51 protein-coding genes and 1 pseudogene (1 of these 52 only partly in view) are annotated in these 56,577 nt (G+C 71.5%); 24 read left to right on the top strand and 28 right to left on the bottom strand.

Going from position 1 to position 56,577, the window contains the following annotated elements; translation table 11 throughout:
* On the top strand, positions 1–729 hold the 3' portion of the coding sequence (locus tag ACFYP0_RS03475) for a LysR family transcriptional regulator (RefSeq protein ID WP_355497891.1). The gene continues 177 nt to the left of window position 1, outside the view; 729 of the gene's 906 nt are visible here — the last part of the coding sequence; the start codon falls outside the window, past its left edge; it ends in the stop codon at positions 727–729.
* A gap of 16 nt (positions 730–745) precedes the next feature.
* Here the strand turns inward: ACFYP0_RS03475 and ACFYP0_RS03470 are convergent, their stop codons facing one another.
* Together ACFYP0_RS03470 and ACFYP0_RS03465 are read right to left on the bottom strand one after the other, a co-directional pair.
* Entirely contained in the window at positions 746–1,663 is a 918-nt protein-coding gene (locus ACFYP0_RS03470) for an RNA polymerase sigma-70 factor (RefSeq protein ID WP_356978490.1), read from the bottom strand.
* On the bottom strand, positions 1,660–2,862 hold the full coding sequence (locus ACFYP0_RS03465; RefSeq protein WP_356978488.1) for an NAD(P)/FAD-dependent oxidoreductase: 1,203 nt from the start codon (positions 2,860–2,862) through the stop codon (positions 1,660–1,662). The genes ACFYP0_RS03470 and ACFYP0_RS03465 overlap by 4 nt, the downstream gene beginning before the upstream one ends.
* 125 nt (positions 2,863–2,987) lie before the next feature.
* Between ACFYP0_RS03465 and ACFYP0_RS03460 the strand changes: the two genes are divergently transcribed.
* On the top strand, positions 2,988–4,268 hold the full coding sequence (locus tag ACFYP0_RS03460; protein ID WP_356978486.1) for an MFS transporter: 1,281 nt from the start codon (positions 2,988–2,990) through the stop codon (positions 4,266–4,268).
* 47 nt (positions 4,269–4,315) lie between these two features.
* Here the strand turns inward: ACFYP0_RS03460 and ACFYP0_RS03455 are convergent, their stop codons facing one another.
* Positions 4,316–4,801, bottom strand: a complete 486-nt coding sequence (locus ACFYP0_RS03455) for a GNAT family N-acetyltransferase (RefSeq protein WP_356978484.1) — start codon at positions 4,799–4,801, stop codon at positions 4,316–4,318.
* 134 nt (positions 4,802–4,935) lie between these two features.
* Here ACFYP0_RS03455 and ACFYP0_RS03450 point away from each other — a divergent pair, with 134 nt between their 5' ends.
* A complete protein-coding gene (locus tag ACFYP0_RS03450) occupies positions 4,936–5,598 on the top strand; it encodes a fasciclin domain-containing protein (protein WP_124856009.1) in 663 nt (220 codons plus the stop codon).
* Positions 5,599–5,650: 52 nt separating this feature from the next.
* Here ACFYP0_RS03450 and ACFYP0_RS03445 read toward each other — a convergent pair whose 3' ends face one another.
* A complete protein-coding gene (locus tag ACFYP0_RS03445) occupies positions 5,651–6,670 on the bottom strand; it encodes a phosphotransferase family protein (RefSeq protein WP_356978482.1) in 1,020 nt (339 codons plus the stop codon).
* The gene (locus ACFYP0_RS03440) at positions 6,667–7,740 is read right to left on the bottom strand and encodes a LacI family DNA-binding transcriptional regulator (protein WP_356978480.1); all 1,074 of its coding nucleotides are present in this window, start codon (positions 7,738–7,740) and stop codon (positions 6,667–6,669) included. The genes ACFYP0_RS03445 and ACFYP0_RS03440 overlap by 4 nt, the downstream gene beginning before the upstream one ends.
* Before the next feature lie 93 nt (positions 7,741–7,833).
* Between ACFYP0_RS03440 and ACFYP0_RS03435 the strand changes: the two genes are divergently transcribed.
* The 9 genes from ACFYP0_RS03435 (at position 7,834) to ACFYP0_RS03395 (ending at position 16,192) form a co-directional block, all read left to right on the top strand.
* Positions 7,834–8,178 carry a cupin domain-containing protein gene (locus tag ACFYP0_RS03435; protein WP_124856015.1) on the top strand — a complete coding sequence of 115 codons (345 nt, stop codon included), beginning with the start codon at positions 7,834–7,836 and terminating at the stop codon, positions 8,176–8,178.
* Positions 8,171–8,887 carry a cupin domain-containing protein gene (locus ACFYP0_RS03430; RefSeq protein WP_356978477.1) on the top strand — a complete coding sequence of 239 codons (717 nt, stop codon included), beginning with the start codon at positions 8,171–8,173 and terminating at the stop codon, positions 8,885–8,887. The genes ACFYP0_RS03435 and ACFYP0_RS03430 overlap by 8 nt, the downstream gene beginning before the upstream one ends.
* A 164-nt stretch (positions 8,888–9,051) precedes the next feature.
* Positions 9,052–10,023, top strand: coding sequence for an ABC transporter permease (locus ACFYP0_RS03425; RefSeq protein ID WP_356978475.1), 972 nt, complete (start codon positions 9,052–9,054; stop codon positions 10,021–10,023).
* Positions 10,024–10,046: 23 nt separating this feature from the next.
* Entirely contained in the window at positions 10,047–11,051 is a 1,005-nt protein-coding gene (locus ACFYP0_RS03420; protein WP_356978473.1) for an ABC transporter substrate-binding protein, read from the top strand.
* A gap of 43 nt (positions 11,052–11,094) precedes the next feature.
* Positions 11,095–11,850 carry an ABC transporter ATP-binding protein gene (locus tag ACFYP0_RS03415; protein ID WP_386994842.1) on the top strand — a complete coding sequence of 252 codons (756 nt, stop codon included), beginning with the start codon at positions 11,095–11,097 and terminating at the stop codon, positions 11,848–11,850.
* 38 nt (positions 11,851–11,888) lie between these two features.
* Entirely contained in the window at positions 11,889–13,040 is a 1,152-nt protein-coding gene (locus tag ACFYP0_RS03410) for a Gfo/Idh/MocA family protein (protein WP_356978469.1), read from the top strand.
* Complete coding sequence (locus ACFYP0_RS03405) at positions 13,037–14,188, top strand: dihydrodipicolinate synthase family protein (protein ID WP_356978467.1); 1,152 nt, start codon at positions 13,037–13,039, stop codon at positions 14,186–14,188. The genes ACFYP0_RS03410 and ACFYP0_RS03405 overlap by 4 nt, the downstream gene beginning before the upstream one ends.
* The gene (locus ACFYP0_RS03400; RefSeq protein ID WP_356978465.1) at positions 14,185–15,018 is read left to right on the top strand and encodes a sugar phosphate isomerase/epimerase family protein; all 834 of its coding nucleotides are present in this window, start codon (positions 14,185–14,187) and stop codon (positions 15,016–15,018) included. Before ACFYP0_RS03405 ends, ACFYP0_RS03400 begins: the two co-directional genes overlap by 4 nt.
* Positions 15,011–16,192 carry a hypothetical protein gene (locus tag ACFYP0_RS03395; protein ID WP_356978463.1) on the top strand — a complete coding sequence of 394 codons (1,182 nt, stop codon included), beginning with the start codon at positions 15,011–15,013 and terminating at the stop codon, positions 16,190–16,192. The genes ACFYP0_RS03400 and ACFYP0_RS03395 overlap by 8 nt, the downstream gene beginning before the upstream one ends.
* On the opposite strand, the gene ACFYP0_RS03390 is transcribed toward ACFYP0_RS03395, so the two are convergent.
* On the bottom strand, positions 16,189–16,431 hold the full coding sequence (locus ACFYP0_RS03390; RefSeq protein ID WP_356978461.1) for a hypothetical protein: 243 nt from the start codon (positions 16,429–16,431) through the stop codon (positions 16,189–16,191). The genes ACFYP0_RS03395 and ACFYP0_RS03390 overlap by 4 nt on opposite strands.
* Before the next feature lie 394 nt (positions 16,432–16,825).
* On the opposite strand from ACFYP0_RS03390, the gene ACFYP0_RS03385 reads away from it, so the two are divergent.
* Positions 16,826–19,897 (top strand): S8 family serine peptidase, encoded by a 3,072-nt coding sequence (locus tag ACFYP0_RS03385; protein ID WP_355497930.1) that lies wholly within the window; start codon positions 16,826–16,828, stop codon positions 19,895–19,897.
* A gap of 433 nt (positions 19,898–20,330) precedes the next feature.
* Here ACFYP0_RS03385 and ACFYP0_RS03380 read toward each other — a convergent pair whose 3' ends face one another.
* Entirely contained in the window at positions 20,331–20,975 is a 645-nt protein-coding gene (locus tag ACFYP0_RS03380) for an alpha/beta fold hydrolase (protein WP_355497933.1), read from the bottom strand.
* A gap of 189 nt (positions 20,976–21,164) precedes the next feature.
* Here ACFYP0_RS03380 and ACFYP0_RS03375 point away from each other — a divergent pair, with 189 nt between their 5' ends.
* The gene (locus tag ACFYP0_RS03375) at positions 21,165–21,620 is read left to right on the top strand and encodes a nuclear transport factor 2 family protein (RefSeq protein ID WP_355497936.1); all 456 of its coding nucleotides are present in this window, start codon (positions 21,165–21,167) and stop codon (positions 21,618–21,620) included.
* Between the two features lie 240 nt (positions 21,621–21,860).
* Here ACFYP0_RS03375 and ACFYP0_RS03370 read toward each other — a convergent pair whose 3' ends face one another.
* The 3 genes from ACFYP0_RS03370 to ACFYP0_RS03360 all read right to left on the bottom strand — a co-directional run bounded on the left by ACFYP0_RS03370 (position 21,861) and on the right by ACFYP0_RS03360 (position 27,292).
* Entirely contained in the window at positions 21,861–25,325 is a 3,465-nt protein-coding gene (locus tag ACFYP0_RS03370; RefSeq protein ID WP_355497939.1) for a ThuA domain-containing protein, read from the bottom strand.
* A gap of 264 nt (positions 25,326–25,589) precedes the next feature.
* Positions 25,590–26,126: a hypothetical protein gene (locus ACFYP0_RS03365; protein WP_355497942.1), complete on the bottom strand. Its 537-nt coding sequence runs from the start codon at positions 26,124–26,126 to the stop codon at positions 25,590–25,592.
* A 38-nt stretch (positions 26,127–26,164) separates the two neighbouring features.
* The gene (locus ACFYP0_RS03360) at positions 26,165–27,292 is read right to left on the bottom strand and encodes an FAD-dependent oxidoreductase (RefSeq protein WP_355497945.1); all 1,128 of its coding nucleotides are present in this window, start codon (positions 27,290–27,292) and stop codon (positions 26,165–26,167) included.
* A gap of 22 nt (positions 27,293–27,314) precedes the next feature.
* Between ACFYP0_RS03360 and ACFYP0_RS03355 the strand changes: the two genes are divergently transcribed.
* Together ACFYP0_RS03355 and ACFYP0_RS03350 are read left to right on the top strand one after the other, a co-directional pair.
* Positions 27,315–28,040, top strand: a complete 726-nt coding sequence (locus ACFYP0_RS03355) for a TetR/AcrR family transcriptional regulator (RefSeq protein WP_355497948.1) — start codon at positions 27,315–27,317, stop codon at positions 28,038–28,040.
* A 26-nt stretch (positions 28,041–28,066) separates the two neighbouring features.
* Positions 28,067–28,885 (top strand): hypothetical protein, encoded by an 819-nt coding sequence (locus tag ACFYP0_RS03350; protein WP_355497951.1) that lies wholly within the window; start codon positions 28,067–28,069, stop codon positions 28,883–28,885.
* A 64-nt stretch (positions 28,886–28,949) separates the two neighbouring features.
* Here the strand turns inward: ACFYP0_RS03350 and ACFYP0_RS03345 are convergent, their stop codons facing one another.
* Positions 28,950–30,503 carry an NAD(P)/FAD-dependent oxidoreductase gene (locus ACFYP0_RS03345; RefSeq protein ID WP_355497954.1) on the bottom strand — a complete coding sequence of 518 codons (1,554 nt, stop codon included), beginning with the start codon at positions 30,501–30,503 and terminating at the stop codon, positions 28,950–28,952.
* A 169-nt stretch (positions 30,504–30,672) separates the two neighbouring features.
* Between ACFYP0_RS03345 and ACFYP0_RS03340 the strand changes: the two genes are divergently transcribed.
* The 4 genes and pseudogenes from ACFYP0_RS03340 to ACFYP0_RS03325 all read left to right on the top strand — a co-directional run bounded on the left by ACFYP0_RS03340 (position 30,673) and on the right by ACFYP0_RS03325 (position 33,498).
* The gene (locus ACFYP0_RS03340; protein ID WP_355497957.1) at positions 30,673–31,899 is read left to right on the top strand and encodes a hypothetical protein; all 1,227 of its coding nucleotides are present in this window, start codon (positions 30,673–30,675) and stop codon (positions 31,897–31,899) included.
* Between the two features lie 34 nt (positions 31,900–31,933).
* Positions 31,934–32,374: a hypothetical protein gene (locus ACFYP0_RS03335; RefSeq protein ID WP_356978456.1), complete on the top strand. Its 441-nt coding sequence runs from the start codon at positions 31,934–31,936 to the stop codon at positions 32,372–32,374.
* Positions 32,375–32,482: 108 nt separating this feature from the next.
* Positions 32,483–33,042, top strand: a pseudogene (locus ACFYP0_RS03330) (GNAT family N-acetyltransferase).
* A 42-nt stretch (positions 33,043–33,084) separates the two neighbouring features.
* Positions 33,085–33,498 carry a type II toxin-antitoxin system Phd/YefM family antitoxin gene (locus ACFYP0_RS03325; RefSeq protein ID WP_356978454.1) on the top strand — a complete coding sequence of 138 codons (414 nt, stop codon included), beginning with the start codon at positions 33,085–33,087 and terminating at the stop codon, positions 33,496–33,498.
* Positions 33,499–33,775: 277 nt separating this feature from the next.
* Here the strand turns inward: ACFYP0_RS03325 and ACFYP0_RS03320 are convergent, their stop codons facing one another.
* The 6 genes from ACFYP0_RS03320 to ACFYP0_RS03295 form a co-directional block, all read right to left on the bottom strand.
* Positions 33,776–34,843, bottom strand: a complete 1,068-nt coding sequence (locus ACFYP0_RS03320) for an ABC transporter ATP-binding protein (RefSeq protein WP_356978452.1) — start codon at positions 34,841–34,843, stop codon at positions 33,776–33,778.
* On the bottom strand, positions 34,840–35,676 hold the full coding sequence (modB, locus tag ACFYP0_RS03315; RefSeq protein WP_356978450.1) for a molybdate ABC transporter permease subunit: 837 nt from the start codon (positions 35,674–35,676) through the stop codon (positions 34,840–34,842). Before modB ends, ACFYP0_RS03320 begins: the two co-directional genes overlap by 4 nt.
* Positions 35,673–36,464, bottom strand: coding sequence for a molybdate ABC transporter substrate-binding protein (modA, locus tag ACFYP0_RS03310; protein WP_356978578.1), 792 nt, complete (start codon positions 36,462–36,464; stop codon positions 35,673–35,675). Before modA ends, modB begins: the two co-directional genes overlap by 4 nt.
* 164 nt (positions 36,465–36,628) lie before the next feature.
* Positions 36,629–37,048, bottom strand: a complete 420-nt coding sequence (locus tag ACFYP0_RS03305) for a TOBE domain-containing protein (RefSeq protein ID WP_386994179.1) — start codon at positions 37,046–37,048, stop codon at positions 36,629–36,631.
* A gap of 517 nt (positions 37,049–37,565) precedes the next feature.
* Positions 37,566–38,057 (bottom strand): SsrA-binding protein SmpB, encoded by a 492-nt coding sequence (gene smpB, locus ACFYP0_RS03300; protein ID WP_124856073.1) that lies wholly within the window; start codon positions 38,055–38,057, stop codon positions 37,566–37,568.
* A gap of 43 nt (positions 38,058–38,100) precedes the next feature.
* Positions 38,101–40,338, bottom strand: coding sequence for a hypothetical protein (locus ACFYP0_RS03295; protein ID WP_356978446.1), 2,238 nt, complete (start codon positions 40,336–40,338; stop codon positions 38,101–38,103).
* Between the two features lie 151 nt (positions 40,339–40,489).
* Between ACFYP0_RS03295 and ACFYP0_RS03290 the strand changes: the two genes are divergently transcribed.
* Both ACFYP0_RS03290 and ACFYP0_RS03285 read left to right on the top strand, forming a co-directional pair.
* Positions 40,490–42,148 (top strand): FAD-dependent oxidoreductase, encoded by a 1,659-nt coding sequence (locus ACFYP0_RS03290; protein WP_091398639.1) that lies wholly within the window; start codon positions 40,490–40,492, stop codon positions 42,146–42,148.
* A 42-nt stretch (positions 42,149–42,190) separates the two neighbouring features.
* The gene (locus tag ACFYP0_RS03285) at positions 42,191–43,648 is read left to right on the top strand and encodes an ATP-binding protein (protein ID WP_356978444.1); all 1,458 of its coding nucleotides are present in this window, start codon (positions 42,191–42,193) and stop codon (positions 43,646–43,648) included.
* Positions 43,649–43,845: 197 nt separating this feature from the next.
* On the opposite strand, the gene ACFYP0_RS03280 is transcribed toward ACFYP0_RS03285, so the two are convergent.
* From ACFYP0_RS03280 to ACFYP0_RS03255, 6 genes are read right to left on the bottom strand one after another with little or no spacing between them, the layout of a single operon-like run.
* On the bottom strand, positions 43,846–44,361 hold the full coding sequence (locus tag ACFYP0_RS03280) for an NUDIX domain-containing protein (RefSeq protein WP_355497975.1): 516 nt from the start codon (positions 44,359–44,361) through the stop codon (positions 43,846–43,848).
* Positions 44,362–44,420: 59 nt separating this feature from the next.
* On the bottom strand, positions 44,421–45,062 hold the full coding sequence (locus ACFYP0_RS03275; protein ID WP_355497978.1) for an SRPBCC family protein: 642 nt from the start codon (positions 45,060–45,062) through the stop codon (positions 44,421–44,423).
* Positions 45,062–45,427, bottom strand: coding sequence for an ArsR/SmtB family transcription factor (locus ACFYP0_RS03270; RefSeq protein WP_355497981.1), 366 nt, complete (start codon positions 45,425–45,427; stop codon positions 45,062–45,064). The genes ACFYP0_RS03275 and ACFYP0_RS03270 overlap by 1 nt, the downstream gene beginning before the upstream one ends.
* A gap of 28 nt (positions 45,428–45,455) precedes the next feature.
* The gene (locus ACFYP0_RS03265) at positions 45,456–47,552 is read right to left on the bottom strand and encodes a xanthine dehydrogenase family protein molybdopterin-binding subunit (RefSeq protein WP_355497984.1); all 2,097 of its coding nucleotides are present in this window, start codon (positions 47,550–47,552) and stop codon (positions 45,456–45,458) included.
* Positions 47,549–48,532, bottom strand: coding sequence for an FAD binding domain-containing protein (locus tag ACFYP0_RS03260; RefSeq protein WP_355497987.1), 984 nt, complete (start codon positions 48,530–48,532; stop codon positions 47,549–47,551). Before ACFYP0_RS03260 ends, ACFYP0_RS03265 begins: the two co-directional genes overlap by 4 nt.
* Positions 48,529–49,026, bottom strand: a complete 498-nt coding sequence (locus ACFYP0_RS03255) for a 2Fe-2S iron-sulfur cluster-binding protein (RefSeq protein ID WP_355498050.1) — start codon at positions 49,024–49,026, stop codon at positions 48,529–48,531. Before ACFYP0_RS03255 ends, ACFYP0_RS03260 begins: the two co-directional genes overlap by 4 nt.
* A 126-nt stretch (positions 49,027–49,152) precedes the next feature.
* Here ACFYP0_RS03255 and ACFYP0_RS03250 point away from each other — a divergent pair, with 126 nt between their 5' ends.
* A complete protein-coding gene (locus ACFYP0_RS03250) occupies positions 49,153–49,761 on the top strand; it encodes a nucleotidyltransferase family protein (RefSeq protein ID WP_355497990.1) in 609 nt (202 codons plus the stop codon).
* Here the strand turns inward: ACFYP0_RS03250 and ACFYP0_RS03245 are convergent.
* From ACFYP0_RS03245 to ACFYP0_RS03225, 5 genes are all read right to left on the bottom strand, one after another.
* Positions 49,721–50,389, bottom strand: coding sequence for a TMEM175 family protein (locus tag ACFYP0_RS03245; protein ID WP_355497993.1), 669 nt, complete (start codon positions 50,387–50,389; stop codon positions 49,721–49,723). The genes ACFYP0_RS03250 and ACFYP0_RS03245 overlap by 41 nt on opposite strands.
* Before the next feature lie 109 nt (positions 50,390–50,498).
* On the bottom strand, positions 50,499–51,875 hold the full coding sequence (locus ACFYP0_RS03240) for a GH1 family beta-glucosidase (protein ID WP_355497996.1): 1,377 nt from the start codon (positions 51,873–51,875) through the stop codon (positions 50,499–50,501).
* 29 nt (positions 51,876–51,904) lie between these two features.
* Positions 51,905–52,744 (bottom strand): carbohydrate ABC transporter permease, encoded by an 840-nt coding sequence (locus ACFYP0_RS03235; protein WP_091398610.1) that lies wholly within the window; start codon positions 52,742–52,744, stop codon positions 51,905–51,907.
* Entirely contained in the window at positions 52,737–53,726 is a 990-nt protein-coding gene (locus ACFYP0_RS03230) for a carbohydrate ABC transporter permease (protein ID WP_355497999.1), read from the bottom strand. Before ACFYP0_RS03230 ends, ACFYP0_RS03235 begins: the two co-directional genes overlap by 8 nt.
* A 70-nt stretch (positions 53,727–53,796) precedes the next feature.
* Positions 53,797–55,095: an ABC transporter substrate-binding protein gene (locus tag ACFYP0_RS03225; RefSeq protein WP_112590117.1), complete on the bottom strand. Its 1,299-nt coding sequence runs from the start codon at positions 55,093–55,095 to the stop codon at positions 53,797–53,799.
* Positions 55,096–55,331: 236 nt separating this feature from the next.
* Here ACFYP0_RS03225 and ACFYP0_RS03220 point away from each other — a divergent pair, with 236 nt between their 5' ends.
* Positions 55,332–56,531, top strand: a complete 1,200-nt coding sequence (locus tag ACFYP0_RS03220; RefSeq protein WP_355498002.1) for an ROK family transcriptional regulator — start codon at positions 55,332–55,334, stop codon at positions 56,529–56,531.
* The last annotated feature ends 46 nt before the right edge of the window (positions 56,532–56,577 follow it).

Here is a 56,577-nt window from a genome sequence, read left to right as displayed (position 1 = left end):
CTCACCGACATCGGCGCCCTGTTCGTGCCCGAGGCGCGCGCCGTCACCGACCGCGCCGAGCAGGCCGTCGCCGTCGTGGAACGGGCCCGGCGGGGTGAGGTCGGCACCCTCCGGCTCGCCTTCCTGACCACCGTCGCCAACCACCTGCTGCCCCCGGTGGTCCGGGCAGTCCGCCACCACCTCCCCGACCTGCACGTGGCCACCGAGTCCACCAGCATCGCGACCCTGGTGCAGGGCGTCCTCGACGGGCGGTTCGACGCCGCCTTCACCCGGACCCCGCTCGTTCCCGGCCTGGAGTCCAGGAGACTGACGACCGAACCGGTCTGCGCGGTGCTGCCCGAGGGCCACCCGCTCGCCGGGCGCGACGAGTTGACCCTCGCCGACCTGGCGAACGAACCGTGGGTCATGACCCCGCGCAGCTCCTGGGAACCCTGGCACCGCGCCTACGAGGAGCAGTTCCGGGAAGCGGGCTTCGTACCGACCGTCGTTCAGGAGGAGGCCGGCGTGCAGAGCCTCCTCGGCCTGGTCGCCGCCGGTCTCGGCGTCACCCGGCTCGCCTGCTCGGCGGCGAGTCTTCGCCGCACCGGCGTGGTGTTCGTTCCGCTGTCCGGCGCCTACGCGTACACCGAGATGGTGTGGTTGGCGGGCAACACCGCGCCCGCGCTGCACCGCTTCCTGGACGTGGTCACGGAACTCGCGGCGACCACCGACCTCACCAGCACCGGCTGACGGTGAGCCGGCCGGCTCACCGCGGCGCGAGGTGGTGGGTGGTGCCGTCGGCGACGGCGCGAAGCTTGTCGGGGTTGGCGACGTTGTGGATGGCGGTGATGCGACCGCCGGCGTCGATGTCGAGGGAGACGGTGGCGACCACCCGACCCCCACCGCTGAACACCAGACCCGGCCCCCCGTTGATCTCGACCAGGGCGGCACGCATGTCGTGCGGCGCGACGCCCTGGTAGGTGACCGTGCCGATGGCCGCGAACCACGCGGCGACCGTTGCCGCACCCCTGATGGGTCGCAGGGCCTGGCGGACCTTGCCGCCACCGTCGGTCCACAACGTGACGTCCGGGGACAGCAGCTCCAGCAGGGTGTTGATGTCGCCACCGGTCGAGGCGGCGAGAAATCGCTCGGTGACCCCACGCTGCTGCGACCGGTCCGCCGTGAAACGTTGCCGCTGGCCTCGCACGTGCTCGCGAGCCCGGTGGGCGGTCTGGCGGACCGCCGCCTCGGAGCGCTCCACCGCCGCCGCGATCTCCGCGTGGCTGAAGTCGAAGACCTCCCGCAGGACGAACACGGCACGTTCGAGCGGGCTGAGCGTCTCCAGTACCACCAGCATCGCCATCGACACCGACTCCGCCTCGGTGACGGCGTCGGCGGCGTCCCCATCGGTCAGGACGGGTTCGGGCAACCACGGCCCCGGATAGGTCTCACGGTGGTGCCGGGCCGAGCGCAGGCGCTGCAACGCGACGTTCGACACGATGCGGGCAAGGTACGCCCTGGGGTCGGCGACCTGGGAGCGGTCTGCCGAGGACCAGCTGATCCAGGCGTCCTGCACCGCGTCCTCGGCATCGGCCGCGCTGCCGAGGATCCGGTAGGCCACCGAGAACAGCAGGTTGCGATGACTGTGGAACACCTGCTCGTCGGCGTCCGGCGGGTGCGTCACCGCGCGTCCCGCAGGCGAGTGAAGCGGCCGCCGCGCGGCCAGAACGCTCCCGAGGAGGGCAACCGCGACATGCGACGGTAGGTCGGCCAGGGCGAAGCGCTCACGGTCTCCTTGTACCAGACCGCCATCCGCCCGGTCAGACATCCGCGGCGAGGGCTCTCGTCGGGGCGGGTGAACTGCACGACCGCGTCGTTACGGCCCAGGCTCACCGGCGTGTGGTAGTAACCGAACCGGAACGGCCTGGGTTGCCTGCCCCGCAGCGCGCGGGCGATCGACACCGCCGCGTGTACACCGGTCGGCATCCCGCTCTGGCAGGTGCCGTGCAGCACGCCGTAACCCTGCCGGATCGCTGCCGCATCGCCGATCGCGTACACGTCGGGGTGCGACACCGACCGCAACGCGGAGTCGGTGACGACGCGACCGCGTTCGTCGACGGTCAACCCGGCGGCGGCGGCCAGCGGCGCCACCCGGGTACCACCCGTCCAGAGGATGACGTCGGCCGCCACGGTTTCCGCACCGGCCCGTTCGACCCCGTCGGGCCGGACCCTGGTGACCGCCGCTCCGGTGATCACCTGGACGCCGAGGCGGGTCAGCGCGCCCCGCAGGTACGCCCGGGCCTTCGGGTTCATGCTCGCTCCCGGGTCCTGCTGGCCCACCAGCGTGACACCGATCTGCGGGTGCCGTTCCGCGATCTCCGCGGCCGCCTCGACCCCGGTCAACCCGCTGCCGACCACGACGACCGTGCCGGCACCGAGCCGTGCCAGCCGGTCCGCCAGCGTGGTCGCGCCGCTCGGACCGTCCAGGGCGTACGCGTGCTCCTCGACGCCCGGGACCGCCGCCGTGTCCGTCACGCTGCCCAACGCGTAGACCAGGGTGTCGTAGCGCAGCACCCGACTGTCGTCGACACGGACGGTCTTCGCGTGGGCGTCCACCGCCGTCACCCAGCCGCGCACGAACTGCGCACCGGTTCCCGCCAGCAGCTCAGGGATGTCCAGCTCGGCGAGCCGCTGACCGGTCGCCGTCATGTGCAGCCGGAGACGCTCGGTGAACCGCTCCTGCGCGTTGACCACCGTCACCTGCACGTCGGCCCGCCTGGTCCGGGCCGCCAGTTGGGTCGCCGCGGCCATGCCCGCGTAGCCCGCGCCGAGGATCAGTACGCGGTGTGTGCCCGCCGGGACCTGTCGATGCGCTGTGCTCATTGTTCCGCCTCTCTGATCGGACTGACGACCACGAGATGCGTGGCGCTCGTCGGTTCGTGACATGGCAGCGATGTGACGCCCGCCACGGCCGGCGCAGGAGGGGCGCGTTCACTACCCTTGGCGCGATGAGCCGATCCGTCGCCGCTGGTCGGGCTCCGCTCTGGCGGGACCGGACCTTCGGCACGTACTGGGTCGCCCAGTCGCTCTCGGCGGCCGGCGACTCGTTCGCCTACCTGGCGGTGCCGCTGCTGGTGCTCCAGGCGACCGGGTCGGTGGCGCAGATGGGCCTGCTCACCGCCGTCGCGGGCGCGGCGTCGGTCGTTGCCGGGATCTTCGGTGGGGTGCTGGTCGACCGGTACGACCGGCGCACCCTGATGATCGTGGCGGACCTGACCCGGCTGGTGCTCTACGCCCTGGTGCCACTGGCGTGGCTCGCGGGCCCGCAGGTCTGGCTGCTCTTCGTCGTGCTGCCCATCTGCGAGGCGGCCGGCATGCTGTTCCAGGTCGCCGCGGTGACCGCGGTCCGCAACCTCGTCGACTCCGACCGGATCACCGAGGCCAACGGGCGGTTGCAGGCGACGTACGCGTCGGCGGCCGTCCTCGGGCCGCTGCTCGCCGGTGTGGTGGCGGCCCGCTTCGGCCCGGCCACCGCCATCGCCGTCAACGCGGCGAGCTTCGCGCTCTCGGCGGCCGGCCTGTGGCTGATCCGACTGCGCCCCGTCCAGGTGGACGAGGGGGTGGCCCGGCAACGCCCGCTGGCTGAGTTCCTGGCCGGGGCGCGGTTCCTGTGGCGACAGCCCGTCCTACGCGCGCTGACCGTCCTGTTGTCGGTCTTCATCTTCCTCACCTACGGCTTCGTCGACGTGCTGATCTATCACGTCACGCACGACCTCGGCGGCTCGGAGGGCACCGTCGGCACGGTGCTCGGCCTGGCGGCGCTGGGCACGGTCGCCGGCGCGCTGCTGGTGGCGCCGCTGCGCCGCCGCCGCGGCTTCGGCGCCACCTGGATCGGCGCGCACGCGATCTGCGGTTTCGCCGTGGCGGGGGTCGGCCTCGCCACCACCGTGCCCGCGGTCACCACGCTGACCGCGGTGTACCTGTGCTGTCTCAGCGTCGGCGGGATCTGTTCGATGTCCCTGCGGCAGGAGATCACCCCCGATCACCTGCTGGGCCGGGTCACGTCGGCGTTCTGGAGCACGCACTACGCCCTCGGTCCGGCCGGCGCTGTCGTGCTGACCTGGGCCGCCGGCCGCTACGGTGCGCCGGCGGTCACACTCACGGCCGGCGCGGGGTGCCTGCTGGTCGCGGTCGGCGCCCTCTTCACCCCGATCCGCCGTGCCGGCGCGGAGCCGGCCGCCGGCCAGCCCAAACTGCGCCCGGCCCCGGCCGGCGGCACCGTTGGTTGAGACGCCGACCACCACTGTGGCCTCCTGAGCGAGCCGAGCGGGGGCGGTCAGAACTCCTGATACATCACGTGCAGGCCGACCCGGCCGAGGGCGGGGTGACGAAACGCGCCCGGCACGGTCCCGACCACCTCGAAGCCCTCCCGCCGATACAGCCGCACCGCCGAACTGTTGCTCTCCGCCACGGCGTTGAACTGCATGCCGGCGTACCCCTGCCGGCGGGCCCAGGTGAGGGCGTCGCGGCACAGCGCGGTGCCCACGCCCCGGCCCCGCGTGTCGGCGGCGACCATGAAGCTCGCGGTGGACACGTGCGCGCCCGGCCCGGGCCGGTTGGTGCCCATCTTCGCGGTGCCCAGTACCCGTTCGCCGTCGACCGCCACGACGGTCCGCGCCGGCGCCGCCTCGACCCACATGCCGTACGACTGCTCGGCGGTCATCGTCGGGTCGTAGGGGAACGTTTCCTGGGCCCGGATCACCTCCTCGATGATCGGCCACACCTGAGACCAGTCCCGGTCGACGAACTCCCGAATCAGCACCGGGGGAGGTTAGGCCCTGGCCGGAGCCCCGGACAATCCGTTTATCCGCAGGTGCATCCACGCGGCCTACCCGGTGCGAAGCATGGGTCGTGACGAGACGTCACGGATCCGTCGCTTCGACGAAAGGCCCGCTGATGAAGATCGCACGACTTGCCGCCAGGATGGCGGTGGGCGCCATGGCCACCGCGCTGGCCACCACGGCCATCGCTGTGCCGGCCGCTCAGGCGACCGGCAAGGCCAAGCCGCTCGGCACGAACTCACTCGCCGCGGTGCTCACGAAGGACACCAGCGGTTTCGACCGCAACTCGCGGGACTTCGACGTGCTGACGGCGGCTGTGCTGGCCGTGCTGGAGGCCAAGCCGAACTCTCCGGTCAAGGTGCTCACCGACGGCACCGTGGCGCTGACCGCGTTCATCCCCACCGACGCCGCCTTCCAGCAGTTGGTCCGCGAGATCACGCAGGCCCGGAAGCTGCCGAGTGAGAGTGCCGCTTTCACCGCCGTAGCCGGGCTGGGCATCGACACCGTCGAGTCGGTGCTGCTCTACCACGTGGTCCCGGGGGCAACCATCGACCGCAAGACGGCGGTCCGGGCCGACGGCACGGACCTGACCACCGCGCTCGGCTCGACCGTCGAGGTCGACGTGCGCACCTACCTGTACTTCTTCCGGCAGGTGCGACTGGTCGACGCCGACACCGACGACCGTGACGCGCGGGTCGTCTCCTACGACGTCAACAAGGGCAACCGGCAGATCGCGCACGCCGTGGACCGGGTGCTGCGCCCGATCGACCTGCCCTGACCGAGGGCGGGTGGCGTCCGACCACGCGTCGGACGCCACCCGCGCCGGGCGGTCAGCCCGAGGCGAGCGCGACCAGTTCCTCGTCGAGCAGGGCTGTCAGCCCGGCCTGCCGTCCGGGATGGCTGTGCGCGGTCATCCCACGGCTGGGCATCTCCACAATCATCAGCAGGTACAGGTGCAACCGGTAGAGACCGAGCCGGCGGTGTGCCGATGCGTCCAGCACCAGCGGTTCGGCTGCGCCGGCCTGGTAGCCGCGCAGCAGAGGGTGCTCCGGCTCGTCCTCGACGCGCCGGAAGAGCAGCGGCGAGACCAGGTCCAGCAGTGGGTCGCCGTAGAGGAACCGCTCGCCGTCCACCAGGCCGCGCAGCCGCAACCGGCCGTCCCCGTCGGGCGCCACCAGCACGTTGCCGTCCCAGCAGTCGAAGTGCAGCAGCGCGGGCCGGCGCACCTCGTCGAGCACGTCGCCGTGCCGCCCCACCAGCGCGTGCAGCTGCTCCGGGGTCACCGGCAGTGGGACGTCCCAGTCGACCGCGTCGGCCAGGAGCGCGTCGAGCATCGCCGTGAACGCCGCCCGCCAGGTCGGCCCGCCGGCCCGGTCGTCGTCGTACCCGAACCGCTCACCGGTCACCCGGTGCAACGCGGCGAGAGCCATCCCGAGGTCGTAGCGCGCCGGGCCGTCGTCGACCACGACACCGGCCTCGGCCAGGTCGGCCAGCGACCGGCCGGGCAGCAGCGCGGTGACCAACCACTCGCCGTACGCCGGGTCGGCACCGCGCCAGAGCACCGGCGGGACGGGCACCTGCGGCGCCCGCTGCGCGACGAGCCGAAAGTACCGCTCCTCGGCAGCGCAGAGCCCGCGCTCGTAGCGCAGCAGCGGCGTTCCGGCCGGCGGAGCCAACTTCAGCACCACCCGACGGTCGTCGTCGAGCAGCGCCCACCAGACCGTCGCGTAGCCGCCGCCGGCCAGCGGACCGGCGTCCTTGACCCGGGTGTGTGGCCCGAACGACGCACCGACCAGGTACGCCACATCGGCGCGCGTGAGGGGCCGCTGAGTCGGGCTGGCACCGGTCATGACGTGCTGTCACCTCGTCGTGCGCGTGGCGCGGAACCTGCCGTGGCGCGGGTGGACAGTGGGACGGGACCGGCGGTGTCGCGGCGGACCAGCTCGGCGGGGAGCACCTCGACCCGAGGCGTCGGGGCCCCGACGCCGAGCACCAGGGACATCGCCCGCACACCCATGTCGACCAGGGGCAGCCGCACGGTGGTCAGCGCCGGGGTCACGTCCCGGGCGATCGGCATGTCGTCGAAACCCAGCACCGAGATCTGCTGCGGCACGGCCAACCCACGCGCGCGCAGGGTGGCGAGCGCGCCGATGGCCATCGAGTCGTTGAGCGCCACGATCGCGGTCATCTCCGGGTCGGCGTCGAGCAGTCGGGCGGTGGCCTCGGCGCCACCGTCGCGGTCGAACTCCGCGTACCGGATGCGCCGTTCGGGCAGCTCGCGGCCCTGCTCGGTGAGGGCCTGCCGGAGCCCGGCGAGCCGGTCGGTGGTGGTGGTCAGGATGCGCGGGCCGGCGACCACGCCGATCGCGCGGTGCCCCAGACCGCACAGCTCCCGGCCGGCGAGGTAGCCGCCGGTCCGGTTGTCGGGCATCACCGCGTCGCCGGAGTGCTCGTGCCGGCCGATCACCGCCACCCGCCCGCCGGTGGCCTCGTACGCGGCGAGCTTCTCGTTGAGTTGCCGGGTGAACGCCTCGTCGTGGTAGCCCGAGCCGGCCAGGATCAGCGCCGCCACCTGGTGGCCGCGCAGCAGCTCCACGTACTCCAACTCGCGGTCCGGGTCGCGGTAGCTGTTGCAGATCATCAGCAGCCGGCCCTGGTCGGTGGCGACCCGTTGCAGCCCCCGGGTGATCTCGGCGAAGTACGGGTCGGAGACGTCGTGCACGATCACGCCGACCGCGCTGCGGTGCGAGCGGGCCAGCAGTTGGGCGTGCGCGTTCGGCACGTACTGCAACTCGGCGACGGCGGCGAGCACCCGTTCGCGCAGCTCGTCGGTGACCGGCTTGCTGCTGCCGTTGATGACGCGGGAGGCGGTGGCGGGCGAGACGCCCGCTCGACGGGCCACATCGGACAGGGTCGCCATGGCCCGCCCCCTCGATCTGTTGACGGTGTTTCGTCGTGCCGGCTAGCGTCACCGTACCGCAGAGAAAGCCCTTTCCCGCAGGGAGGTCCGGCCATGTCCGATCGCTTCGCGGTACTTCAACTCGACGACCTGCCCGCCCGGCGCTGCTCGTGTGGGACCACCCGCCGGGGTTTCATCGCCGAGAGCGAGGGCCAGGCCAGCGTGCATCTGCTCCAGGTGCAGGACGCGGTGACCCACCACCACCGGATCGCCACCGAGTACTACGTCGTGCTCGCCGGTGAGGGCGAGATCGAGTTGGACGGCGTCCGTCACCCGGCCCGGCCGATGTCCGCGTTCCTGATCAAGCCGGGCTGCCGGCACCGGGCGATCGGCGATCTCACCGTGCTGCTGGTGTCCCTGCCGGCGGCGGACGACGCCGACGAGTACTTCGATGCGTGATCGGCCGGCACCGCTGCCCGGTGGGGTCGGGGTGTCCCGGCTGCGTGTCTACGACACAGTGGCCCCGGACGGCCTGGTCGGCGGCACTCCGCACGTGCACCTGTGCTGCACCGAGGGGTACGTGGTGACCGGCGGCGAGGGCGCGGTGCAGACCCTGACCACGGCCGGCTACCGGGAGACGCCGCTGCGGTCGGGGGTGGTGGTCTGGTTCGAGCCGGGCACCGTGCACCGCCTGGTCAACACCGGCGGGCTGAGCATCGTGGTGCTGATGCAGAACAGCGGCCTGCCCGAGGCCGGCGACGCGGTGCTGACCTTTCCACCAGAGGTGCTGGCCGACCCGGCCGCGTACGCCGCGGCGGCGGCGTTGCCCGACGGGGGAGCGCCGGGCGCGGACGTGCGCGCCGCGTACCGCCGTCGGGATCTGGCGGTGACCGGCTTCCAGGCGCTGCGGTCCGGCGGTCCGGCGGCGCTGGCCGCGTTCCACGCCGCCGCGATCGCCCTGCGCCAGCCGTTGCTGACGCGGTGGCGGCAGCGGTGGGAGGCCGGCGCGGGCCGCGCCGCCGCCGACACCGCCGCGCAGCTCGACGCCCTGGAGCGGGGGAATCCCGCCCATCTGGGCGACGCCGGTGTGTACGCGGTGAACGAGCCGGTCGAGCGGGGCCGGTTGGGCATGTGCGGCCTCCTCGACACCTATCCGGCGACCGGCTGACCGTCCCTTCGAGACAGTTGGCGGGCTGCCAGGCATCGGCGGAAACAGATCGAGGAAAGGCCTTGCCCGGGGTGAGGGTGCCGCCTACGCTCCAGGAAAGCGTTTGCCTGATCCGCCGAAGGCCCGGTCCATGGGTGCCGTGCCGGGCCCCGAGGAGGTTCCGCGTGACCGAGAACTCTTTGGACACGGCGGGCCGGCAGGCCGCCGCCGACCAGGCCAGTGGTGCGCGAGCAGCCGCTGCCGGGCCCGGCAGCGTTGGTGCGGGGGAGGGCCTCGACGGTGCGGCCTCGTCCACGGTGGCGAAACCGCCACCCGGCGGCGGCCGTCCACCACGTCCCACGCTCGGTCGCCGGGCGGTGACCTTCGCCGACTCGCTCTGGCGCCCGGCGTTGGTGCTCGCGGTCTTCGTCGCCGCCTGGTGGTTCGTAGCGGCCCGCGAGTACGTCCCGAACTACCTGGTGCCCACCCCCGGCCAGGTGTGGGAGACGATGACCACCCAGTGGTCGGAGCTGGCCCGGCACACCCTGGTCACCCTCTACGAGACGGTGCTCGGCTTCGTGCTGGCCGCCGCGTTGGGTCTGGTCACCGCGGTCGCCATCGCCTACTCCCGCACCCTGGACAAGGCGCTCTACCCGATCGTCCTGTTCGCACAGGTCATTCCGAAGATCGCCATCGCTCCGTTGCTGGTGGTCTGGTTCGGCCTCGGCCTCACCCCGAAGATCATCCTGGCGGTGCTCATCGCGTTCTTCCCGGTGGTCATCTCCGGGGTGGCAGGGCTGCGCTCCACCGACCCGGAGTTGCTCGACCTCGCCGCCACGATGGGCGCCGGGCCGTGGCGCACCTTCCGCAAGATCCGCTTCCCGAACGCGTTGCCGCACCTGATGGCCGGCCTGAAGGTGGCCGTCACCCTCGCTGTGGTCGGTGCCGTGGTCGGTGAGTTCGTCGGCGCCAGCGAAGGGCTCGGCTATGTCCTGTTGCTGGCCAACGGCAACCTCGACGCCCCACTGCTGTTCGCCGACCTGATCCTGATGTCGGCCATCGGCATCGTCCTGTTCGTCCTGGTCGAGATCGCCGAGGCACTGCTCATTCCGTGGCACGCCAGCCGTCGGGCCGGCGTGTCCCTCACCACCTCCTGACCGACCCCATCACGGAGGCACCGATGAAACGCACCGCCACCACCATCCTGGCCACCGCCGCCCTGCTCCTCGCCGCCACCGGCTGCGGTGGGGACGATCCCGCCGGCAAGACCGGCGCGGACGGCAAGAAGCAGGTCACCCTCACCCTCAACTGGGTGCCCTACGGCGAGCACGCGCCCTTCTACTACGGCCTGCAGAAGGGTTACTACTCCGCCGAGGGCATCGACCTGAAGATCCTGCCCGGCAACGGCTCGGGCAACACCGTCAAGCAGGTCGCCCAGAAGCAGACCGACTTCGGGTGGGCGGACAGCCCGGTGCTGCTGAAGTCGGTGGCCAGCGGCATGCCGGTGCGCAGCCTCGGCGCGTACCTGGAGAAGGGGCCCTCCTCGGTGGAGTTCTTCACCGAGGAGAACATCAAGACACCGGCCGACCTCAAGGGCAAGACCGTCGGCGGGACCCCCGGCGACGCCCTCTACGCCACCTTCCCGGCCTGGCTTGAGAAGAACGGCCTCAAGAAGGACGACGTCAAGGTGGTCAACGTCGACGCCGCCGGCAAGATCGCCGCCCTGGCCGAGGGCAAGGTCGACGCCATCATGGGCTTCTTCCACGACCAGGCGCCCACCATCGAGAGCAAGACCGGCAAGAAGGTCGACGTGCTGCTCTTCGCCGACTTCGGGATGAACCTGCTCGGCACCGGCCTGATCGCCAACACCCAGACCCTGCAGAAGGACCCGGAGTTGGTCCGCAAGTTCGTCCGGGCCACCCAGAAGTCCTGGGCCGACGCCGCCCGGGACCCGGCCGGCGCGGTGAGCGCGATGACGGCCCTGGCCGAGAACGAGCCGGCGCCCGAGGTGCTCACCAAGCAGCTCACGCTCAACATGCCGCTGATCGGCGCGGACGGCCCGCCCGGGGTGAACACCGAGGCCCAGTGGACCGAGACCATCGACCTGATGTCCCGCTACGCCGAGCTGAAGGACCCGGGAGCGCCCAGCGCGTACTGGGACTCCTCGTACGCGGCGCAGGGGTGACCCGGTGACCGCCGCGCCGGCAGCCACCGGCACCGCCATCGGGATGTCCGGGCTGACCGTCCGGTTCACCACCCGACGGTCGCAGACCACCGCGTTGGACGACGTGTCGCTGGACATCGAGCCGGGCGAGTTCGTCACGATCGTCGGCCCGTCCGGCTGCGGCAAGTCCACCCTCCTGAAGATCGTCGCGGGGTTGGTCAAGCCGACCAGCGGTGACGTGTCGCTGTTGCAGCGCCCGGTGCGCGGCCCGCAGAAGGAAATCGGCTTCGTCTTCCAGAAGGCCGCGTTGCTGGAGTGGCGCGGTGCCCGAGCCAACATCCTGCTCCAGGCCGAGATGCGCGGCATGGACCGGGCGCAGGCGGCCCGCCGCGCCGACGAGCTGATCGAGATGACCGGCCTGACCGGCTTCGAGAAGGCGTTGCCACACGAGCTGTCCGGCGGCATGCAGCAACGGGTGGCGCTCTGCCGCGCGCTGCTGCACTCCCCGCCGGTGCTGCTGATGGACGAACCATTCGGCGCCCTGGATGCGCTGACCCGGGAGCAGATGAACGCCGAACTGCACCGGATCTGGCTGGAGACCGGGACCACTGTGGTGCTGGTCACCCACTCCATCGCCGAGGCGGTCTTCCTCGGCACCCGGGTCGTGGTGATGAGTCCCCGGCCCGGCCGGATCATCCGCACCTTCACGGTCGAGCTGCCGGCGCACCGCGACTACGCGCAGGTGATGTCGGATCCCCGCTTCGACCGGCTCGCCACCGACCTGCGTGGGTTGCTCGGCAGCGCGGCCGCCAACCACTGAGCGCAGATCGGCACGACCAGCACGACGGAAGGAACACCATGACCCGCAGGTCGATCGGCATCATCGTCAACGGCGTGACCGGACGGATGGGCTACCGGCAGCACCTCGTCCGGTCGCTGCTGGCCATCCGCGAATCCGGTGGTGTGGCGTTGGCCGACGGCACCACCATCTGGCCGGAACCGGTCCTGGTCGGGCGCAACGAGACGAAGCTCCGGGAGCTCGCCGAGCGGCACGGGCTGACCGACTGGACCACCGACCTGACCTCGGCGCTGGCCCGCGACGACGTCGAGATCTACTTCGACGCGCAGGTCACCCAGCAACGGGAGAAGGCGATCCGGCAGGCCATCGAGGCCGGCAAGCACATCTACACGGAGAAGCCGCTGGCCGAGGACACCGCGGCGGCCCTCGATCTGGCCCGGGCGGCGGACGCGGCCGGCGTCCGCACCGGTGTCGTGCAGGACAAGCTCTTCCTGCCCGGTCTGCGCAAACTCAAGCGCCTCATCGACGGCGGCTTCTTCGGCCGGATCCTCTCGGTGCGCGGCGAGTTCGGGTACTGGGTCTTCGAGGGCGACTGGCAGCCCGCTCAGCGGCCGTCGTGGAACTACCGGAGCGAGGACGGCGGCGGCATCGTGGTCGACATGTTCCCGCACTGGCACTACGTCCTGGAGGAGCTGTTCGGCCGGGTCACCGCCGTCTCCTGTGTGACCGCCACCCACGTGCCCGAACGGGTCGACGAGGCCGGTCACCCGTATGCCGCCACCGCCGACGACGCCGCGTACGCCACCTTCGAACTCGACGGCGGGGTGATTGCGCAGATCAACTCCTCCTGGGCCGTGCGGGTGTACCGCGACGAGTTGGTGGAGTTCCAGGTCGACGGCACGGAGGGCAGCGCAATCGCCGGCCTGCGCAACTGCCGGGTGCAGCACCGGGCGGTCACCCCGAAGCCGGTCTGGAACCCGGACCTGCCGGCCACCGAGGACTTCCGCGCCCAGTGGGCCGAGGTGCCCGACAACGAGGAGTTCGACAACGGCTTCAAGGTGCAGTGGGAGGCGTACCTGCGGCACGTGGTGGCCGGCGAGCCGTTCCGGTGGAACTTCCTGGCCGGCGCGCGCGGCGTGCAGCTCGCCGAGCTGGGCCTGCGCTCGGCCCGCGAGGGCGGTCGCATCGAGGTGCCGGAGCTGCACTCATGAGCGCCGAGGTGGTGCTGCCCGGCGGACGGCGACACCGACTCGCCGGGGGTGGCGGCTTCGCCCGCCCGGCCGCGCCGGCGACCAGTCGGATCGCGTACGCCGCCGCTCACGTGGTCGCCGACCCGGGCGCGGAGAACGTGCCGGGTGCCCCGGCTGCGGTGGACTGGGACACCACCCTCGCCTTTCGGCGGCACCTCTGGTCATACGGGCTGGGGGTCGCCGAGGCGATGGACACCGCCCAGAGGGGGATGGGGCTGGACTATCCGGCCACCCGTGAGCTGATCCGGCGCAGCGCCGCCGAGGCCCGCGCGGTCGACGGGCGGATCGTCGCCGGGGTCGGCACCGACCAGCTGCCGGTCGGCCCGGCCACCCTGGCGGCGGTCACCGCCGCGTACGCCGAGCAGCTCGACGACGTCCGCGCCGCCGGCGCTCGGCCGGCGCTGATGTGCAGCCGGCACCTGGCCGCCGCGGCCCGTGGCCCGGAGGACTACCTGCGGGTGTACGACGAGCTGCTGAGCGCCGCCGACGAACCGGTGGTGCTGCACTGGTTGGGTCCGATGTTCGACCCGGCGTTGACCGGCTACTGGGGTGCGGCCGACCTGGACCTGGCCGCCGACACGGTGATCGAGCTGATCAAGGCGCACCAGTCCAGCGTGGACGGCATCAAGGTGTCGCTGTTGGACGCCGACCGCGAGGTCGCGTTGCGCCGCCGCCTGCCGGCCGGGGTACGCCTCTACACCGGTGACGACTTCCACTACCCGGAGCTGATCCGCGGTGACGAGGTGGGTCACTCCGACGCGCTGCTCGGGGTGTTCGCGGCCATCGCGCCGGCCGCCGCTGCCGCGCTGGCGGCCCTGGACCGGGGGGACCTGACGGCGTACGACGAGATCTTCGGGCCCACCGTGCCGCTGGCCCGGCACCTGTTCGCGGTGCCGACCTGGCACTACAAGACGGGGATCGTGTTCCTGGCCTGGTTGGCCGGGCACCAGGACCATTTCACGATGGTCGGTGGCGCGCAGTCCGGTCGGTCCCCGGTGCACCTGGCCACGCTGCTCACCCTGGCCGACGCGGCCGGGCTGCTGCCCGACGCCGACCTGGCCGCCGCCCGCGCCCGAGCGCTGTTCACCGTCGCGGGGGTGGAGCAGTGAGCGTCGAACCCACGGGCGGCAGCGCCGATGAGCTGCGTCGCTTCTCGTTCAACCAGGCGACCGCCCAGCGCTGGCCGCTGCCCGAGGTGGTGGCCGGGTGCGTGGCGGCCGGTGTACCGGGCATCGGCCTGTGGCGTGAGCCGGTGGCCGAGTACGGGTTGGCCCGCTCGGCGAAACTGGTCCGCGACGCCGGCCTCGCCGTCACGTCGCTGTGCCGGGGCGGGTTCTTCTCCGCCGACGACTGGCGCGCGGAGAACCTGCGGGCCATCGAGGAGGCCGCTGCCCTCGGAGCCCCGGAGTTGGTGCTGGTCTCCGGTGGGCTGCCGGCCGGCAGCCGGGACGTCGACGGCGCACGACGTCGGGTCGCCGACGCGATCGGCGAGTTGGCCCCGCACGCCGAGGCCGCCGGCGTACGGCTGGCCATCGAGCCGCTGCACCCGATGTTCGCCGCCGACCGGTGCGTGATCGCCACCCTCGGCCAGGCGCTGGACGTCGCCGAGCGGTTCGACCCGGCGGTGGTCGGCGTGGTCGTGGACGCGTACCACGTCTGGTGGGACGACACGGTGTACGCGCAGATCGCGCGGGCCGCCGCTCGGATCGCCGCGTTCCAGGTCTGCGACTGGGTGACCCCGCTGCCGGAAGGGGTGCTGCTCGGCCGGGCGCTGCCCGGCGACGGCTGCATCGAGCTGCGTCGGCTGCGCGAGGCGGTGGATGCGGCCGGCTACGTCGGCCCGATCGAGGTGGAGGTCTTCTCCGCCGAGGTGTGGGCGCGTCCGGGCGCGGAGGTGCTCGACGCGGCGATCGCCGGCTACCTGCGCCACGTTGCCTGACGTCCCCGAACGGCGGTGGCCGGCGGCGATCGGTGCCTGGCTGGGCATCGGCACCGCACCCGCCACGCTGGTGCTCGGTGCGGCGATGGCCGCCCGACACGGCGGCGCGGTGCCGGTGGCCGGGCTGCTGGTCGGCGGGGTGCTGATGGCGGCCCTGCTCTGGGGGCAGGGTCGGATCGGACTGCGCCGGCCGCTCGGCGACGGCGGGACGTTGACCGCGGTGCTGCCCGCGTACCTGGGGGACACCTCGCGGCTGCTGCTGGCGGCGGTGCTGGCCGTGTCGATGGTCGGTTGGAACGGGTTCAACGTCGGGCTCGGCGGGGCCTCGCTGGCCGCGCTGACCCACCTGCCGGGCTGGGCCGGGCCGGTGCTGCTGGAGATGGCGGTCCTCGCCGTCTCCTGGGCGCCGGCCCGGCTCGGCAACCGGGTCGCGGTGGTCACCACGCTCAGCGCGGTGGTGCTGGTCGGCTGGTGCCTGACGGTGCTTCCACCACCCGGTGCGCCGGTCCGCCTCGCCGGCGGCGGGCTCGCCGACGCCGCCGCGCTGATCGGGTACGCGGCCGTGTTCGCGCTGCGCGCACCAGACTTCAGCGTGGGTCTCTCCCGAAGGCGGGACCTGGCCTGGTGCGTGGGGCTGCTGATCGGGCCGGCGCTGCTCGGGGTGCTCGCCGGGGCCGGCCTGTGGCTGCGGACCGGCTCGGCCGACGTGGTCGCGCTGCTCGCCGCCGGCTCGGGGCTGGCCGCGTACGCGAATCTGTTCGTCGCGGTGGCGGTCTTCGCGGCGGCGCTGACCACCACGTACTCCGGTTCCCTGGCGTTGCGTGGTCTGGCTCCCCGCCTGCCGGCGCGGGCGGCGATGCTGCTCGTCGCGGTGCTCGGCGGGATGCTGGCGGTGGCGCGGTTCGACCGGCTGGTGCTGCCCTGGCTGACCCTGCTGGCCGCCGCGTTGCCGGTGCCGGTGGTGCCGATGGCCGTGGAGGCCGCGGCCCGTCGGAGCGGTCGTGCCCCGCGTACCGTGCCCGCCTGGTGCTGGGTGCCGCCGGCGCTGCTCGCGGTGGCCTGCACGCTCGCCGGCGTGGGTGTCGCCCCGCTGCTCGGGCTGGCCCTGGCCGCGGCGTGCACAGTGCTCTGGCGCCGCCGAGGGGGCGCGGACCACTCGGTTGGCGACGCCTAGCGGGTGGCGTGCGGGCCGTGGTCGCTGACCTGGGCATCGAACCAGTGGTGCAGCGCGTCGCGGAGCCCCGCGTCGTCCGTGGCGTAGGTGGCGCGTGCGCCGTCGGGAATGGCTTCGTACGTGATGGTGATCCGCCCGCCGTGTGCCCGAAGCGTTGCCAGGCCGGGCATCTCGGTGCCGTGGATGCGGGCCGGGTCGCTGAAGTCACCGCGCCGGAACCGCTCGACCTCGGCGCTCACATGCTGTTGGACAAGGGTGATCTGGGTGCTGTCCCGGGGTCGTCGGCGACCACGGTCTGCACGCCGCCGGTGTCGGTCCTGGTGAAGCGGTGTCTGGTGCGCTCCAGGTCGAAGGGCATGCGGCGACGGCGGCGCCGACGGCCAGTGGCAGGCCGTCGCCCGTGCGTCGCGCCGCTGCTCGGGCTGGCCCTGGCCGGGGTGTACGCCCTGCTCCGGCATCGTCTTGAGAAAGTGATCTAGGCGCGACCGGCAGAACGTGATCTTATACGCACCGGCGATCCGTAACACCGTGCAAACCATCGATTAACCATCGGCGGCTTAGGTGGGGGAGCGCTCCCATGGGCGGGTCGCGATCGATGAGAAGCTCCACAAGGGAGCAACCGAAAGGAGCCTCGTGGCTACAGGCACGAGCGGAAACAGACTGCGAAGACTGGCGATACCTACGCTGGTCGTCGCCCTGATCACCGGTACCACCGGTGTAGCGGGAACGGCGTCGGCGGCACCCGCTGGGTCGTCGGGTAACGGCAGTGGCACCGGCTACTTCACCGCCGGGTCCGACCGGAAGGTCACCCTGACCGACGGGGCCGACCGCCGACCCGGTGGCAACCGTGCGGCCACGCCGAAGGCAGCCGTCGACAAGACCGGCTCCGGCATGTACGTCGTCGAGTTGGCCGAGGACCCGTTGACCACGTACACCGGTGGGGTGTCCGGTCTGGCGCGGACCCGCCCGGCAGCGGGTAACCGGTTGGACGTGACGTCGACGCCGTCGCAGGCGTACCGCCGGCACCTCGACACGCAGCGGGGCGCCGTCGCCGCCGCGGCCGGGGTCACCGTCAACGCCGTCTACACCGCCGCCTTCAACGGGTTCTCGGCGAAGCTGACCACCCAGCAGGTGAGCACGTTGCGGGCGGACAAGCGGGTCCGCGCCGTTACCGCCTCGCAGGCCCTCGGCACCCCCTCTGCGCCGCCCACCGCGAGCACGGCGACCGCCGACAACCCGACGCCCGCCACCCCCGGTGGCGCGGACCAGTCGGCGCCGACGGACCGTTCCGGCCGGCCGGCCAAGCCCGGCCCCGGCACCGGCGCGGGCATGGTGATCGGCGTCCTGGACACCGGCATCTGGCCGGAGAGCGCGTCGTTCGACAAGAAGATGCCCGCTCCCGCGAACTGGCACGGCACCTGCCAGACCGGTGTGGCCTTCGTGGCCGCGCACTGCAACGGCAAGATCGTCGGTGCCCGGTACTTCGCCGACTCGTGGCTCGCCGGCGGTGGCTCGGTGCCCGAGGGCGAGTTCCTGTCCCCCCGCGACGCGTCCGGGCACGGCACCCACACCGCCTCCACGGCGGCCGGCCTGCCCATCGCGAACGTCACCATCGACGGTCGCCGCTACGGTCCCGTCTCCGGGGTGGCGCCGGATGCCCAGATCGCCGTCTACAAGGTGCTCTGGGGTGGCATGGGCTACGACGCCGACATCATCGCCGGAATCGACGCGGCCGTTGCCGACGGTGTGCAGGTGCTGAACTTTTCGATCGGTTCCGACCTCGGCGACTGGGAGGCCAACACCCCCATCGGCGTGGCGTTCCTCAACGCCTCGCTGGCCGGGGTCTTCGTGGCGGCATCGGCCGGCAACACGGGCATCGTGAGTGGAGCCATCAGCAACGCGGCGCCCTGGGTGACCACGGTCGGCGCGGCGGTGACCAAGCTCGACGAGGCCACCGCCAAGCTGGGCGACGGCACGAAGCTGGTCGGCGGCTCGCTGGACGCCCTGCCCGGCGGTGGCGCACGGCCGCTGGTCTTCGGTGACCAGGCCGGCTCGCCGGATCTGGGCGCGGTCTACTGCGAGCCCGGCAGCCTGGACCCCGCCAAGATCAAGGGCAAGGTGGTTGCCTGCGCGCTGTCCGACATGTTCGGCTCCGCCGCCGAGATCAAGGCCAAGGGCGGTGCGGCGATGGTGGTGTTCGACCCGGTCGGCAACTACCGGATCAACTCCATCTTCAACTTCCCCGTGGTCTATCTGCCGACCGAGAAGCAGGCCGGCACGCTGTTCAACTACCTGATGCGCCACCCCACCGACGCGACCGTGTCGTTGCGCACCGGCGGTGACGGCTCCAGCGTCCCGGGCATACCGAGTGTCGCGGACTTCTCCTCCACCGGCCCGGACAAGGTGACCCTCGGCGTCTTCAAGCCGGACCTGGTCGCGCCCGGATCGAACATCATCGCCGCGGTCTCACCAGCGGGCAACTTCGGTCGACAGTACGACGCGTACTCCGGCACCTCGATGGCCTCGCCGTACGTGGCCGGGGCGGCGGCGATCCTGCGCGCCACGCACCCGGACTGGTCACCCGGCGCGGTCGCCTCCGCGCTGCGCACCACCGCCACCGACACCGTCGGCACCAGCAGCCCCTTGGAGCAGGGCAGTGGCTTCATCAACCTGCCCCGGGCCACCGACCCGGGACTGGTCATCGAGCCCACGGCGGCAGAGCTGATCGAGTTCAGCGAGACGGCCGAACCCGACGGCAAGGCACTCAACCTGCCGGCCATCTCGTTGCGCGAGTACGACGGGACCCGCCCGGTGACCCTCACCCGCACCCTGACCAACGTGGGTAAGGCGCGGGAGACCTACCGTTCGTCGGTGTCCGGTCTGCCCGGCATGAAGGTCACCGTCTCGCCGGCATCGGTGACCCTGGCACCCGGCAAGTCCGCGACGGTCACCATCACGCTGCGTCGAGGCAGCGCGCCCTGGGACCGGTACGTGACCGGGTCGATCACCTGGCAGGGTAAGGCCCACAGCGCCCGGATCCCGGTCGCCGCCCGTCCGTGGGGCATCGCGGCCCGGCCGTACGCGGACGACGGCGAGGAGTTCGCCCGGATGGCCAACGGTGCCTTCGGCATGGTCCAGCCCGGCTTCACCGGCCCACTCGTCGGTCGCAGCACCGGTTACACCCCGATGCGGCGCACGTCCTACTCGATGCCGGCCGGCGTCTACGGGGGCGTGTTCGACCCGAGCGCCACCGGAGTGAAGAAGGTCGACTTCACCGTGCCGGCGAACACCGCCGGCATTGTCGTCGAGGCCAACACCGCCGATCCGAACACGAACCTCGATCTCTACCTGTACAAGGGCGACACCCTCGTCTACAGCAGTGACAGGTTCTGGACCAGCGCCGAGCAGGCGTACAAGTTCCTGCCCGAGCCGGGGCGCTACACCGCGTACGTGTTCGCGCAGTACCCCGGTGGTCCGGTCGTCGACTTCGACCTCAGTCACGCCATCATCGGCCGAAACGCCAAGTATTCCGGTGCCACCCTCACGCTGCCCTCCACCTCGGAGCGCGGTCAGGGCTTCAACTTCACACTGAAGCCGAACAAGCCGCTGGCCGAGGGTGACTTCTGGGCGTACACCGAGTACAGCACCAACGGCACGGTGGTCCCCGGCAACCTCGTCTACACCCAGCAGAGTTCCTGGCAGTAGCCGTTCAACCGAGCGTGGGGCGGTGCCGACGTGCACCGCCCCACCGTCGCTTCCAAAACCGCCGGACCGGTGCTCGGCGCCGTCTCAGACGGTGACTCGCAGATGATGAACCCCAGGTCCAGAAACCGACGCCGCAACCGAGATCTTGGACAGTTTCCGTTACGCGAGAACGAAAACTGTCCAAGATCTACGTTGCTGGCTCCCGATCAGCGTCACCGGCACGGCCGGGGGCGTCTCACGCGCCGACGTCCCGGCTCACACAGCCCGTCGAGCCGATCGTCAGGGGAGCAACGCACAATTCACCTGTGATGAATCGTCTGAGCCTGCGCATCGTGGTCCCCGGCCCGGCGGAGGAGGCAAGTATCTGCGGCGGCGGATGACCAGCCTGCCCAGGCGCCCAAAGGGTCGGACGGTGACGGCCGCGGTCACGCCTTCAGGGCAGCGGGTACGCCGTGAGGCGGTCGGCGAGTTGCTTCGGGTGGCTGAGCGTCACCGCGTGGCCGCCGTCGATCTCGTCCGGGACGACGCCGAGTCGGTCGGCGGCAACCCGGCGCTGGAAGTCCGCCGGGAAGAACCGGTCCTCGCGTGCGAGGAGCACCGTCGTCGGCACGTCTGGCCAGGCGTCCAGGGGCCACGGCTCGTCGCCCTCCGCACTGACCTGGCCCCGGTTGTGTGATGCTGCCTCCGCGATGATCTCGGCCGGGACACCGTTGAAGAACTGCTGCTCCTCAGTGAGCCCTTCGGCGCTGCGGTAACCGGTGTTGGCCCACCAGTCACCGGGCCTTTCGCCGGGCTTGGGGATCATCGGTGTGAGCAGGACGAGCAGCCGCACCGGCAGCTTGTCGGCAATGAGCGGCGCGGTGAACGCACCGTACGAATGCCCGACGACCACGAGGTCGCTCCGGTCGCCGATCGCGTCGATGACCGTCTGGCAGAACTCGGCGAACCCCGCGGATGTGTCCTCGATCGGCAGTTCCGGTACCACCACGTCGTGGCCGCGGCTGGTCAGCTCGGGGACAAGGAGATGCCAGTCCCAGGCGCTGCCCCCGCCGCCGTGGATCAGAACGAAAGTCGCCATGCCGCGAAGCCTCACACACGGGTACGACACCCGCCTCTGTCGATGACGATGCACTGGATACGGACGACGAAAAAGCGCTTCGGGTCAGTCACATCGAGGCTGAGGTCAGTAGGGTGCCGTCGATGCGGTACCGGCCACCCCCGGAGGTATGGCTCAGGTGACATCTACCGATTGCGAAGGAAGCCAGACATGAGCAGCCCACGCGAAACTTTCCTCCGACTGGTGAACGGTGTCTGCGACGGTCCGTACGAGGACTTGGCCGACCTGTACGCCGAACAGACCCATGTCACGCATCCGTTCCACCCGCTCAACCCGCCGCCGCTGCAAAGCCGCAACGAACTGCACGAGCACTTCACCGCGCCGCCTCCGGTCGCCCGGACGCTGGTCCGTAAGCCGGTCGACGTGACAATTCATGAGACTGTGGACCCGGAGGTGATTGTCGCCGAGTTTGCCTATCAGGGGCGGGTAGCCGAGACAGGTGAGGCATTCACGGTGCCCTGCGTCTTCGTGATGCGTATCCGCAATGGGCTCATCATCGAGTCCAGGGACTACATTGACCCCATCGCCAGCGCGCGGGCCTGGGGTCAACTCGACAGCCTCTTGACCGCACTGCGTCCGCAAGAAGCACCCCCATCGAGGGCGTAGCCGGACCTTGATTCGCGCCCGACGCCCTGCGCACGCATCTGCCGCGGCCAGTGCGTCACCCAGACCAGCGCGAGCGCGACACAGGCGACCCATCGGCGGCGCGCGGACCGGCGTGACCGCCAACGAGTGCGGCCGTCGCCGCGCCGAACGTGAGCGCACCGCTGAACGACATCAACACCACGCTGTCGAAACCGACTTGGCGCCGGCGGGCGGGACGCTCCCGCCCGCCGACGACCGGGGTCAGCTGACCGTGATGGTCAGGTTGAGCGAACGGGTCTCCCCGCTGGTGTAGGTGACTGTCACCCGGGCGGTGAAGGTCCCCTTGCGGGGGTAGCTGTGGGCCGTCGACCGTAGTGTCGCCCCGTGCGTGATGGCGCTGTTGTCGCCGAAGTCCCACGCGTAGTCGGTGATGCTCTGCCCGGACGGCGCCGTTGCCGTGGCGGTGAGCGTGGTGGTCAGCGGTGCGGCGCCGCCGGTCGGGTTGGCGGCCAGGGACAGCGTCCCACCCGGCTCCTGTTTGACCCCGGCGCCGTTGAACCGCAACCAGTCCAGGGCGAGCAGGTCCGGGGCGCCGTTGACCTGGGCGGCGTTGACGAACTTGGCGTACAGGGTGGTCGTGCCGGTGGGCTTGTTGGTCAGCGTGACGGTGGGGGAGACCAGGTTGTCCCACCCGCCGGTGGAGCCGATGGTGGCCGTGCCGATCAGCGTGCCGGTGGGCGAGCCGGTGCGCAGTTCGATGGTGCCGCCGAGCCCGCCGTTGGTCACCCCGAGCGTCACCGAGCCGACGTTGCGCAGGTCCGCCGGCCCGAACGCCACCCAGTCGTTGTGGTCGACCTCGCCGAGCCGCTTGCCGGCGCGGGCGGTGGCCCGGTCGTTGACCGTGATGCCGGACTGGGCGCTGAAGTGCTCGGCCTCCTTGCTCTTGGGCTGCAACTGCACGCGGGTCGAGCCGGTCAGCGCCGGTACGCCGCCGGCCGCGCCGCCGTCGGTGTACTGCGCGGTGATCAGGGTGTAGAGGTTCTGCCCCGGGCCGTGGCCGTCACCGGCGTCCGCCTCGGTGGCGAGCAGGCCCGAACAGCCGGTGTAGACGTCCAGCGGGTGGGCGTGGGAGTCGTGGCCGAGCTGCGTCTGCACGGTGACCTTGGCGCAGTCGATGGTGCTCTCCTCCGGGTCGGTGACCGTCACCGTGTACGGGATCTTGTCGCCGAAGTCGAAGAACCCGCCGTCGGGAACGGTGATGGTCACCGTCGGTCGGGTGTTGCCGACCACCACCTCGGTGACCGCGGTGGCGGTCAACCCGTTGCCGCTGTTGCGCACGGTCAGCCGGGCGGTGTGCTTCCCGGCCGTCGAGTAGGTGAAGCTCGGGTTGGCGGCGGTGGAGTCGGTGCTGCCGTCGTTGGTGAAGTCCCAGGCGTAGCTGAGCGCCGACCCGTCACCGGCGGACGACCCGGCCGAGGAGAACGTCACCGCGAGCGGCGTACGTCCGCTGTCCGGGCTGGCGGCGATCTTCGCGGTCGGTGGCCGCCCGTTGGCGACGTAGTCGATCCGGTAGATGCCCGCGCCGGCGTTGCTGCCGCCGCGACCGCTGCCGGTGCCCTCGCCGAAGTCGATGACGTAGAGCGAACCGTCCGGGCCGAACTCCGCCTCGAAGGGTTGGATCCAGCTCATGGTGCCGAAGATCCCGTTGATCGACTGGAGGTCACCCACGGCGGTCGGGCCGAAGCGCGCGTTGCTGAAGGTCTGCGCCGTCTTGTGGATCGACAGCGTCTTGAACCACCTGCGGGTCAGCTCGTAGGTGATCCACTTGCCCTCGAAGTACTCGGGGAACTTCGTGGTGCGGGTGTTGGCCGGGTCGTAGTCGTAGACCGGGCCGCTCATCGGCCCGCCACCGCCGGTGCCCAGCTCGGGGAACTGGGTGGAGGCGGAGTACGCGTACCAGACCAGCGCGGACTTCGCCGCCGGCAGGGTGGTCAGGCCGGTGTTGTTGGGTGAGTTGTTCACCGGTGCGGCGCAGCTGAACTTCGCCCCCGAGGTGTTGGTGGCGAAGTTGTAGTCGTTGAACGGGATGTTGTTGCCCACGCAGTACGGCCATCCGAAGTTGCCGGCGCTGGTGATCCGGTTGAACTCGACAGTCCCCTCTGGACCTCGGTTGGGGTCGGCGGCGCGGGCGTCCGGACCGTAGTCGGCCACCAGCACCGCGTTGGTCTGCGGTTCGATGGTGATCCGGAACGGGTTGCGCATGCCCATCGCGTAGATCTCCGGCCGGGTCCTCGCGGTGCCGGCCGGGAAGAGGTTGCCGCTGGGCACGGTGTACGTACCGTCGGCTTGTGGGGTGATCCGCAGGATCTTGCCGCGCAGGTCGTTGGTGTTGCCGGCGGTGCCCTGGGCGTCCCAGGCGGCGCGACCGGCGCGCTCGTCGACAGGGGTGTAGCCGCTGGAGGCGAACGGGTCGGTGTTGTCACCGATCGCCGCGTAGAGCCGGCCGGTGGCGTCCATGGCGAGCGACCCGCCCATGTGTGAGTTGGCCCGGCCCTCACCCCGGTAGGTCGGGACGGTCAGCAGCCGTTTCTCCGAGGACAGCGCGACGGTGTTGTTGGCGACCGTGAACCGGGACAGGTTGAGCTGTTTGAGGGTCTTGTCCGACCAGAGCAGGTAGATCCAGCCGTTGCTGGCGAAGTTGCGGTCCAGGGTCATCCCGAGCAGCCCGTCGGACTGGTCGGTCATCGCCGAGGTGTAGGCGAAGTCCAGCAGCGTGGTGACCTGGAGGGTGTCGGAGTTGACCACCTTCAACGCGCCGGTGCGTTGGATGTAGTAGACCTTCCGGTCCGGGCCGACTGCCAGCTCGAAGGGGTCGGCCAGGTTCTCGGTGACCAGCCCCACCCGCTCGAAGTTGCTGGTCTTGGTGGCTGAGCAGTCACCGGCGACCGCGCCGGCCGCCCACTCGATGCCGTAGCGCAGGTGCTCCAGGAAGGTCGCGCTGCTGAACTGCGAGCTGGCGTGCCCACCGGCGGTGAACCAGGACCGGCCGCCGTCGTAGGGCTGACACCAGGAGTACGCGTGGTCGACGCCCTCGTCCAGGCCGTTGATTCCGTCGCGCACCTTGATCTGGGCGAGGGTGTGCACGTTGCCGGTCGGGTTGGTCCGCCAGTTGTACCACTCCTCGCTCTGCTCCCAGAGCTCTGGCAGGTTGCGCGTGGAGGGGTGCGCCCGGTCGAGCACCTTGACCCGGCCGGGAAAGGTGCCGCCGGTGGACGAGAAGTCGGGGTGGTAGTCGAAGATCGTGCCGACCAGGCCCTCGTACCACTGCCAGTCACGTTCGCTGGCCGAGGCGGCGTGCAGGCCGGCCCAACCACCGCCGTTGCGGATGAACGTCTGCAACGCGGCTCGCTGGCTGGCGTTGAGCAGGTCACCCGAGGTCGGGAGGCTGTTGGTGTTGTTGAACACGAGAGCGTCGAAGGTGGCGAGGTTGGCGTCGGTGAACGCCGCCGCGTCGGTGGTGGCGACGACCTCGAAGTTGTGGGCGGCGCCGAGCTGCTGGATCGCGGCGATACCGGCCGGAATCGAGTCGTGGTAGAAGTTGGTGATCTTGGAGAAGACCAACACACGGAAGCGCGGGGCGGCCTCGGCGGGCAGGGCGGTGGTGCTGCTCACCACGGTGGCGATGGCAAGCAGGATCAGGCTGAACGCACGGAGGTGTCGGGGCATGGGGGCGCTCCCTGTCGGACGGTGAGGGGTCGGAAAGCGCTTTCTCGCTGCCCGCATCACGGTACTGACAGCCAGTTACGACCGTCAATAGCCATCTGGTAAGCGGTTTCCCGCCCCGGTGGTGTCCGCACGTCGGTGGGCCCCACGGGCTCATGGGTACGACTTGGGATGTCCTCTGGACACGTCCGGTGACCCTATGGATGCGGCGTGTCCCGTCGATCTGGGGAGGTCTCGTGACGCTGCCGTCCACGGGCCCTTCCTGGGTCAGGCAAATGGCTTCGGGTCGAAGCTGATGCCGCCCCGTTCGGCCATCCGGAGCACTCGATTGCCGTAACGCGGGGGTTGGCGCAGGTGAAGGGTGTACCCAGATGCCTGGAACCTCAGGTCCAGGTCGCGTCCCTCCAAGCGCCAGCAGGGCTCCCCTGACTGTGCGGGAGCCTCCGGGCGCAGGTCTTTCAACTCGAACGGCAGACAGACGGAGTGCAGGCTGCCGACGATGTCCCAAACGTTGTGGAAGATCAAGGTGGACGGCGCGACCCAGAAGTGAATCTGCCGCATCGGCCCCGGATCGACCCGGCGCACGATGTAGTCCAGGTCGAGATGCAGTTGCAGGGCTGACGGTGCGGTGGGGTCGAGGTCGTCGTCCTCCCGATAGTCCAGGGTCGGGTCGTCGGGCGGACCCTCGTCGTCGGTGACGGCGAGCGCGTGAATTCGGCAGTAGTCCCACGATGTCTCCACCAGGTCCTGATCCGTCAAGGTGGCCTTCCGGAGACCGGACTCAGGGTGCACATCCGTCGTCATAGAACGATTATCGCCACCCGCGTCGACAACGCCAGATGTCAATCTTTGCGTGCCGGCTCCGCCGGTCGGGTGAAGAAGCGAACGATGTCTTCCGCCGCGGTAGGGGACAGCATCATCGCCTGGACTCGTGCGGACATTTCGGCGATCGGGTGAATCCTGCTGAACATCGACTCTTCGTACGCCCGAATCGCCGAATTCGGATCGGCGGGGTTGGCGGCGAGTTGGCCGGCGAGTTCTGCGGCGTCGAGCATGGCCTGGTTGGCGCCCTCGCCGACCGGTGGCATGAGGTGTGCGGCGTCGCCGATGAGGGTGACGTCCGGCCGGCTGGTCCAGCGTGTACCGATGGGCATCGCCTCGATCAGGCGTGGCGTCGGCGCGCCGTCGGCGGCCTCGATGAGTGCGGTGAGGCGGGGGTTCCAGCCGGCGAACAGGTCCAGCAGGGCGTGCTTGCTGCGGTACGTGTCGAGGGGCCGGTCCTCCGCGCGCAGCGATATCCCGACCTGGAGGCTGCCGTCGCCGAGACGTTGCGCTGCCAGGATCTGGTTCACGCCGATACACCACAGGTTCCCGGGGCCGACCAGCTCGGCGAGATCGGGATGGCGCCGGTCGACGTCTACGACGCTCAGCTGCACGAGAGTGGCCACGTAGGACAGTTCGACGTCGGTCAGCAGGGACCGGACGACTGAGCGCGCGCCGTCCGCGCCGATGAGGATGTCGCAGCTGGCTCGTTGACCGTCGTGGAACGTCAGGTCCCAGCCCTCGGCGGGTCGGTGGGTCGCCGCGACGAGCCGGTGCCGCCAGGCAACCGTGTCGTCGGGGAGGGAGTCGAGCAGGAGATCACGTAGTGCGCCCCGGTCGATCTCGGGACGTCCGGAGAACGAGCCAGGGTGCGGCACGTGGTGGACCAGGGTGCGTCCGGTCGGGTCGAGGATGCGATGTTCCTCGCCCTCGGGCCGCGCCTCCGACCGGAACTGGCCGGCGAGACCGGCCTCGGCCAGGGCCAGTTGCCCGGACTCCGGGTGTAGATCGAGGGCGCCGCCCTGGGGGCGCGCGGATCGGCTTGCTTCCCGGTCGTACACCACCGCGTCGATGCCGTGTCGGTGCAGGATCCGTGCCAGCGTCAACCCGCCGAGTCCGCCACCGGCGATCGCAATTCGCGTTCTCACGGCGCTACCGTACACTGTATTGGTGGATACACCGTACGGTAGCGGACCCCTGCCCGTCTGGGAGCGGCCCGAACCTCAGCCGCGGGCGGTGCCGGTGCCGTTGAGCCGCGAGAAGATCGCCGCTACGGCGATCCGGCTTGCCGACGAGCACGGCCTCGACGGGCTGTCATTGCGCAAGATCGCCAAAGAGCTCGGTGTCGGGCCGATGCGGCTCTACGACTACGTGATCAACAAGTCGGAGCTGCTCGATCTCATGGTCGACGTCGTCTATGCCCGGATCGCCGAGGTGGGCCAGCGCTCCGGGTGGCGCGACACCGTGCTGGCCATCGCCCACGCGACCCGCGACGCCGCCCTTGACCACGAGTGGTTCTCCGACGTGCTCGGCGGACGGCCACACCTGGGACCACACGCGCTCGCCGTGGGCGAAGCGACCGCCGCGGCGCTCAGTGCGGCCCCCGGCGTGCGGGACATTGACGATCTCCAGCGAGCCGTGGGCGCCCTCAACGCCTTCATCGTCGGATCGGTCCGCAGAGAGGTCACCGAACGACGCACCGCACGTGCCACCGGCACCGATGAAGCTGCCTTCCAGGCCAGCCTCGGCCCCTACCTCACGCGCATGTTGAAAACCGGCAGGTACCCCACCGTGGCCCGACTCGTCATCGACGGCGCCCACCTCAACGCCGAGGAGACCTTCAACCACAACCTGACCACCATCCTGGACGGCATCACCAGCCGACCCGCGACGTGATCCCGAATCCAGACAGGAGGCCACGAGTGGACGTCAGCCTGGCGACGAGCGCCGGAAGGGCCAACCGGTCGAACGAGGACTTCGTCGGTGCGGTTCCCGGCGCCGTCGTCCTGCTCGACGGTGCCGGCATTCCGGGAGCCGAGTCACTCTGCTCCCACGGCGTCGCCTGGTACACGCACCGCCTCGGCGGCGTGCTGCTCGGCTACCTGTCGCGCGGCGACGGGCGAGAGCTCGCCACGATCCTCGCCACCGCCATCGGCGAGATCGCCGCCGAGCACGGCGACACCTGCGACATCGCGGACCCCAGCAGCCCGCAGGCCACCGTCGCGATGGTCCGCGCCCGCCAGGACCGCCTGGACTGGCTCCTGCTCGCGGACTCCTTCCTCGTCATCGACCAGGTCGACGCCGGCCCGCTGGTGATCACCGATGAGCGCGAGATGACTGCCCGGCGGGAATGCTCGGCGCCGCTGGCCGGCATTGCTCAGGAAACGCCAGCGTACGACCGGGTGCGAGCCTCCTGCGCCACCGCGCTGCGTGCCCGCCGGAACCAGCCGGGCGGCTACTGGATCGCCAAGGACGACCCGCGCGCCGCGCGGGAAGCGGTGACCGGCAGCCGATCCCTCGCCGACGTGAACGGTGTCGCCCTGCTCAGCAACGGCGCCAGCCGCATCGTCAGCCCGTACGGTCGGACCGACTGGCCGGGCGTGCTGGACCTGCTTCGGGCCAGCGGGCCGGCCGGCGTCATCGCCTGCGTCCGGCAGGCCGAGGCGCAGACCACCGGTGACGCGGATGCGCACAGCCCGGACGACGCCACAGTGGCCCACTGCACGCACCTGCCACGTTGAGCACCTCTCCGCAGAGTGCCGATGACCCCGTCCGTCGACCCGTGCCGTGAGAGAATGCTCGGCTTCACGCGTGAGACGGGGGAGCTGCGACAGGGGCGCGGTCGTCCGACCCCTCCGGCACGGTGATCGGGGCCGCGATGATCCGGCTGGGCACCACCGGAGCGTCCCGGCCGGTGCCCCGCCGGCTGTCGCCTCCGGAGGATTCCTCGTGGTAGTCCTGCTCCACGTTGACCGACCAGACGTCGTGCGTACTCCCGGTGGCGATGTTCTCTGCGGTGAGCATCGCGGTCAGCATCGAGTGGTCCTGGTTGTTGTAGCGGTGCATGCCGTTGCGGCCCACCGGGTGCACGTTCGGCACCGCCTCGGTCAGCCAGGCCCGGATCACGTCCACGTTGTGCTGGTAGCGCTCGTCGTACACCGGGTAGGCCTTGGGCATGCGCACGACGTAGCCGGCCTCCACCACGCCGGGTCGAACCAATTCCAACCGCTCCAGCTCCGCGGTGGCGAGGGCCACGAGGTCGGCATCCGGGGTACGCCACATCTCGTCGTCCTCGAACACGAAGTACTCCAGGCCCAGGCAGGTGCGGCCGTCCTTGACGAGGTACGGCGACCAGGAGCCGAAGTTCTGGATCCGGCCCACCCGTACCCCCGGGTCGTGCACGTAGATCCAGTTGTCCGGGAACGAGAACTCCGCCGGCACGACCAGGGCGACCGTCAAAAAGTCGCGGTAGCGCAGGTCGGCCGCGCAGGCCAGCACCTCCGGCGGTGGCGGCGGATGCAGCGCGGTCACCAGCTCCGAGATCGGCATGGACGAGATCACGTGGTCGGCAGCTTCGGTACGCTGCCCGCCCGCGCCGTTGACCGTCACGCTGATCGCCCGCCGACGGGCCGGGTCTCGGTGCACGGCGGTGACCCAACTGCCGGTGGACAGTTGCCCGCCCCGCTCGCGAACCTGCTCGGCGCAGCGCTCCCACATCATCCCGGGCCCGTACTTCGGGTACTGGAACTCCTCGATCAGGCTGGTCACGTCGGTGCGTCGGCCTCGGGGCAGCAGCGCGTTGCGGATCGCCGCGGCCAGCGACAGGTTCTTGATCCGCTGCGCCGCCCAGTCGGCCTGCAGCCGGTCCGCCGGCATGCCCCAGACCTTCTCGGTGTAGGTCTTGAAGAAGATCGAGTACAGCCGCCAGCCGAACCGGGCCGACACCCAGCCCTCGAAGTGTGACTGGTCCCGTGGCGGCCGCAGCCGGGCGCGGGCGTACGAGCCGAGGCAGCGGACGGCCTCCGGCAGACCCAGGTTGCGCAGCGCGTTCACGGCGCTGAGCGGGTAGTTGAACAGAGCGCCCCGGTAGAAGATGCGGCTCATCCGGGGCCGGGTCAGGAAGTCCTCGTCCGGCAGGATCTCGTGCCAGAACGCCTCCACCCGGGGCACCTTCGTGAAGAACCGGTGCCCGCCGATGTCGAACCGCCACCCGTCGCGCTCCACGGTCCGACTGATCCCGCCGACCACCTCGTCGGCCTCGAACACCTGAACCGACCGGCCGTGCCGGAGCAGCTCGTACGCCGCGGTGAGCCCGGCCGGCCCCGCACCGATGACCACCGTGCCGTTCTGCTCGCTCATGCTGACGCGCTCCCTGCTCATCGCCATGGTTGAGGCGCGGCGTCCAGCCGTTAAGCGCAGAATGTCACACTTAGTAGTGGTTGGTCCTCGCTTCGGCGGGGCGCGCTCCGGCGTACCACGAGAAGAGCGACTCCCCCCGTGCGACCGGGGGATCGGGGAAGCGGGACGGATGGACCGGTGGCGCAGCGGCGCGACGACGCTGGCCGCCCGGGCGGTCGCGGCCGGCCGTGGCGGAGTGCTCCTGGCCCGCCGGATGCCGGCGCCCTGGCCGTACGTCATCGGCCTGTTCCTCGGCGCGAAGCTGCTGCTCACCCTGCTCGGGCTCCTGGTCCTGCACGCCTGGGACGACATCCCCGACGCGCCGCCGGCCGACGAGGCGTTGATGTGGGCGCAACAGCGGGAAATCTCCGGGCATCGGTGGATCTCCTTCTGGTTCGCCTGGGACTCGCTGCTCTACCTGCGGCTGAGCGAGCTGCCGCTGACCGGGCCGTGGCGAGACTTCGGATTTCCGCTGCTGTACCCGTTCCTGGCCCGGCCCCTCGGCGCGGTGCTCGGCGGCGACACCGCACTGGCCCTGTTGCTGATCAGCAACGTCGCGTTCCTGCTGGCGCTCTGGTACGGCTACCGGCTGGCGGAGCTGCTGCTCGGCGACGCGGACGCGGCCCGCCGGTTCACCCGTTACCTGGTGCTGCTGCCGACCGCGTTCCTGTTCCAGGCCGCGCTGACCGAATCGCTCTTCGTCTGCCTCGCATTGGCCACCTTCTACTACGCCGAGCGCCGCCGGTGGCTGCTGGTCGGCGTGATCGGCTACTTCCTGGCGATGAGCCGCTCCGTCGGCCTGCTCGTGGCGCTGCCGCTGGCCCTGGTGCTGCTCGGGCAGCACGACTGGCGGCTCGGCCCACGCGCCCTGCTCGGCTATCTCCGGATCGGCTGGCCGTTGGTGCTGCTACCCGCCGGATGGTTCACCTTCATGGCGTACTGCCGGTGGCGGGGCGGGGACTGGTTCGCCTACCAGCACGCCCAGGCGACCGGATGGGGCATCAAGGTGCAGAACCCCGTTCCGGTGCTGCTCAACGGGTTGACCGGGGAGCCGCGCGACGCCGCCCGGGTGTGGTTCGCCGTGGCCGTCCTCGCCGTGCTGGTCGCCGGGTTCCGCCGCCGGGAGCTGGCCTACCTGGTGTACGGCGTCCTCATGGTGCTGGTGCCGCTGTCGATGGGCCCGCCGGTGTACAAGAGCCTGCTGCGCTATCTGCTCGCCGCGTTTCCGGTGGCGCTGGTGCTGGCCCGCTGGGCCCGCCACGCCAGCGTCGACGTGTGGCTGACCGCGACGCTCGCCGTGGTGCAGGGCGTGCTGTTCGTGCTCTGGCTCAGCTACTGGACCCACATGATCATCTGATTGGCGCTGCCCTCGGCCGGGCAAGATGTATGCGATGACCGAGCCACGGGTACGCCTCGACGACCTGGGCGCCTGGCTGATCAAGGGCAACGCGGACCTGGTCGACCTCGCCGCCCGGTTCGCCCGTGAGCCACTGGTGACGAGCTGGTGCGTACGTCCCGGCTACCGGGCGCGGTTGATGCGCGCCGGGCAGCCGGTCGTCTTTTGGGCCAGCGGCAGCCGGGGCCGACTGCCGTACGGAGTGTGGGGCGTCGGGCGGGTCGCCGGGGCGGCCGAGCCAGGCGCACCGGGGCAGCCGTGGTCGGTGCCGCTGGTTCTGCCCATCCTCGCCGAACGGGACCGGGTCTCCCGGCTGCTGTTGCGCGCCGATGACCGGCTCGCCGCCCTGGAGGTGTTCCGTCAGCCGCAGGCCGCCAACCCCTCCTACCTGACAGTGGCCCAGTTCGCCGCGCTGCAGACCCACCTGCCGGGGTGAGCGCTGCGGGCCCACCTGCCGGCGTGGGCGCTGCGGGCGGCCGTGCCTCGACCGAGGTGCCTGTGCGAGCCTGCTACGGACGTGAGAAGCGCTTTGATTGGAGGCCCGGTGTTCGCCCTGCCGTTGACGAGGACGTCGAGCTGCGCCCGTTGAACCCGTGGCGGGCCGAGGAGTTCCTCACCCACCTCGATCGGGCCCGTGAGCACATCCAGCCCTGGGTGTCGCCGTCCTTCGTCGCCACCGACCTGCCGTCGGCCCGTGCGGTGTTGCAGCGGTACGCCGACCGCTGGGCCAGCGACAGCGGTGGCATCTGGGGGCTGTGGTGGCGGGACACGCTCGTCGGTGGGGTCATGTTCGTGTCGTTCGACGTGACCCGGGGCGTCTGCGAGGTCGGTTGCTGGGTGGAGCCGGCGGCGCAGGGCAGAGGCCTGGTCGCCCCGGCGGTGCGCCGGATCGTCGACTGGGCGGTGCGCGAGCGCGGCATCCAGCGGGTGGAGTGGCGTACCAACGCCGACAACACCCGCAGCAAGGCCCTCGCCGACCGGCTCGGCCTGCGCCTCGACGGCACGCTGCGCCAGGTCAGCCCGGGTCCGCACGGTCGGATCGACCTTGAGGTCTGGTCGGTGCTGGCCGACGAGTGGTCTGCCGCGCCACGCACCGTCCACTGACGACAGCGAATAGTTGTCATACCCGCGCGGCACCATGCATCCATGGCCGTCCCCGCGCTCACCCCTCATTCCGACCCGCCGCGTTCCGTGCCGCTGCGTGAGGCGCGCACCCGGTTCAGCCAGCTCGTCGCGCTGGCCGAGCTGACCGACGCGGTCACCGTCGTCACCCGCGACGGCGATCCCCGCCCGGTCGCCGCGATCGTCCCCGCCGCAGCCGCCCGCAGCGGCGCCCAGGCCCGCGCCGACGCCGACCGGCTCGCGACGGTCACCGCCGGCTGGGCCCGCCGCCTCGAGGAGCAGCACCGGCGCAGCACACAGCGGCACGCCGCCGAGCTTGGCGCGGTCCGCGCGGCGCTGGCCGAGGCATGGGCCGAGCTGGACAGCCGGGTTGTCCCGGGCAGCGATCAGACGCTGGCCCGGCTGCGCGCCGCGCATGCCGACCTGCTGGCCGGCTGACTCGCGTCCGTGCCCGGGTGGCGTTGGCCGCACCCGCCTCAGCGGGTGCCGCGCCGCGCATGCCGACCTGCTCGCCGGCTGACTCGCGCCGCGTTGGCCGCACCCGCTGAGGCGGGTGACGCGCCGGGTGTGCGGCAGTGTCGTGCCGGCTGACCGGTCCCGAGTTGGCGGGACAACCCGGTCGGCGTCCACGGGTAGCCGGCGGTCGGCGTGGCAAGGGCGGCGGCGACGGACGCGCCGGCCGGGTCCAGCCGGTGACGCTGTGGCCGGCTTCGGGTCAGCCGGTGGCCGGGTACGCGTGGGTCTCGGTCGCCTTGACCGCCACCCAGACCCGCTGGCCGGGGATCAGCCGCAGCTGGGCGGCGGCGGCCGGCGTGACGTCGGCGGCCACCCCGATCGGTCCGTCCAGTTGCACCCGAACGTTGTCACCGTGGCGCTGGACGCCGGCCACTGTGCCCGCCCAGATGTTCCGTGGGCTGCCCTCCGGTCGGGCCGGGTGCAGAGCCACCGCTGCCGGGCGAAACGCCACGAACGCTTCGCCGTCCAACCGGTCGGCGACCGTGAGGGTCAGCTCCGGCGACACCCGCACCCCGTGCCCGTCGGCGCGACCCCGGTACAGGTTCAGCCCGACCAGCCGGGCGACGTAGTCGGTGCGCGGGCGGGCGGTGACGCTCGGCCCGTCGCCCTCCTGCACCACCCGGCCACCCTCGACGATGACCAGCCGGTCGGCCAACGCCAGCGCGTCCAGCGGGTCGTGGGTGACCAGCACCGTCGCGCCCGCGTGCGCCGACAGGTGCCGGTGCAGCTCTGCGCGGGTGTCCAGCCGGGTGCGGGCGTCCAGCGCGGCGAGCGGCTCGTCCAACAGCAGCAGCGACGGCGCCACGGCCAGCGCGCGGGCCAGCGCCACCCGCTGCGCCTGACCGCCGGAGAGCTGCCGCGGCCGGCGCTGCGCCTGCGCGTCAAGTCCCACCCGACCCAGCCAATCCCGGGCCGTGGCGCGGGCGGCCCGCCGCTCGACGCCGTGCCGGCGCGGCCCGAAGGCCACGTTGTCCAATGCGCTGAGGTGCGGAAACAGCAGGTAGTCCTGGAAGACCACGCCGATCGACCGGCGTTCGGTGGGCACCCAGCCACCGGTCGTCGGGCGGTCCAGGTCGACGTCGTCGAGGGTGACGTGCCCGTCGGTGAGGGGATGCAGCCCGGCCAGCGCCCGCAGCGCGGTGGTCTTGCCGGCGCCGTTCGGGCCGAGCAGCGCCACCACCTCGCCCGGCGCGACCCGCAGCGGCACGTCGAGCCGGAAGACGCCCCGGTCGACGACGAGCCGCGCGTCGAGAAGTCGGTCGCTCATGCGGTGGTCATCCAGCGGTCCCGCAACGCCACCAGGATGCCCACCGACACGACGAGCAGCACCAGGCTGAGCACGATCGCGGACTCCAGGTCCGTCTCCAACGCCAGGTAGACGGCGAGCGGCATGGTCTGCGTCCTACCGGGGTAGTTGCCGGCGAAGGTGATGGTGGCACCGAACTCGCCGAGCGCCCGCGCCCAGCAGAGCACCGCCCCGGCGGCCAGACCGGGCGCCACCAGCGGCAGCGTGACGTGGGTGAAGGTGGTCCACCGGCTGGCGCCCAACGTCGCCGCGGCCTCCTCGTAGCGGTGGTCGGCGGCGCGTAGCGCACCCTCCACGGCGATCACCAGGAACGGCATGGCGACGAACGCCTCGGCCAGCACGACACCCGTCGTGGTGAAGGGCAGGGTGACGCCGAACGTGCTGTCGAGCCAGCCCCCGAGCAGACCGCGCCGGCCGAAGACCAGCAACAGCGCCACCCCACCGACCACCGGCGGCAGCACCAGCGGCACGGTGACCAGCGCGCGTACCAGCCGACGGCCGGGAAACTCGACCCGGGCCAGCACCCAGGCGAGCGGCACCCCGAGCAGCAGACACAGCGCGGTGGCCAGGGTGGCGGTCTGCACCGACAGCCGCAGGGCGGTCAACGCGCCCGGTTCGGTGAGCCGCTCCGGCAGGGTCGTCCACGGTGCCCGGATCAGCAGCCCCGCCAACGGCAGGACGAGAAACAGCAACCCGAGCCCGGCGGGGATCAGCAGCGCCGCCGGCACCCGACCGCGCCGTCGAGGCGTGGCCGGCCGACGGCGGGGTGTGTTGTGCTCGTGAACCTGGCTCACGGAGTCTGGAACCCCGCCTCGGCAAGGACCGCCTGCGCCGGCGCCGAGCTGACGTACGCGACGAAGGCCCGTGCGCCGTCCGGATTCGGCGCGTCCTTCAACGCGACGATCGGGTAGTCGTTGACCGCCCGCGCCGACTCGGGAAACTCCACGCCGGTCACGTCGGCGCTCGCCGCCCGCGTGTCCGTTCGGTAGACCAGTGCCGCGTCGACCTCGCCGAGCTTCACCTTGGCGAGCGCACCCTTGACGTCCCGTTCCAGGGTGACCGGCGTCAGCGCGACGCCGGCCGCGTCCAGGGCGGTGCGGGCCGCCGCGCCGCAGGGAACCTGACTGGCGCAGAGCGCCACCTTCACACCCGGCCTGGTCAGGTCGGCCAGGCCGGCCACCGCCTTCGGGTTGCCCCGGGGCACCGCGATCACCAGCTGGTTGCGGGCGAAGACGCTCGGCGTGCCGTCGGCGGCGCCGGCCTCGATGACCGTGGTCATGTTCGTCGGGGCGGCCGAGGCGAACACGTCCGCCGGCGCGCCCTGGGTGATCTGGTTGGCCAGGGCGGAACTGCCGGCGACGTTGAGGGTCACGCGGCTGCCCGGGTTGGCGGCCGCGAAGTCCTTCCCGATGCGGGTGAACGACTCGGTCAGCGAGGCGGCCGCGAACACGGTCACCGGGCCGGTCACCCTCCCGTCCCCACCGCTACCGGTTGCCCGGCCGTCGCCCGCGCCGCAGCCGGTCACCGCCAGGCCGGCCGCCACCAGCACGGCCACCGCCGTACGCCTGCTCCGCGCGTTCATCCGCCCGACAGCCCGCGCGTCCATCCGCCCGACAGCTGGCGCGTTCACCTGGCCGACAGTCCGCGCGTCCATCCGCCCGACCGTCCCCGCGCCCATCCGCCCGACAGCGCGCGCGTCCATCCGCCCGACCGTCCCCGCGCCCATCCGCCCGACAGCCCGCGCGTTCATCTGGCCGACCGTCCGCGCGCCGGGGCGGGTGCGGCCCGCTCCACCACGACGGTGGTCGACTTGATCACCGCAACGGCCACCGACCCGACTCGCAGGTCGAGCTCGTCGACGGCCTCCCGGCTCATCAGCGACACGACCCGGAACGGGCCCGCCTGGATGTCGACCTGGGCCATCACCGTGTCCTTACGGACGTCGACGACGATGCCGCGCAACCGGTTGCGGGCCGAGGAGAACTCGGCACCCGCATCCGGGTCGTTGGCCTGAGCGCGAGCGAACGAGGCCAGGTCGACGCCGTCGACGACCCGGTGGCCGTGCTCGTCACGCCCGGCCGTCAGGCGCCCGGCGTCCACCCAGCGGCGAACGGTGTCGGCGCTGACGCCGAGCAGGTCGGCCGCCTCCCCGATCCGGTACGTCATCACCCGCTCACCCTAACGCTCGCATTTGCCAGCGCGGAAGCCCGACGTGGGCAGCAATCGCGTGGGCGTGAGGGTCGCAACGCCAGCAGTTGCGCCCGCCTGCTCGGTCTCCGGACGCCTGCGACCCTCTTGGGCGCTCCCGCAAGATCGTGCTCGAACCAGGAAGTAGTGGTGTCGGCGTATCGATGAGGCCACTACATCCTGGTTCGAGCACGATCTTGGAGTGGGGTGCAGAACAGGCGGACGCCCGCGGCGGCACGTGTGCGGGGCCGCCCCGCGAAGGAGCGTGTGCGGGGCCGCCCCCGCGAAGGAGCGTGTGCGGGGCCGCCCCGCGAAGGAGCGCGTGCGAAGGCCTCTGCGAGAGCGCGTCAGCGAGGCCACCCCACGCAGCACATGCGAAGGCACCCGCGAAGGGCGCCGCAAAAACCCGCGCGAAGGCGCTCCACCAGGAGCCCGCATGAGGGCACGCCGCTCCGAGCGCGTGCGGACGAGCCGTGTCCTGGGACGAGCGGCGGCGTCAGGGCCGGCGGGGGTGTCCCTTGAGGTGCCGGCCCAGCTCGCGGGCGATCTCCCGGTTGGCGTCGCGCTCGGCCAGCGTCTGCCGCTTGTCGTAGGAGCGCTTGCCCTTGGCGAGAGCCAACTCGACCTTGGCGAAGCCGTTCTCGAAGTACATCGACAGCGGAACGAGGGTCACCCCGCCCTCGCGGACCTTGTCCAGGATCCGGTCGATCTCGGCGCGGTGCAGCAGCAGCTTGCGGTTGCGGCGCGGGGCGTGGTTGGTCCACGTGCCGTAGGCGTACTCGGCGATGTGCAGGCCGTACAACACGATCTCGCCGTCGCGCTCGTGCGCGAACGCGTCCACCAGCGAGGCCCGCCCCTCGCGCAGCGACTTCACCTCGGTGCCGACCAGCACGATGCCCGCCTCGTACGTGCGCAGCACGGTGTACTCGTGTCGGGCCTTCTTGTTCGAGGCGATCAACCGGCGGGCGGGTGGCTTGGACGGGGTCACCAGGCGACGATATCCGGCCGCCGGAGCACTCGTACCGGCCGGCTCAGTCGCGTGCCGGGCGCGCGGGGCGCAGTCGCGCGGTCAGGTCCCGTACCGCGTCCCCGAACGCCTCCTGCGACTCACACGGCCAGTGTCCGAGGATCGGTGGTGGAACGCTGTCGCTGGGCGCCGGCACCACATCCCGCGGGTCGGTCAGCCGCCGGTCCACGGTCGCCGGCGGACCGGTCAGCGTCTCAGCCTCCCCGGGACGGTGGGAGGCGAAGATCCAGCCGCCGATCGGGTCGGTGTCGCGCCACAGGTTGATCCAGCGCCAGCCGATCCGTTCGCCGATCTCCCGCAGCGCCGGCTCGTCGGCGTAGGCCGGGAAGAGCCGGGAGTACAGCCGGCCCAGCGGTGACCCGTAGGTCAGCAGGGCGACCCGCTCGGTGATCCGGGTGGGCAGTTGCAGGACCGTGGCGGCGAGCAGCACCGAGCCGTGGCTGTGTCCGGCCAGCAGCACACCCTGCCCCTGTTCCACCAGGTAGGTGATTCGCTTGGCCAACTCCGGCACGGCCCGCTCGGCGTAGCAGGGCGGCGCGAACGGGTGCGCCGCCCGGGGCCAGAAGGTGCCCAGATCCCAGAGCACCCCCACGTACCGACGGAACTGCGCCGTCCGGTACGCGAAGATGCCGCCCACCACCAGGCCGAGCAGGATCGCGGCGATCACGTAGCTACCCGACCCGATCAGGAAGTTGACCATGCTCTCCGGCACCCCGACGTAGCGCTGCGCCAGCTCGCCCGGCATGAGCTGGAGCAGGCCGAGAACGCTGGTGGACAGGCCGAGCGCCGCCAGCCCGGCGTACACCACGGAGAGCGGTTCCAACCGTTCGGTGAAGCGGGCCCGGGCTATCGCCCGCTCGACCCGACGCAGCCGGTCCGCCGCCGACGCGGGCGCGTGCGGAAAGTCGGCGGCCACGATCGCCTGGGCGGCCCGCCGCCGCCCGCGCCGGGTCAGCCTGGTGACCAGAGCCGCCACCAGCAGGGCGGTCACCACCGCCATGAAGAACCCGAAGATCGCCCACTTGTACGCCAGGGGAGGGCTGGTCTCCAGGCCGTCCGCGGTCGTCCCCTCGCGATCGAGCAGGTCCGCCACCCGGTAGACCAGCTCGGCCGAGAACGCCACGGCGAGCCCGGCCGAGATCGTCATGAAGACCGGCGCTCCCAACGCGCGTATCGGTGACCGGCTCTGCCCGCCGCCCCGCCGCCAGATCACCAGCACGGCGAGCGCGACCACCAGCACCGTCTGGCTGACGAACAGCCAGGCCACGATCGCGCCGTAACCGGGCAGCGCACCGCCTTGCGGCCAGGGCGCCGGGCTGATGACGACGTGCACGATCACCAGCATCGTCAGGCCGCAGGCGATGGTGCGCAGCCCGCGGAAGACGCCGTCCACCCGGGGCGACGGGTCGGTGCGGTCGATGCTCGGCACCACGGTGACCAGGACCAGGCAGGCCAGCAGCACCGCCCCGGTGGCCGTCAGCAGGGTCACCATCACCCACGAGCGGTGCTGGCTGGCTCGCGCGGCCAGCAGGCTGGCGCTCAGCGTGGCGAACGCCACCGCGACGTGGACCGAGCGCAGCCGGCCCACCAGCGGCTCGCCGTCCCACTGGCCGACGGCGCTCAACTGGTGTTTCGACGTCGGTGTCGACGACGTCCGGAACGCGTCGAACGAATGGCCCGGGCGAGCGCCCAACCCCCAGACGAGCCCGATGGCACCGACCGGCACGAGCGCCAGCAGACCCAGGCGTAGCCCGGTCGGGCGCCCGCCGAGCCAGGACAGCCAGCTCCGGCCGGCCAGGCAGGACGGGGTGTCCATGCAGCGCCACGCGACCAGGTCCAGCGCCACCCCGACGATGGAGAGCACGTAGAGCACGGTGAGGGTGAGGGCGAGCACCCGGCACAACGCCATGAAGCCGCGCTGCGAGACGGTGTTCGCCGGGCGCATCCAGAGCGCCACGTTGCAGAGCATGAACGGCAGCAGGAAAACCAGCGACAGCGTCCGCACGGCCGTGCCGGACGGCAGGTCACTCCAGCGGTACGCCTCCAGCGTCACCCCGTCCGTGCCGGTGGAGTCCGGATAGCCGGGGCGCGGTCGGTAGAAGCCTCCGCTGCGGTCCCCGGCGACCTGGTGCACGTACGGCCGGTCCAACACCTGGTCCGCGCCCGCGCCGGAGACACCGTGCACCCGCAGTTCCACGATCCCGCCCGACGTCGTCGGTCCGGTCGGTGTCGCGTCCGCCATGGGCCCCCCGAGGTGTGCGCGGCAACCGGGCGGGTCGTCGATGTCCGGCCACCCGCGCGGCTCACCGGCTTACCCGTCTGCGGGGCGGTCAACCGTCGGCCGGGCTTCGGCGATGGTGCGGTCGACCCTCGACAGGTGATTTCATGGCGCCATGGCGAACCCGGTGATCCTGACCGTCGACGACGACCCCGTGGTGTCCCGGGCGGTGGCCCGGGACATCCGGCGCCGCTACGGCGACCGCTACCGGGTGTTGCGGGCGTCCTCCGGGCCGGAGGCGCTGGACGCGCTGCGCGAGGTCAAACTGCGCGGCGAACAGGTCGCGCTGCTGCTGGCCGACCACCGGATGCCGGAGATGACCGGTGTCGAGTTCCTGGAAGCGGCCATGGACATCTTCCCGGCGGCCCGCCGGGTGCTGCTCACCGCGTACGCGGACACCGACGCCGCGATCGAGGCCATCAACGTGGTCGACCTGGACCACTACCTGCTCAAGCCCTGGCACCCGCCGGAGGAGAAGCTGTACCCGGTGGTCGACGGCCTGCTGGAGGCGTGGGCGGTCACCCCGGACGCGGCCAGCGCGGAGATCCGGGTCGTCGGACACCGCTGGTCGGCGCCGTCGTTCAAGGTCCGCGACTTCCTGGCCCGCAACCTCGTGCCGTACCGATGGCTGTTGTCCGACGATCCGGAGGGCGTCCGGTTGCTCGACGCGGCCGGGGCCACCGAGGCGGACGTACCCCTGGTGGTGACGCCCGAGGGCAAGGCGTTGGTCGCCCCGAGCGAGGCCGAGTTGGCCGCGCTGGCCGGGTTGACGGTGGTGCCGGCGTGTGACTTCTACGACCTGGTGGTGATCGGCGGGGGCCCCGCCGGTCTCGGCTCGGCGGTGTACGGCGCGTCGGAGGGGCTTCGCACCGTGCTCGTGGAGCGGCGGGCGACCGGCGGTCAGGCCGGGCAGAGCAGCCGCATCGAGAACTACCTGGGCTTCCCGGACGGTGTCTCCGGCGCGCAATTGACCGATCGGGCTCGGCGGCAGGCGGTCAAGTTCGGCGCCGAACTGCTCAGCGCCCGAGAGGTGGTCGGTCTCAGCGAGGCCGGCGGTGCCCGGCTGCTGCGATTCGGCGACGGCACCGAGATCGCCGCGCACACCGTGGTGCTGGCCACCGGCGTGTCGTACCGGGTGCTCGACGCCCCGGGGCTGGCCGACTTCACCGGTCGGGGGGTGTTCTACGGGGCCGCCGCCACCGAGGCGCCGAGCTGCGTCGAGCAGGACGTCTACATCGTCGGCGGGGCGAACTCCGCCGGCCAGGCGGCGGTCCACTTCTCCCGGTACGCGTCGAGGGTGCACCTGCTCATCCGAGGTGCGGACCTGACCGCCTCGATGTCGCGTTACCTGATCGACCAGCTGGAACGGATCGACCGGATCACCGTGCACCCGCACACCGCCGTGGTCGGCGGGGCGGGAGAGGACCACCTGGAACGGCTCACGCTGTGCGACACCCGCACCGGGGAGGCCCGTTCGGTCGACACCTCCTGGCTGTTCATCTTCATCGGCGCGGAACCCCGCACCGACTGGCTGGACGGGGTGCTGGTCCGCGACGACCGTGGTTTCATCGTGACCGGTCCGGATCTGCTCGCCGGAGGGCGGCGGCCGGCCGGCTGGTCGCTGTCACGCGACCCGTACCACCTGGAAACCAGCGTGCCGGGCGTGTTCGCCGCCGGGGACGTGCGGGCCGAGTCGGTCAAGCGGGTCGCCTCGGCCGTCGGCGAGGGTGCGATGGCGGTGTCGCTGGTGCACCGCTACCTGGAGGCCCAATGAGCCGGGTTTGCGAGCCCCGCAGTCGCGAGCGAAGGAGTCCCTGTGACCACCGAGTCTGACCGGCTGACACCGGCGCAGTTGCGCACTCTGTTCCTGTTCGAGGCGCTCGACGACGGGCAGCTCGACTGGCTGGCCGAGCACGGCCGGGTCGAGCAGCGCGCCGGAGGCACCCTCGTGTACGGCGAGGGTGAACCAGCTACCTGCTTCTTCGTGCTGGTGCGCGGGGCTGTGGCGTTGAGTCGCCTGGTGCGCGGCGACGACGTCGAGGTCAGCCGGACCGACCAGCGCGGGGTGTACGGCGGTGCCACTCAGGCGTACCTGGGTGACCAGGTCGACCAGATCTACCGCAACAGCCTGCGGGCGGTGACCGACGCGGAGTTCTTCGTGTTGCCGGCGGAGGACTTCGCGCACGCCCTGCGGTCCTGGTTCCCGATGCCGATGCATCTGCTGGAGGGGTTGTTCTTCGGGATGCGGGACTCGCAGACCATCGTCGGTGAACGGGAGCGGCTGTTGGCGCTCGGTTCGCTGTCGGCGGGGCTGACCCACGAGCTGAACAACCCGGCCGCGGCGGCGGTGCGCGCCACCTCGGTGTTGCGGGACCGGGTCGCCGGGATGCGGCACAAGCTCGCCATGATCGCCGATGGGCGGCTCGACGGCAGCGCCCTGCACGGCCTGGTCGCCCTGCAGGAGGAGGCTGTCGCCCGGGTGGCCACCGCGCCGAAGCTCACCCCGATGGCCACCGCCGACGCCGAGGACACCCTCACCGACTGGCTGGAGGACCATGGCGTCGGCGGGGCCTGGGACCTGGCGCCGATCCTGGTCGGCGGTGGGCTCGACGCGGCCTGGCTGGCGCAGGTCAAGGCCGCGGTCGGCGCCGCGGACCTGGAGGCGGCGGTGCGTTGGCTCACCTACACGGTCGACACCGAGCTGCTGATGCGCGAGATCGGCGACGCGGTCACCCGGATCTCCGGGCTCGTCGGGGCCGCCAAGCAGTACTCGCAGTTGGACCGCGCGCCGCACCGGGTGGTGGACGTGCACGACCTGCTCGACGCCACGCTGGTGATGTTCAAGGGCAAGATCCCCGCCGAGGTCAAGCTGGCCCGCGAGTACGACCGGGACCTCCCACCGGTCCCGGCGTACGCGGCCGAGCTGAACCAGGTGTGGACCAACCTGATCGACAACGCGTTGGGCGCGATGGGGGAGAAGGGTGTGCTGACCGTCCGCACCGGACGGGTCGGCGACCAACTGGCAGTGGAGATCATTGACACCGGTCCCGGCATCCCGCCGGAGGTGCGCCCGCGCATCTTCGAGCCGTTCTTCACCACGAAGCCGGTGGGCGCGGGCACCGGCCTGGGGCTGGACATCTCGTACCGGATCGTGGTGCACAAACACCACGGCGACATCCGGGTGGAGACCGAGCCGGGCCGCACCACCTTCCGGGTCCTGCTGCCGATCACGGAGGGGCCACCGGACGAGCCCCACGAGGCGCCGACTACCTAGAGACAGCGAGCGGGCAGTGCCCAGGTCGGGCGCACCGCACCGCAAGATCGTGCTCGATCCATGAAGTAGTGGCTTCGGCGGCTGTTGATACCACTACAACAAGGATCAAGCACGATCTTGAGCGTTGGGCCGCCCGTGGCGGCCGGATCGTGCCGGCGGCGGTGTCAGCCGGGCGTGCAGTCAGCGAGGCGGTGGAGTCAGGCCGGGTGGTCGGGAGTGAGGAAGTCGGCGAGTACCCGGGTGTGGGTGGAGAACGCCAGCTCGACCGGGTCGGTGAGCACCAGCCACTCGGTTGCCTCCTCGGTCGGCGCCGACGGTGGCAGGTCCTCGGCCGCGCGCTCGGGCAGCACTCCGAAGACCATCATCGTGCCGCCCGCCGGGGCCCCGTGCACCGCGAACAGGCGGGCGTCCTCGGCCGCCGCGATCAGGCCGGTCTCCTCCCGCAGCTCCCGCACGAGTGCGTCGGACCACTCCTCGCCGTACTCGATGAAGCCGCCGGGCAGCGCGAGCAGGCCGCGGGCCGGCTCGATGTCCCGGCGGACCACCACCACACCCAGGCCTTCGGCCGTGCGGACCGGCAGCACCGCGACCGCCACCGGCAGCGGGTTGCGCCAGACGGTCTCGCCGCAGACCGCGCAGACTCGCGGCCATCCGGCGGCCGGCGGGTAGGCAGCGCCGCAGTAGGAGCAGTGCGAGTACGGCGTGCCGGTCATGCCGCAGCACGTTACTCCGATCCCCACCCAGGCTGCCGCGTCGCCGCCTCGTCCCGCACTCAGGCTGCCGGGTTGCCCGTGTAGAAGGCGGTGGTGCGTTCGGCGGCGGCCTTCGCCTCGTCCGCGTCGGTGCCGGCGGCGATGCTCGCTTCGCACCACAGTTGGCTGCTCAGCTCCATGGCCCGTCGTCCCTCGGCGGAGGCGGTCCACTCGGCGCCCTGCTCGGGGGTGATCCCGCTGCCGTCCGCGGCCAGGTGCGAGGCGAGGCCGAGCAGCCCGAGGTCCCAGCCGACGCCGACCGCGCCCGGCCCGAACTGGGCCCACCGGTCCTGGTCGACGTGCGCGATGTGGTCCAGGTCGAGGCGGGCCCGCTCGTCGCCGACGGGGGTGACCCGCACCTCGATCCAGCTCACCTCGCCGCCCATTTCCCAGGTGGCGGTGAAGCGGTGCGGCGGCTCGCAACTCTCGACGGTGCCGTGGGCGTTGCCCTGGAGCTGGTACGTGCCGCCCAGCCGCAGGTCGCCGGAGATCGGCAGGAACCAGCGCGGGATGCGCTCGGCGCTGGTGCAGGCGTCCCACAGATCCTCGGCCGTCGCCTGGTAGGTCTGGCTGATCGTGGTGACCCGCGCCTCACCGGCTTCCAGGGTGCGGCTGCCGACCTTCCGCTGGACGGCGTTGATCTGCTCGGTGGCGTCGAACATCAGGTGTTCCTCTCGTCGGGTGGGTCGGCGGGCCCGCGCAGCCGACGGTCGCGTCGGCCCCGAGCCAGCTCGGTGGCGAGTGCCGCCAGGGGTGGCGTCCAGAACCGGCGGAAGTGCTCCAGCCAGCCGTCGACCTCTCGCAGTGGGCGTGGGTCGACCGCGTAGAGCCGCCGGGTGCCCTCCGGCCGCACGGTGGCGAAGCCGTTGTCGCGCAACACCTTGAGGTGCTGGGACACGGCGGGCTGGGAGATGCCGAACTCCTCGCGGATGACCGCGCTGACCGCACCGGCGGTCTGCTCGCCGCCGGCGAGCAGTTCCAGGATGCGGCGCCGGACCGGATCGCCCAGCACGTCGAAGGCGTGCACGACGACAGTTGTATCACTGACGGCTTATTTAAGCCAAGTCTGATACTCCGATGAGCTTGTCCAGCCGGATCGGCAGCTCCCGGATCCGTACGCCGGTCGCGTGGTGCACCGCGTTGGCGACCGCCGCCGCGGCGCCCACGATGCCGATCTCGCCGATGCCCTTCACCCCGGCCGGGTTCAGCTCGTCGTCCCGCTCATCCAGCCAGTACGCCTCGATGGACTCCACGTCCGCGCAGCCGGTGATGTGGTAGGTGGCCAGGTCGTGGTTGACCCAGTCGCCGTACCGCTCGTCGAGCAGGCCCTCCTCGTGCAGCGCCATCGACAGCCCCATCGTCATGCCGCCGATGAGCTGACTGCGCGCCGTCGTCGGGTTCACCACCCGCCCCGCCGCGAACACCCCGAGCATCCGGTTCAGACGTACCTCGCCGGTGTCCGCGTCGACCCGTACCTCGACGAAGTGCGCCCCGTACGCGTACCGGGGCAGCGCGGGCTGCCCGCCCACCTCGTCGGTGGTGTCCGCCTCGGCGGCCACCTCACCGGTCGGCGGCCCGCCGTCGCGCAGTTTCTCGCGCAGCGCCTGCGCGGCGCGGATCACCGCCCAGCTCCAACTGGCGGTGCCCATCGAGCCCCCGGCCACCGGCGCGGTCGGCAGGATGCTGTCGCCGATGTGGATCTCCACCCGCTCCGGCGGCACCCCGAGCGCGTCGGCGGCCACCTGCCAGATCGCCGTCCGTGCGCCGGTGCCGATGTCGGTGGCGTTGATCTGGACCAGGAAGCTCCCGTCGGGGCGGGCGGTGGCCCTGGCCGACGACGGCCGGGCGCGGGCCGGGTAGCTCGACCCGGCCACCCCCGTTCCGACCAGCCAGCGCCCGTCGCGCCGGGCGCGAGGCGTCGGGTCCCGGTCCGCCCAGCCGAACCGCTGCGCGCCCTCGCGCAGGCAGGTGACCAGGTTGCGGCTGGTGAACGGCCGCCCCTGGTCGGGGTCGACCTCCGTGTCGTTGCGGATGCGCAACTCCACCGGGTCGATGCCGACCGTGATGGCCAGCTCGTCCATCGCCGACTCCAGGGCGTACGCGCCGGGGCACTCCCCGGGGGCGCGCATCCAGAACGGCGTGGGCACGTCGAGGCGGACCAGCCGGTGCGTGGTACGGCGGTGGGGTGCCGCGTACATGCTGCGGGTGTAGACGGCCGTCTGCTCGGCGAACTCGCGGATGGTCGAGGTCTGGCTGATCGCATCGTGGCAGATGGCGGTGAGTCGCCCGTCGGCGTCGGAGGCGAGGCGGACCCGCTGGATGGTGGGGGTGCGGTAGCCGATCGGCCCGAAGATCTGTTGGCGGGTCAAGGCCAGCTTCACCGGTCGGTCCACGTGCCGGGCCGCGAGGGCGGTCAGCACCACCGCGGCCTTGGCGTAACCCTTGCTGCCGAAACCGCCACCGACGTGCTCGGTCACGACCCGCACCGACTCCGGGGACACCTCGAACAACTCTGCGAGGGTGGCCCGCACCGACGACGCGCCCTGGTTGGAGTCGTGCACCAGCAGCCGTCCGTCGTGCCACTGCGCCGTCGTGGCGTGCGGCTCCATCGGGTTGTTGTGGTACGCCGGCGTCCGGTAGGTGACGTCCACCCGCACCGGGGCGGCCGCGTACCCGGCGTCGAAGTCGCCTTCGGCGGTGTCCGTCGGATAACTGGGGTTGACGTGGTCCGGCTGGTACAGGCCTGGGTGGTCGTCGGTGAGCACGGTGCTGTGTGAGGCGGCGTCGTAGTCGATCCGGACCAGCCGGGCGCCCTCCCGGGCCGCCTCCAGGCTGGTGGCCACCACCACCGCGACGTACTGCCCCCGGTAGTGCACAGTCGGCTCCTGCAACAGCCACAGCTCCGGCTCCGGCTCCGGACCGGGTGCGAGGCGGGGCGCGTTGCCGTGGTGCAGGACGGCCAGCACGCCCGGCGACGCGAGTGCCTCCGACGTGTCGACCCGGGTGATCCGGCCCCGTACCACCGCCGACGGCACCGCCCAGCCGTAGGTGATCCCGTCCACCGGGTACTCCACGGCGTAGCGGGCTGTGCCGGTGACCTTCTCGCGGCCCTCCAACCGGGGATGGGCCCGTCCGACCGCTCCGGTGCTCACGACGACGCCAGTTCGGTGAGCGCCCGCACGGTGATGGCCCGGGTCAGTGGCAGCTTGAAGCCGTTGTGCCGTAACGGGCGCGCCTCGGCCAGCTCCGCGTCGGCGGCCCGGGCCGCCAACTCGGGGCTGAACGGACGACCGCGCAACTCCTGCTCGGCCCGGTACGCCCGCCACGGCCGGTGCGCCACCGCGCCGTACGCCAGCCGCACGTCGCGAACCACGTCCCCGTCGAGGTCCAGCACCGCGGCCACCGAGCCGACGGCGAAGGCGAAGGAGGCCCGGTCGCGCACCTTGAGGTACGTCGAGCGGCGCGCGGCCGGTAGGGGCGCCAGCCGCACGGCGGTGATCAGCGCGCCCCGGGCCAGGGTGGTCTCCCGTTCCGGGTGGGTGCCGGGGGAGCGGTAGAAGTCGGCGATCGGAATGTCGCGGGGGCCGTCGGCCTCGTGTACCTCCACCACCGTGTCGAGGGCGGCCAGCGCGACGGCCAGGTCGGACGGGTGGGTGGCCACGCACTGCTCGGACCAGTCCAGCACCGCCAGATCGCGGTTCTGGCCGTGCAGGGCGGCGCAACCGCTGCCCGGCTCTCGTTTGTTGCACGCCTTGCCGGTGTCCTGGAAATAGACGCAGCGGGTGCGCTGCAACAGGTTGCCGCCGGTGGTGGCCATGTTGCGCAGCTGTCCGGAGGCGGCGGCGAGCAGGGCGCGGGCCAGCACTGGGTAGTCGCGGCGTACCACCGGGTGGGCTGCGAGGTCGCTGTTGCGGACGGTCGCGCCGATCCGCAGCCCACCGTCGGGCAGCCCCTCGACGGTGTCGAGTGGAAGCCGGGTCACGTCCACCAGCACGTCGGGGCGTTGCACCCCGAGCTTCATGAGGTCCACCAGGTTGGTGCCGCCACCCAGGTAGGCGGCCTGCGGTTCGGCCGCCAGCACGGCGACCGCCTCGGCCACGTCGGCGGGCCGGTGGTAGCGGAACGCCTTCACGAGGACGCCGCCGTCTCGCGCACGGCCGCGACGATGTGCGGGTACGCGGCGCAGCGGCACAGGTTGCCGGCCATCCGCTCGCGGATCTCCGCGTCGGTCAGGTCGGCGGGCGTGTTCAGGTCGTCGGTGACAGCGCTGGGCCAACCTCGGGAGACCTCGTCGAGCATGCCGCGTGCGGAGCAGAGCTGCCCGGGAGTGCAGTAGCCGCACTGGAACGCGTCGTGCGCGATGAAGGCGGCCTGCAACGGGGACAGCTCGTCCGGACCGGCAAGCCCTTCGACGCTAACCACTGACCGGCCGTCCACGGTGACCGCGAAGACCAGGCAGCTCTTTACCCGGCGGCCGTCGAGCAGCACCGTGCAGGAGCCGCACTGGCCGTGGTCGCAGCCTTTCTTCGCCCCGGTCAGATCGAGGTGCTCGCGCAGCGTGTCGAGCAGGGTGGTGCGGTTGTCCAGGGTCACCTCACGGGACTCGCCGTTGACCTCGAACGTCACCCGGGACGAGTGTCGCTCGTCGATCGTTGTCGCGTTCTCTGGTCCGCCCTGCACCGGCCCAGACTAGCTTTGTCGGTATATCTCAGGGCGAATAACGCAAAGCCCTTCGTACGGGAGGTGACGACGGTGACCGCCGGACTGCTGCTCGCCGCCGGCGCCGGACGGCGCTACGGCCGGCCGAAGGCGCTGGTCGAGCTGGACGGCGAGCCCCTGGTGCGGCGCGCGATCCGGTTGCTCGGCGACGGCGGCTGCGCGCCGGTGCACGTGGTGCTCGGCGCGGGCGCCGACGAGGTGCCCGACCTGCCCGGCGCGGTGCGGGTCCGGCACGATCGCTGGTCCGACGGGCTGGGCTCGTCGCTGCTGCGGGGCCTGGCCTCGCTGCCGGCCGACGTGCCGGCCGCCGTCGTGGTCCTCGTCGACCAGCCGCTGCTCAGCCCGGTCGCGGTGCGCCGGGTGCGCGAGGCGTGCGCCGACGGCGCGGTCGTCGCGGTCGCCACCTACGCCGGCCGGCCCGGGCACCCGATCCTGCTGACTCGACGAACCTGGCCGCTGCTGAGCGGGTACGCCCTCGGCGACCGGGGCGCTCGCGGCCTGCTGCGCGACCGGCCGGACCTGGTGGTCGAGGTGCCCTGTGACGACGTCGGGTCCCCGGCCGACGTGGACACCCCGGCCGACCTGCTCCGACTCCGCCCCGTCAGCGACGGGTCAGCCAGCGGGGCAGCCCTTCGCTGGTGACCGCGTGATAGATGATCATGACGATGACGCCGACCAGGCCCAGCAGCGGGCTGACGAACCAGCCGAGCAGACCGCTGAGCCCGTACAGGATCAGGCCGGTGACCGGTCGCAGCCGCTGCGTGCGCGCGTACTCGGGACTGACCCCACGCCTCAGCAGCGCCGGGTGCCGGTGCAGGTAGCCGAAGAACACCAGCCAGGGTGCCGACATCAGCGCGGCGGACAGCGCGTACAGGGCGACGGCCGCGCGTTGGTCGTCGGTGTCGCCGTGGGTGAACGCGGACGCCAGCACCGCGGTGGGAAAGGGGATGATCACCGCGCCGAAGAGCACGGCGAGGTTGATCCAGCTCAGCGTGAGCGTGGTGCCACGGATCAGCCGCAGCAGCGCGTGGTGGTTGAGCCAGAGCACCCCGATGTAGACGAAGGACACCACGAAGGCCAGGTAGGAGGCGCCCTCGCCGAGCAGGCCGGTCAGCAACGCGCCCTCGTGGTATTCCGGTACCCGCAACTCGATGACCAGCAGAGTGATGACGATGGCGAAGACGCCGTCGCTGAAGGCCGTCATCCGGTCGATGCCGGACACTCGCGCTCCGGCGTCGGGCTGCTCGGCCTCGTCGGGTGCTGCGGACATTGCCGCAGGCTAGCCATTCGGCAACGCGGTCGGTGGCGGTTTCGTCCGATCGGAACGGGAACGGCCGCCCGAGGTCGAAACCCCGGGCGGCCGCTCGCACCGCCCCCGTTCAGGCCACCGGCGTCGCCGTGCCGGTGGTGCGGGCGAGCCGCTGGTGTGCGCGGATCAACTCGGCGTAGCGCAGGCCGCTCGCCTTCACCGTCCGGGTCTGGGTCGGGTAGTCGACGTGCACCAGCCCGAAGCGCTTGTCGTAGCCGTACGCCCACTCGAAGTTGTCCAGCAGCGACCAGACGAAGTAGCCGTCCAGGGGAACCCCTCGGGCCACCGCCGACGCGCACGCGGCCAGGTGCTGCTCCAGGTGGTCGGTGCGTTCCTTGTCCTCCACCGTGCCGTCCGGGGTGACCTCGTCGGGCCACGCCGAGCCACTCTCGGTGACGATGATCCGGCCCGGCCGGTACTCCTCGTGCACGTCGACGAGCAGCCGCTCCAGGCCTGCCGGGTACATCTCCCAGCCCATCGCGGTCTCCACCGAGCCGGGCACCGGCACCTGCCGCGCGTACGGGGCCGCACCGGTCGGGTCGTCGACCACCAGCTGACGGAAGTAGTAGTTCACCCCGAGGAAGTCCGTCGGCGTGGCGATCACCGCCAGGTCGTCGCCGCGTACCGGCGGCTCGACCCCGTAGGTGGCGATCATGTCGGCGGGGTAGCCGCGCCCGTGGATCGGGTCCAGCCACCACCTGTTGACGTGCCCGTCGGCCCGGCGGGCCGCCGCGACGTCCTCGGGTCGGTCGGTAGCCGCCTCGATCGGGCTGAGGTTGACCACCAGACCCACCGAGGCCGGCCGGGTCGCGTTGGCGCGGATCGCCTGGGTGGCCAGGCCGTGCCCGAGCAGCACGTGGTGCGAGGCGTGCACCGCCCGGGTGAGGTCCCGCTCGCCGGGGGCCATGTTGCCCTCCAGGTGCCCGATCCAGCACACGCAGAGCGGCTCGTTGACAGTGCACCATTCGGCGACCCGGTCACCGAGGCGGGCAGCCACCACCGCCGCGTAGTCGGCGAACGCCTCGGCGGTGGCGCGCTCCGGCCAGCCACCCCGGTCCTGCAGGACCTGCGGCAGATCCCAGTGGTAGAGCGTGACGAACGGTCGGATCCCGTCGGTGAGCAACGTGTCGACGAGCCGATCGTAGAAGTCCAGCCCGGCGGTGTTGACCCGCCCGACGCCGTCGGGCATGACCCGGGGCCAGGCCACCGAGAAACGGTACGCGTCCACCCCGAGTCGGCGCAGCAGCGCCAGGTCCTCCGGCCACCGGTGGTAGTGGTCGCACGCCACCGCGCCGGTGTCGCCGTTGTCGACCTTGCCGGGGGTCGCCGAGAAGGTGTCCCAGATGGACGGCGCCCGGCCGTCGACGTCGACGGCCCCCTCGATCTGGTACGCCGCCGTGGCGACACCCCAGAGGAAGTCGGGTGGCAGCTTGGACAGGTCGGGCACGGGTCGGTTCTCCTCTGGGGTTGGATGACTCACTTGACCGCGCCGGCGGTGAGGCCGGCGACGAAGTAGCGCTGAAGGGCCAGGAACCCGACGACGACCGGGATGCTGACCACCAGCGAGGCGGCCATGATCTGGTTCCAGTAGACGTTGAACTGGGTGGAGTAGCCCTGCAGGCCGACGGCCAGGGTGCGGCTGCCCTCGTCGGTCATCACCGACGCGAAGAGCACCTCACCCCACGCGGTCATGAACGCGTACACGGTGACCGCGACGACGCCGGGCACGGCGGCCGGCAGGATGACCTGGAACAGGGTGCGCAGCGGACCGGCGCCGTCGACCTGCGCCGCCTCGTCCAGACCCCGCGGGATCGAGTCGAAGTAGCCGACCAGCATCCAGATCGAGAACGGCAGCGAGAAGGTCAGGTACGTGATGACCAGGCCGGTACGGCTGGCGTACAGCTCGATGCCGGTGGCGTTGCCCAGGTTGACGTAGATGAGGAACAGCGGCAGCAGGAACAGGATGCCGGGGAACATCTGCGTGGACAGCACCGTCACCGAGAAGACACCCCGACCGCGGAACCGGTACCGGCTCACCGCGAACGCGGCGAAGATGGCCACCGCCACCGAGCAGACCGCCGCGATGCTCGACACCACCAGGCTGTTCACCAGGTACCGGGCCAGCGGCACGGTGCTCCACATGTCGATGAACGGTTGCAGGGTGGGCCTGCTGGGCCACCAGGTGAAGCCGTTCTGCACGTCCTGCAACGGCTTTGCCGCCGACGTGACCATCACGTAGAGCGGGATGACGACGAAGAGGGTGAGCAGGGTCAGCACGATGCGCCGGCCCCAGCGCTCACCGGCGGTCTCACGCATGGTCGCTCCGACGGTTGGTGATCAGCAGGTACGCGGCCGAGACGACCAGCAGGAACAACAGCAGCGCCACCGACATCGCCGACCCGGAGCCGAAGTCCCAGGTCTTGAAGGAGCTGCGGTAGATGTGGATGGAGATCAGGTCGGCCTGCTCCGGCGCGGAGCCGCCGAACAGCACGAACGGGGTGTTGAAGTCGTTGAACGTCCACAGGAACAGCACCAGCAGCAGCACCAGGTTGACCGGCCGCAGCATCGGCAGGGTGACCGAGCGCAGCCGGCGCCAGAACCCGGCGCCGTCGATCGCGGCGGCCTCGTACAGCTCGCCGGGCACGTTCTGCAACCCGGCCATCAGGCACAGGAACGCGAACGGCCAGTTACGCCAGACCGACACGACCAGCAGCGACCAGAAGCTGTTGTCGCCGATCAGCCAGAACGGCCGTTCGTTCATCAGCCCGAGCTGGTCCACGAGCACGTGGTTGACCAGGCCGGTGTCGCGTTGCAGCAGGAAGCTCCAGGTGATCACGGCGGCGTAGACCGGCAACGCGTACGGGGTGAGGAACAGCGCCCGCAGGATCGCCCGTCCACGGAACGGCCGTTGCAGGACGACCGCCGCCGAGATGCCGAGCAGCCAGGCGAACCCGACCGAGAGCAGGCTGTAGGCCAGGGTGATCCAGAACGAGTGCAGCAGTTCCTTGCCGGCGGCGCTGTTCAGGTCGAGCGTCGCCCGGTAGTTCTCCCACCCCACGAACGGTGCGGTGGACCAGTCGCGGATGTGGAACTGGGTCAGCTCCAGCAGGCTCATCCAGACCCCGACCACCATCGGGATCACGTGGATGGCGAGTTCCAGCACGACGGCCGGTGCGAGCAGCAGGTACGGCAGGAGTGAGCGGCGGGGGCCGCGGGGCCGGCGGGCCGGCCCCCGGGCCGGCGACCCGGCCCGGGGTTCGCGCCGGTCGGCGTCCGGCGCGGTGGTGCTGGTTGCCATCGGGGTCCTCTCGGAGTCGGTGGCCGTGGCCGGGCTCAGCGCCCGACCACGGCCACCGGTGACGCCTGGGTCAGCGCATCTTCTGCTGCGCGTCGGTCAGCTTGGCCTTCACCGACGCCTCGGTGACCGGCTTGCCGCTGGCCGCGTCGGCGAACAACTCCTTCATCGCGGTGCCGACCAGGGTCTCGAAGGTGCTCTCGTCGGGGACCTGCGGCAGCGGGGCCGCGGTGGTGACCAGGGTCTCCTGGATGGTCTTCTGCTCCGTGGCACTGAACGCCGGGTCGGAGGCCGCGGTCTTCACCGCCGGCAGCGAGCCGTACGTCTTGTTGAGGATCGTCTGCTCCTCGTCGCTGGTCATGAACTTGACGAAGCTCAGCGCGCCGTCCTTGTTCTTGGTGTGCTTGAAGACCGCCATGTTGATCCCGGCGACCATGCTGTTGACCTTCTTGCCGCCGGCCGGCGGGCTGGCCAGGAACGGCACCGGTGCCACCCCGTACGCGTCGGCGGGCATGTTCTGCGTCTTCAGGTTCGACCCGGCGGACTGCCACAGCAGCATGGCGGCCTTGCCGTTGGCGAAGTCGGAGACCGACTGGTTCTGCGCGTACTCGGCGTTGCTCGGGTTGGTGATCTTGTCGGCGGCCATGAAGTCGATGTACCGCTTGATCGCCGAGACGTTCTGCGGGGTGTCGAAGGTCGGCTTGCCGGCCGAGTCGAACCACTCGCCGCCGTACTGCTGGCTGAAGGTGAAGGCGTGGTGGGCGTTCTCCGACGGGTTGGCACCCTCGATCGCCAGGCCCCACTTGCCGCCGGTGCTCAGCTTCTTGCCGTACTCGGCGAGCTGTTCCCAGGTGGTCGGCGGCGCGGTGATGCCGGCGTCGGCGAACGACTTCTTGTTGTAGTACAGGCTGTACGCCATGCTGTAGAGCGGCACGGCGGCCGGCGGCTTGCCGGGGGCGCCGGCAGCGGCGAGCGCGGCGGGCACGATCCGGTCCTTGCCGCCGACGGCCTGCAGGGCGGCGTCGTCGAACTCGACCAGCGCGCCGGTGGCCTGCAACGACGCCGACCAGGTGTTGCCGATGTTGACCACGTCCGGGCCCTTGCCGGAGGCGGCGGCGGCCAGCAGGCGGTTGAGCAGATCCGACCAGGGGACCACCTCGACGGTGACCTTGATCCCGGTCTGCTTCTCGAACTTGTCCAACTCCGGCTGGAGGATGGTCTTGTCGGCCTCCAGGCTGGCGCCCTGATTGCTGGCCCAGTAGGTGAGCGTCTTGGGCGATGCGGCGGAGTCGTCGCCGGAGCCTCCGCAGGCGGTCAGCGAGGCGGCCGCCAGTACGGCGGCGGTGAATATCCCGAGGTGTCGTCTCGACACGGGTCAGCCCTTCCGGTGCGTGGTGGGGGTCCGCCGGCCTTCGTCACCGATAGGGGTCGGGCGACGGGGGGCCGGCTGCGGACAGGGTTCGGGGGTGCGCCGTCGAGGTCCGTCGGCGTTTCCCGGGAGTTACATCACGGCTTAATTTATGTCGTCATTAAAGTTGCTGGCTGGTGGGTCGTCAAGCACGAGGCGGTTACAGTCGCCTCGAACGGCCGACAGGAACGAGGTGACGAGTGGAGCTGGCGCGAGCCACCAACCGCAGCGTGCGGTTGCGCAACCGGTCCGCCCTGCTGACCAAGCTCTTCCTGGACGGCCCGCTCACCCGGCAGGACCTGGTGCGCAGCACCGGGCTGAGCCAACCCGCGGTCAGCAACGTGGTGGCCGACATGATCGACGAAGGGCTGGTCGCCGAGGCCGGCGCCGCCGAGTCCGACGGCGGCCGGCCCAGCATGCTGCTGCGGATCGCGCCCCGCTTCGCCTTCCTGATCGGCGTGGACGTCGGCGAGACCCGGGTCCGGGTCGAGCTGTTCGACTTCGCGATGACCCTGCTGGCCAGCGTCGAGTACCCGCTCGACCCGGCCCGCACCGAGCCCGACCTGGTGGCCGGGCACGTGCTGGCCGGCATCGAGGCGGTCACCGGCCAGGCCGGGGTGGCCCCCGGCGACGTGCTCGGCGTCGGCATCGGCGTCTCCGGCGTGGTCGAGCAGGGCACCGAGGCCGTCGTGCACGCCCAGGCCCTCGGCTGGGACCGGGTGCCGCTGGAGCGTCTGATCGGCGCCGGCACCGACCTGCCGCTGCACATCGACAACGGCGCGAAGACCCTCGGCCAGGCCGAGATGTGGTTCGGCGCCGGCCGGGGCGCCCGGCACGCCGTCTTCGCGTTGGTCGGCTCCGGGGTGGGCGCGTCGGTGGTGACAAACGGCGCCACCTACCGGGGCGCGTCCAGCAGCGCGGGGGAGTGGGGGCACACCACCCTGGTGTACGGCGGCCGGGTCTGCCGGTGCGGCGCGCGCGGGTGCCTGGAGGCGTACGTGGGGGCGGAGGCGATCATCGACCGCTACCGGGAGGCACGCCGGGGTCGACCGGTGCCGGGCGAGGACGAGGAGTCCCAGATCGCCGCGCTGGTCGCCGCCGCCGAGACCTCGACCACCGCCCGACGCGTGCTGGAGGACACCGCCGGCTACCTCGGCGCCGGCGTGGCCAACCTGATCAACCTGTTCAACCCGGAGCGCGTGGTGCTCGGCGGCTGGGCGGCGATGGCCCTCGGCGACCTGCTGCCGGCCGTGCGGGAGGCGGCCGGCCGGCAGGCGCTGCGCCAGCCGTACGAGCAGGCGTCGATCGAGCTGTGCCGGCTCGGGGTGGACGCGGTGGCGCTGGGCGCGGCCACCCTCCCGATCGCCCGCTTCCTCACCGAGGGCGGCGTCCGCCGCTGACCGCCCGCCGGGGCTCGCTGTCCCCGGCCCGCCGGGGCCTGCTCCC

Source organism: Micromonospora arida (assembly GCF_042873195.1).
GTDB classification, from domain to species: Bacteria; Actinomycetota; Actinomycetes; order Mycobacteriales; family Micromonosporaceae; genus Micromonospora; species Micromonospora arida.
This window is presented reverse-complemented; position numbering and strand designations above follow the sequence as displayed.

Bases quoted from the DNA above. Each gene is read 5' to 3' on its own strand.
- ACFYP0_RS03370 (WP_355497939.1), bottom strand. From the start codon at position 25,325: ATGCCCCGACACCTCCGTGCGTTCAGCCTGATCCTGCTTGCCATCGCC.
- ACFYP0_RS03405 (WP_356978467.1), top strand. From the start codon at position 13,037: ATGAGCGCCGAGGTGGTGCTGCCCGGCGGACGGCGACACCGACTCGCC.
- ACFYP0_RS03280 (WP_355497975.1), bottom strand. From the start codon at position 44,361: ATGACCGGCACGCCGTACTCGCACTGCTCCTACTGCGGCGCTGCCTAC.
- ACFYP0_RS03440 (WP_356978480.1), bottom strand. From the start codon at position 7,740: ATGGCGACCCTGTCCGATGTGGCCCGTCGAGCGGGCGTCTCGCCCGCC.
- ACFYP0_RS03335 (WP_356978456.1), top strand. From the start codon at position 31,934: ATGACCGAGCCACGGGTACGCCTCGACGACCTGGGCGCCTGGCTGATC.
- ACFYP0_RS03410 (WP_356978469.1), top strand. From the start codon at position 11,889: ATGACCCGCAGGTCGATCGGCATCATCGTCAACGGCGTGACCGGACGG.
- ACFYP0_RS03275 (WP_355497978.1), bottom strand. From the start codon at position 45,062: ATGTTCGACGCCACCGAGCAGATCAACGCCGTCCAGCGGAAGGTCGGC.
- modA (WP_356978578.1), bottom strand. From the start codon at position 36,464: ATGAACGCGCGGAGCAGGCGTACGGCGGTGGCCGTGCTGGTGGCGGCC.
- ACFYP0_RS03340 (WP_355497957.1), top strand. From the start codon at position 30,673: ATGGACCGGTGGCGCAGCGGCGCGACGACGCTGGCCGCCCGGGCGGTC.
- ACFYP0_RS03290 (WP_091398639.1), top strand. From the start codon at position 40,490: ATGGCGAACCCGGTGATCCTGACCGTCGACGACGACCCCGTGGTGTCC.
- ACFYP0_RS03295 (WP_356978446.1), bottom strand. From the start codon at position 40,338: ATGGCGGACGCGACACCGACCGGACCGACGACGTCGGGCGGGATCGTG.
- ACFYP0_RS03420 (WP_356978473.1), top strand. From the start codon at position 10,047: ATGAAACGCACCGCCACCACCATCCTGGCCACCGCCGCCCTGCTCCTC.
- ACFYP0_RS03365 (WP_355497942.1), bottom strand. From the start codon at position 26,126: ATGACGACGGATGTGCACCCTGAGTCCGGTCTCCGGAAGGCCACCTTG.
- ACFYP0_RS03230 (WP_355497999.1), bottom strand. From the start codon at position 53,726: ATGGCAACCAGCACCACCGCGCCGGACGCCGACCGGCGCGAACCCCGG.
- ACFYP0_RS03450 (WP_124856009.1), top strand. From the start codon at position 4,936: ATGAAGATCGCACGACTTGCCGCCAGGATGGCGGTGGGCGCCATGGCC.
- ACFYP0_RS03235 (WP_091398610.1), bottom strand. From the start codon at position 52,744: ATGCGTGAGACCGCCGGTGAGCGCTGGGGCCGGCGCATCGTGCTGACC.
- ACFYP0_RS03380 (WP_355497933.1), bottom strand. From the start codon at position 20,975: ATGGCGACTTTCGTTCTGATCCACGGCGGCGGGGGCAGCGCCTGGGAC.
- ACFYP0_RS03245 (WP_355497993.1), bottom strand. From the start codon at position 50,389: ATGTCCGCAGCACCCGACGAGGCCGAGCAGCCCGACGCCGGAGCGCGA.
- ACFYP0_RS03465 (WP_356978488.1), bottom strand. From the start codon at position 2,862: ATGAGCACAGCGCATCGACAGGTCCCGGCGGGCACACACCGCGTACTG.
- ACFYP0_RS03305 (WP_386994179.1), bottom strand. From the start codon at position 37,048: ATGACGTACCGGATCGGGGAGGCGGCCGACCTGCTCGGCGTCAGCGCC.
- ACFYP0_RS03435 (WP_124856015.1), top strand. From the start codon at position 7,834: ATGTCCGATCGCTTCGCGGTACTTCAACTCGACGACCTGCCCGCCCGG.
- ACFYP0_RS03345 (WP_355497954.1), bottom strand. From the start codon at position 30,503: ATGAGCGAGCAGAACGGCACGGTGGTCATCGGTGCGGGGCCGGCCGGG.
- ACFYP0_RS03375 (WP_355497936.1), top strand. From the start codon at position 21,165: ATGAGCAGCCCACGCGAAACTTTCCTCCGACTGGTGAACGGTGTCTGC.
- ACFYP0_RS03460 (WP_356978486.1), top strand. From the start codon at position 2,988: ATGAGCCGATCCGTCGCCGCTGGTCGGGCTCCGCTCTGGCGGGACCGG.
- ACFYP0_RS03430 (WP_356978477.1), top strand. From the start codon at position 8,171: ATGCGTGATCGGCCGGCACCGCTGCCCGGTGGGGTCGGGGTGTCCCGG.
- ACFYP0_RS03415 (WP_386994842.1), top strand. From the start codon at position 11,095: ATGTCCGGGCTGACCGTCCGGTTCACCACCCGACGGTCGCAGACCACC.
- ACFYP0_RS03445 (WP_356978482.1), bottom strand. From the start codon at position 6,670: ATGACCGGTGCCAGCCCGACTCAGCGGCCCCTCACGCGCGCCGATGTG.
- ACFYP0_RS03320 (WP_356978452.1), bottom strand. From the start codon at position 34,843: ATGAGCGACCGACTTCTCGACGCGCGGCTCGTCGTCGACCGGGGCGTC.
- ACFYP0_RS03325 (WP_356978454.1), top strand. From the start codon at position 33,085: ATGGCCGTCCCCGCGCTCACCCCTCATTCCGACCCGCCGCGTTCCGTG.